Source organism: Propionivibrio sp. (assembly GCF_041441355.1).
In the GTDB taxonomy this organism is placed as follows: Bacteria; Pseudomonadota; Gammaproteobacteria; order Burkholderiales; family Rhodocyclaceae; genus Propionivibrio.
Window position 1 is genome coordinate 392,750 of record NZ_JASDTF010000019.1, and the last position, 56,215, is coordinate 448,964.

The 56,215-nt window shown below is 64.3% G+C and carries 55 protein-coding genes, 3 tRNA genes and 2 riboswitches (2 of these 60 cut by a window edge); of the genes, 41 read left to right on the forward strand and 17 right to left on the reverse strand.

Translation table 11 applies throughout. From position 1 onward, the window contains the following. Positions 1-172: the 3' portion of an RNA 2',3'-cyclic phosphodiesterase gene (gene thpR / locus QMB55_RS08340; RefSeq protein WP_497588226.1), read on the forward strand. It extends 410 nt beyond the left edge of the window; the window shows 172 of its 582 coding nt (coding positions 411-582); its start codon lies off the left edge, out of view; it ends in the stop codon at positions 170-172. On the opposite strand, the gene QMB55_RS08345 is transcribed toward thpR, so the two are convergent. The 6 genes from QMB55_RS08345 to gcvT form a co-directional block, all read right to left on the reverse strand. Further along, positions 133-1,881, reverse strand: a complete 1,749-nt coding sequence (locus QMB55_RS08345; protein ID WP_497588227.1) for a SulP family inorganic anion transporter — start codon at positions 1,879-1,881, stop codon at positions 133-135. The two genes, thpR and QMB55_RS08345, sit on opposite strands and share 40 nt — an antisense overlap. Positions 1,882-1,920: 39 nt before the next feature. Further along, positions 1,921-2,337 carry an FKBP-type peptidyl-prolyl cis-trans isomerase gene (locus tag QMB55_RS08350; protein WP_497588228.1) on the reverse strand — a complete coding sequence of 139 codons (417 nt, stop codon included), beginning with the start codon at positions 2,335-2,337 and terminating at the stop codon, positions 1,921-1,923. A 26-nt stretch (positions 2,338-2,363) separates the two neighbouring features. Then, entirely contained in the window at positions 2,364-2,879 is a 516-nt protein-coding gene (locus tag QMB55_RS08355) for a glutathione peroxidase (protein WP_497588229.1), read from the reverse strand. Positions 2,880-2,908: 29 nt separating this feature from the next. After that, positions 2,909-5,797 carry an aminomethyl-transferring glycine dehydrogenase gene (gene gcvP / locus QMB55_RS08360; RefSeq protein ID WP_497588230.1) on the reverse strand — a complete coding sequence of 963 codons (2,889 nt, stop codon included), beginning with the start codon at positions 5,795-5,797 and terminating at the stop codon, positions 2,909-2,911. A 114-nt stretch (positions 5,798-5,911) separates the two neighbouring features. Then, positions 5,912-6,292: a glycine cleavage system protein GcvH gene (gene gcvH, locus QMB55_RS08365; protein ID WP_497588231.1), complete on the reverse strand. Its 381-nt coding sequence runs from the start codon at positions 6,290-6,292 to the stop codon at positions 5,912-5,914. A 70-nt stretch (positions 6,293-6,362) separates the two neighbouring features. Next, on the reverse strand, positions 6,363-7,445 hold the full coding sequence (gene gcvT, locus QMB55_RS08370; protein ID WP_497588232.1) for a glycine cleavage system aminomethyltransferase GcvT: 1,083 nt from the start codon (positions 7,443-7,445) through the stop codon (positions 6,363-6,365). 43 nt (positions 7,446-7,488) lie between these two features. Continuing rightward, positions 7,489-7,604: riboswitch (glycine riboswitch) on the reverse strand. After that, a riboswitch (glycine riboswitch) is annotated at positions 7,605-7,709 on the reverse strand. Between the two features lie 82 nt (positions 7,710-7,791). On the opposite strand from gcvT, the gene QMB55_RS08375 reads away from it, so the two are divergent. The 17 genes from QMB55_RS08375 to pnp all read left to right on the forward strand — a co-directional run bounded on the left by QMB55_RS08375 (position 7,792) and on the right by pnp (position 26,486). Further along, the gene (locus tag QMB55_RS08375; protein WP_497588233.1) at positions 7,792-8,454 is read left to right on the forward strand and encodes a winged helix-turn-helix domain-containing protein; all 663 of its coding nucleotides are present in this window, start codon (positions 7,792-7,794) and stop codon (positions 8,452-8,454) included. 3 nt (positions 8,455-8,457) lie between these two features. Then, positions 8,458-9,780 carry an ATP-binding protein gene (locus QMB55_RS08380; RefSeq protein WP_497588234.1) on the forward strand — a complete coding sequence of 441 codons (1,323 nt, stop codon included), beginning with the start codon at positions 8,458-8,460 and terminating at the stop codon, positions 9,778-9,780. Positions 9,781-10,035: 255 nt separating this feature from the next. Next, positions 10,036-11,487 carry a DegQ family serine endoprotease gene (locus QMB55_RS08385; protein ID WP_497588235.1) on the forward strand — a complete coding sequence of 484 codons (1,452 nt, stop codon included), beginning with the start codon at positions 10,036-10,038 and terminating at the stop codon, positions 11,485-11,487. A gap of 130 nt (positions 11,488-11,617) precedes the next feature. Further along, on the forward strand, positions 11,618-12,448 hold the full coding sequence (locus QMB55_RS08390) for a 3',5'-nucleoside bisphosphate phosphatase (RefSeq protein WP_497588287.1): 831 nt from the start codon (positions 11,618-11,620) through the stop codon (positions 12,446-12,448). Between the two features lie 2 nt (positions 12,449-12,450). Further along, a complete protein-coding gene (locus tag QMB55_RS08395; protein ID WP_497588236.1) occupies positions 12,451-13,077 on the forward strand; it encodes an L-threonylcarbamoyladenylate synthase in 627 nt (208 codons plus the stop codon). Between the two features lie 12 nt (positions 13,078-13,089). Then, positions 13,090-13,746, forward strand: coding sequence for a site-2 protease family protein (locus tag QMB55_RS08400; protein ID WP_497588288.1), 657 nt, complete (start codon positions 13,090-13,092; stop codon positions 13,744-13,746). Between the two features lie 22 nt (positions 13,747-13,768). Next, positions 13,769-14,971: a tryptophan--tRNA ligase gene (locus QMB55_RS08405; RefSeq protein WP_497588237.1), complete on the forward strand. Its 1,203-nt coding sequence runs from the start codon at positions 13,769-13,771 to the stop codon at positions 14,969-14,971. 24 nt (positions 14,972-14,995) lie between these two features. Beyond that, a complete protein-coding gene (locus QMB55_RS08410) occupies positions 14,996-15,913 on the forward strand; it encodes a segregation and condensation protein A (protein WP_497588238.1) in 918 nt (305 codons plus the stop codon). Then, entirely contained in the window at positions 15,834-16,457 is a 624-nt protein-coding gene (gene scpB, locus QMB55_RS08415; RefSeq protein ID WP_497588239.1) for an SMC-Scp complex subunit ScpB, read from the forward strand. Before QMB55_RS08410 ends, scpB begins: the two co-directional genes overlap by 80 nt. Beyond that, positions 16,447-17,421: a 23S rRNA pseudouridine(2605) synthase RluB gene (rluB, locus tag QMB55_RS08420; protein ID WP_497588240.1), complete on the forward strand. Its 975-nt coding sequence runs from the start codon at positions 16,447-16,449 to the stop codon at positions 17,419-17,421. Before scpB ends, rluB begins: the two co-directional genes overlap by 11 nt. Before the next feature lie 183 nt (positions 17,422-17,604). Further along, positions 17,605-18,048: a ribosome maturation factor RimP gene (gene rimP, locus QMB55_RS08425; protein WP_497588241.1), complete on the forward strand. Its 444-nt coding sequence runs from the start codon at positions 17,605-17,607 to the stop codon at positions 18,046-18,048. Positions 18,049-18,078: 30 nt separating this feature from the next. Next, positions 18,079-19,551 (forward strand): transcription termination factor NusA, encoded by a 1,473-nt coding sequence (nusA, locus tag QMB55_RS08430; protein WP_497588242.1) that lies wholly within the window; start codon positions 18,079-18,081, stop codon positions 19,549-19,551. 20 nt (positions 19,552-19,571) lie between these two features. Beyond that, the gene (gene infB, locus QMB55_RS08435) at positions 19,572-22,460 is read left to right on the forward strand and encodes a translation initiation factor IF-2 (RefSeq protein WP_497588243.1); all 2,889 of its coding nucleotides are present in this window, start codon (positions 19,572-19,574) and stop codon (positions 22,458-22,460) included. Then, the gene (gene rbfA / locus QMB55_RS08440) at positions 22,461-22,847 is read left to right on the forward strand and encodes a 30S ribosome-binding factor RbfA (protein ID WP_497588244.1); all 387 of its coding nucleotides are present in this window, start codon (positions 22,461-22,463) and stop codon (positions 22,845-22,847) included. 5 nt (positions 22,848-22,852) lie between these two features. Next, a complete protein-coding gene (truB, locus tag QMB55_RS08445; protein ID WP_497588245.1) occupies positions 22,853-23,770 on the forward strand; it encodes a tRNA pseudouridine(55) synthase TruB in 918 nt (305 codons plus the stop codon). Positions 23,771-23,922: 152 nt separating this feature from the next. Then, entirely contained in the window at positions 23,923-24,192 is a 270-nt protein-coding gene (gene rpsO, locus QMB55_RS08450; protein ID WP_497588246.1) for a 30S ribosomal protein S15, read from the forward strand. A gap of 173 nt (positions 24,193-24,365) precedes the next feature. Further along, positions 24,366-26,486, forward strand: coding sequence for a polyribonucleotide nucleotidyltransferase (gene pnp / locus QMB55_RS08455; RefSeq protein WP_497588247.1), 2,121 nt, complete (start codon positions 24,366-24,368; stop codon positions 26,484-26,486). Between the two features lie 110 nt (positions 26,487-26,596). On the opposite strand, the gene dksA is transcribed toward pnp, so the two are convergent. Continuing rightward, positions 26,597-27,022, reverse strand: a complete 426-nt coding sequence (dksA, locus tag QMB55_RS08460; RefSeq protein WP_497588248.1) for an RNA polymerase-binding protein DksA — start codon at positions 27,020-27,022, stop codon at positions 26,597-26,599. A 241-nt stretch (positions 27,023-27,263) separates the two neighbouring features. Between dksA and QMB55_RS08465 the strand changes: the two genes are divergently transcribed. The 5 genes from QMB55_RS08465 to typA all read left to right on the forward strand — a co-directional run bounded on the left by QMB55_RS08465 (position 27,264) and on the right by typA (position 32,044). Then, positions 27,264-27,340 (forward strand) — tRNA-Pro (locus QMB55_RS08465). Between the two features lie 82 nt (positions 27,341-27,422). Beyond that, positions 27,423-27,499: transfer RNA gene (locus QMB55_RS08470), tRNA-Arg, on the forward strand. A gap of 7 nt (positions 27,500-27,506) precedes the next feature. After that, positions 27,507-27,582 (forward strand) — tRNA-His (locus QMB55_RS08475). A gap of 205 nt (positions 27,583-27,787) precedes the next feature. After that, positions 27,788-30,070: a YgiQ family radical SAM protein gene (locus QMB55_RS08480; protein ID WP_497588249.1), complete on the forward strand. Its 2,283-nt coding sequence runs from the start codon at positions 27,788-27,790 to the stop codon at positions 30,068-30,070. Positions 30,071-30,199: 129 nt separating this feature from the next. After that, complete coding sequence (gene typA, locus QMB55_RS08485; protein ID WP_497588250.1) at positions 30,200-32,044, forward strand: translational GTPase TypA; 1,845 nt, start codon at positions 30,200-30,202, stop codon at positions 32,042-32,044. A gap of 154 nt (positions 32,045-32,198) precedes the next feature. On the opposite strand, the gene QMB55_RS08490 is transcribed toward typA, so the two are convergent. Next, positions 32,199-32,813 (reverse strand): class I SAM-dependent methyltransferase, encoded by a 615-nt coding sequence (locus tag QMB55_RS08490; RefSeq protein ID WP_497588251.1) that lies wholly within the window; start codon positions 32,811-32,813, stop codon positions 32,199-32,201. Between the two features lie 167 nt (positions 32,814-32,980). On the opposite strand from QMB55_RS08490, the gene dnaX reads away from it, so the two are divergent. The 3 genes from dnaX to recR all read left to right on the forward strand — a co-directional run bounded on the left by dnaX (position 32,981) and on the right by recR (position 35,659). Further along, complete coding sequence (gene dnaX, locus QMB55_RS08495) at positions 32,981-34,666, forward strand: DNA polymerase III subunit gamma/tau (protein WP_497588252.1); 1,686 nt, start codon at positions 32,981-32,983, stop codon at positions 34,664-34,666. A gap of 61 nt (positions 34,667-34,727) precedes the next feature. Continuing rightward, entirely contained in the window at positions 34,728-35,051 is a 324-nt protein-coding gene (locus QMB55_RS08500) for a YbaB/EbfC family nucleoid-associated protein (RefSeq protein WP_497588253.1), read from the forward strand. After that, on the forward strand, positions 35,051-35,659 hold the full coding sequence (recR, locus tag QMB55_RS08505) for a recombination mediator RecR (protein ID WP_497588254.1): 609 nt from the start codon (positions 35,051-35,053) through the stop codon (positions 35,657-35,659). The genes QMB55_RS08500 and recR overlap by 1 nt, the downstream gene beginning before the upstream one ends. Positions 35,660-35,686: 27 nt before the next feature. Here the strand turns inward: recR and QMB55_RS08510 are convergent, their stop codons facing one another. Then, the gene (locus tag QMB55_RS08510; protein WP_497588290.1) at positions 35,687-35,875 is read right to left on the reverse strand and encodes a hypothetical protein; all 189 of its coding nucleotides are present in this window, start codon (positions 35,873-35,875) and stop codon (positions 35,687-35,689) included. On the opposite strand from QMB55_RS08510, the gene petA reads away from it, so the two are divergent. The 12 genes from petA to QMB55_RS08570 all read left to right on the forward strand — a co-directional run bounded on the left by petA (position 35,784) and on the right by QMB55_RS08570 (position 45,911). Beyond that, on the forward strand, positions 35,784-36,362 hold the full coding sequence (gene petA, locus QMB55_RS08515) for a ubiquinol-cytochrome c reductase iron-sulfur subunit (protein WP_497588289.1): 579 nt from the start codon (positions 35,784-35,786) through the stop codon (positions 36,360-36,362). The two genes, QMB55_RS08510 and petA, sit on opposite strands and share 92 nt — an antisense overlap. A gap of 2 nt (positions 36,363-36,364) precedes the next feature. Further along, positions 36,365-37,669 carry a cytochrome b gene (locus QMB55_RS08520; RefSeq protein ID WP_497588255.1) on the forward strand — a complete coding sequence of 435 codons (1,305 nt, stop codon included), beginning with the start codon at positions 36,365-36,367 and terminating at the stop codon, positions 37,667-37,669. Positions 37,670-37,680: 11 nt separating this feature from the next. After that, positions 37,681-38,400, forward strand: coding sequence for a cytochrome c1 (locus QMB55_RS08525; protein ID WP_497588256.1), 720 nt, complete (start codon positions 37,681-37,683; stop codon positions 38,398-38,400). A 95-nt stretch (positions 38,401-38,495) separates the two neighbouring features. Then, positions 38,496-39,092, forward strand: a complete 597-nt coding sequence (locus QMB55_RS08530) for a glutathione S-transferase N-terminal domain-containing protein (RefSeq protein WP_497588257.1) — start codon at positions 38,496-38,498, stop codon at positions 39,090-39,092. 100 nt (positions 39,093-39,192) lie between these two features. Beyond that, positions 39,193-39,606 (forward strand): ClpXP protease specificity-enhancing factor, encoded by a 414-nt coding sequence (locus tag QMB55_RS08535; protein WP_497588258.1) that lies wholly within the window; start codon positions 39,193-39,195, stop codon positions 39,604-39,606. Positions 39,607-39,677: 71 nt separating this feature from the next. Continuing rightward, entirely contained in the window at positions 39,678-40,757 is a 1,080-nt protein-coding gene (gene ybiB, locus QMB55_RS08540) for a DNA-binding protein YbiB (RefSeq protein WP_497588259.1), read from the forward strand. Between the two features lie 101 nt (positions 40,758-40,858). Continuing rightward, positions 40,859-41,632 carry a TerC family protein gene (locus tag QMB55_RS08545; RefSeq protein WP_497588260.1) on the forward strand — a complete coding sequence of 258 codons (774 nt, stop codon included), beginning with the start codon at positions 40,859-40,861 and terminating at the stop codon, positions 41,630-41,632. Positions 41,633-41,651: 19 nt separating this feature from the next. Next, complete coding sequence (locus QMB55_RS08550; RefSeq protein ID WP_497588261.1) at positions 41,652-42,977, forward strand: hemolysin family protein; 1,326 nt, start codon at positions 41,652-41,654, stop codon at positions 42,975-42,977. A gap of 2 nt (positions 42,978-42,979) precedes the next feature. Further along, positions 42,980-43,426, forward strand: a complete 447-nt coding sequence (locus QMB55_RS08555) for a DUF2721 domain-containing protein (RefSeq protein WP_497588262.1) — start codon at positions 42,980-42,982, stop codon at positions 43,424-43,426. A gap of 164 nt (positions 43,427-43,590) precedes the next feature. Beyond that, the gene (locus tag QMB55_RS08560; protein WP_497588263.1) at positions 43,591-44,880 is read left to right on the forward strand and encodes an NCS2 family permease; all 1,290 of its coding nucleotides are present in this window, start codon (positions 43,591-43,593) and stop codon (positions 44,878-44,880) included. 7 nt (positions 44,881-44,887) lie between these two features. Further along, entirely contained in the window at positions 44,888-45,415 is a 528-nt protein-coding gene (locus tag QMB55_RS08565) for an adenine phosphoribosyltransferase (RefSeq protein WP_497588264.1), read from the forward strand. Between the two features lie 121 nt (positions 45,416-45,536). Then, on the forward strand, positions 45,537-45,911 hold the full coding sequence (locus QMB55_RS08570; protein WP_497588265.1) for a sirohydrochlorin chelatase: 375 nt from the start codon (positions 45,537-45,539) through the stop codon (positions 45,909-45,911). 12 nt (positions 45,912-45,923) lie between these two features. Here the strand turns inward: QMB55_RS08570 and QMB55_RS08575 are convergent, their stop codons facing one another. Then, positions 45,924-46,679, reverse strand: a complete 756-nt coding sequence (locus QMB55_RS08575; protein WP_497588266.1) for a fused MFS/spermidine synthase — start codon at positions 46,677-46,679, stop codon at positions 45,924-45,926. A gap of 134 nt (positions 46,680-46,813) precedes the next feature. Here QMB55_RS08575 and QMB55_RS08580 point away from each other — a divergent pair, with 134 nt between their 5' ends. The 3 genes from QMB55_RS08580 (at position 46,814) to QMB55_RS08590 (ending at position 49,178) form a co-directional block, all read left to right on the forward strand. After that, positions 46,814-47,875: a serine/threonine protein kinase gene (locus tag QMB55_RS08580; protein WP_497588267.1), complete on the forward strand. Its 1,062-nt coding sequence runs from the start codon at positions 46,814-46,816 to the stop codon at positions 47,873-47,875. Between the two features lie 109 nt (positions 47,876-47,984). Beyond that, positions 47,985-48,239: a hypothetical protein gene (locus QMB55_RS08585; protein WP_497588268.1), complete on the forward strand. Its 255-nt coding sequence runs from the start codon at positions 47,985-47,987 to the stop codon at positions 48,237-48,239. Between the two features lie 156 nt (positions 48,240-48,395). Next, the gene (locus QMB55_RS08590) at positions 48,396-49,178 is read left to right on the forward strand and encodes an IclR family transcriptional regulator (RefSeq protein ID WP_497588269.1); all 783 of its coding nucleotides are present in this window, start codon (positions 48,396-48,398) and stop codon (positions 49,176-49,178) included. 51 nt (positions 49,179-49,229) lie between these two features. Here the strand turns inward: QMB55_RS08590 and QMB55_RS08595 are convergent, their stop codons facing one another. From QMB55_RS08595 to QMB55_RS08625, 7 genes are all read right to left on the reverse strand, one after another. Beyond that, positions 49,230-50,666, reverse strand: coding sequence for an aldehyde dehydrogenase family protein (locus QMB55_RS08595; RefSeq protein ID WP_497588270.1), 1,437 nt, complete (start codon positions 50,664-50,666; stop codon positions 49,230-49,232). A 21-nt stretch (positions 50,667-50,687) separates the two neighbouring features. Further along, positions 50,688-51,863 carry an FIST signal transduction protein gene (locus QMB55_RS08600; protein ID WP_497588271.1) on the reverse strand — a complete coding sequence of 392 codons (1,176 nt, stop codon included), beginning with the start codon at positions 51,861-51,863 and terminating at the stop codon, positions 50,688-50,690. Positions 51,864-52,090: 227 nt separating this feature from the next. Next, positions 52,091-52,693 (reverse strand): IMPACT family protein, encoded by a 603-nt coding sequence (locus QMB55_RS08605; RefSeq protein WP_497588272.1) that lies wholly within the window; start codon positions 52,691-52,693, stop codon positions 52,091-52,093. Between the two features lie 107 nt (positions 52,694-52,800). Further along, positions 52,801-53,448, reverse strand: a complete 648-nt coding sequence (locus QMB55_RS08610) for an SLOG cluster 4 domain-containing protein (RefSeq protein WP_497588273.1) — start codon at positions 53,446-53,448, stop codon at positions 52,801-52,803. Then, the gene (locus QMB55_RS08615) at positions 53,420-54,244 is read right to left on the reverse strand and encodes an ABC transporter permease (protein WP_497588274.1); all 825 of its coding nucleotides are present in this window, start codon (positions 54,242-54,244) and stop codon (positions 53,420-53,422) included. Before QMB55_RS08615 ends, QMB55_RS08610 begins: the two co-directional genes overlap by 29 nt. A gap of 22 nt (positions 54,245-54,266) precedes the next feature. After that, positions 54,267-55,343, reverse strand: coding sequence for an extracellular solute-binding protein (locus tag QMB55_RS08620; protein ID WP_497588275.1), 1,077 nt, complete (start codon positions 55,341-55,343; stop codon positions 54,267-54,269). Positions 55,344-55,356: 13 nt separating this feature from the next. Then, positions 55,357-56,215, reverse strand: partial view of an ABC transporter ATP-binding protein gene (locus QMB55_RS08625; RefSeq protein WP_497588276.1) — the 3' portion only. It continues 194 nt past the right edge of the window; the window shows 859 of its 1,053 coding nt (coding positions 195-1,053); its start codon lies beyond the right edge, outside the window; its stop codon occupies positions 55,357-55,359.

Here is a 56,215-nt window from a genome sequence, read left to right on the forward strand (position 1 = left end):
GACGGAAGTGTCGTGCGAAGCGTTGCTGGCGGACGTTTGTCCGCAGGGGCTACCGGTATGGCCGGTGGGGGGCTTGGCCTTGGTCGAATCCAGGCTGCTCGCCGCGGGCGCCGAGCATCGGGTGCGTATGCGCTACGCCTTCGGCGGCGGCAATTCGGTGGCGTCGGGCTGAGCCCGTTCCCCGGCGAGGCGCTCGAAGGCCTGGTTGACCGAGAGGAAGACTTCGCCCGAGAGGTCGCGCCAGAGCGGGGCTTGGACGAGCCGATCCTGGACCGGCCCTTTGACTTCGGCCAGGTGCAGGCGGATGCCGCGATCGGAAAGTTCGCGGTTGAGGTCGTGCAGCGTCTCCGCCGCCGTGGTGTCGACGCGGTTGACGGCGCTCATGATGAGCACGACGTCGCGGGTGGCTGGGGCGTGCTCGAGTTCCGCGAAGAGCCGGCTCTCGACGGCGGCAAGGTTGCCGAAAAAGAGGCTCTCGTCGATGCGCAGGAAGAGGGCGCCGGGGATCGTTTCGACGCCGTGGCGCTCGACGTTGCGGAAGTGCTCGCTGCCCGGGATGCGGCCGATGACGGCGATGTGCGGCGTGCTGGCGCGCAGTACCAGGGTGGCGAGCGAAAGGCCGATGCCCAGCGTGATGCCCGCTTCCAGCCCCAGAATCATGACGCCGAGGGCGGTGCCGAGCAGGGCCAGGGCGTCGGCGCGGTCGTAGGCCCAAGCCTGGCGCAAGGTCTTGACGTCGATCATGGCCAGGGCGGCGACCATGATGTTGGCCGCCAGCACCGCGAGCGGAAGGCGGGCCAGCCAGTCGGTCCCGGCCAGGACGATGGACAGCAGGATCAGGGCCGAGACGATGCTCGCCAGCGGACTTTGCGCGCCGGCGGCGACGTTGATCGCCGAGCGCGAGACGCCGCCGCCGACGGGCATGCCGCCGGAGAAGGTGGCGACCAGGTTGGCGCTGCCCAGACCGATCAGTTCGCGGTTGGCGTCGATGCGTTCGCGGCGCTTGACGGCCAGGGCCTGCGCCATCGAGATGTTCTGCACCATGCCGATCAGGGCGAGCAGGGCCGCGGGGACGAGCAGTTCCTTGAAGGTTCCGGCCGAAGGGAGTTGCAGCGCAAACGCGGCGGCACTCTGTTCCACGTGGCCGACGACGGCCACGCCGTGCTTGAGGTCGAGGTCGAGGCGCACGACGGCGAAGGTGGCGACGGCGATGACGACGAGCGGGACGAAGCGGCCGACGAATCCGGCGGTGGTGTCCGAAAAGCCGGCGCGGACCAGCAGCCTGGGCAAGCTGCGCCGGGAGAAGAGGAGGATGAGGAGCGACAGCGCGGCGATCAGTAGCGTGAGCGGATTGACCTGAGTCAGGGATAAATTCAGCAGGTCGCGCAGGGTGCCCAGGCGTCCGCTGCCCGTCAGGCCAAGCAGCGGTTTGATCTGGCTCAGGACGATCAGGACGGCCGAGCCCGAGATGAAGCCGCTGACCACCGGGCGACTGAGCAGTTGGGCAAGGAAACCCAGGCGCAGCAGGCCAAAGGCCAGCACCATGAGGCCGGAAAGAAGCGCCAGCCAAGCCGCCAGTTCGAGGTAGTGCGGGCTGGCGGGGGCGGCCAGCGGGCTGAGGACCGAGAAGGTCATGATCGCCGTGATGGCGACCGGGCCGACGGCCTGGGTCATGCTGCTGCCGATCCAGGCATAGATGAGGACCGGGAAGATGCCGGCGTACAGCCCGGCCTGCGGTGGCAGGCCGGCGAGCAGGGCGTAGGCGAGGCTTTGCGGGATGACCAGGATGCCGACGACGAGCCCGGCGACGAGGTCCGTCGCCAGCCGGTCGCGCGGGTAATGCGCGATCCAGGCAGGGAGGTGACGCTGCCAGAAGCTCATGAGGCGATGTGGGTGATCCGGGATTCCGGGGGCGCCGCTTTAGCGCAGGATCTCGAGCAGTTCGACTTCAAAGACCAGCGTCGCGTCGGGCGGGATCGTGCCGGGAATGCCGCGGCTGCCATAGGCGAGCTTGGACGGACAGACGAGGCGCGCCTTCTCGCCGACCTTCATGGTCTGCACGCCTTCGGTCCAGCAGGGGATCACGCGCTGCAGGGGGAAGCTCGTCGGCTGGCCGCGCTTGTAGGAGCTGTCGAATTCCTTGCCGTCGACGAGGGTGCCGCGGTAGTGCACCTTGACCGTGTCGCTGGCCTTCGGTTGCTCGCCTTTACCGGCTTGCAAGGTGGTGATGGCGATGCCCGAGGCGGTGGTGCGCTCGGCTTTTGCGGTGTTTTGGGCGTTGGCGGTACCGGCGACGAGCACGGCGAGGGTGGCGAGGGTGAGGGTGTTGAGGCGCATGGTCTTCCAGACGGGACGAATAAAACTCAAGGTTCGACAGTGTACCGTTCCTCAAGCAGGGTTTCGATGTCGTCGATCAGTTTTTCCGGCGCGTCGTTGGGCGCGTAGCGGCGCACCACCCGGCCGTCGCGGGCGACGAGGAACTTGGTGAAGTTCCACTTGATCGCCGTGCTGCCTAAAACGCCGGGCGCAGCGGTCTTGAGGTGGACAAACAGCGGGTGTGCGTTCTCGCCATTGACCTCGACCTTGGCGAAGAGCGGGAAGCTGACGCCGTAGTCGAGTTCGCAGAAACGGGCGATTTCCTCTGCCGTGCCCGGCTCCTGGCCGCCGAACTGATTGCAGGGGAAGCCCAGGACGCAGAATCCACGCGCCTTGTAGCGCCGCTCCAGGGCTTCCAGGCCGGCGTATTGCGGGGTGAAGCCGCAGCGGCTGGCGGTGTTGACGATCAGCAAGACCTGACCGGCGTAGTCGGCGAGGGCGACGCTGCCGCCTCCCAGCCGCTCGGCCGAGAAGGAGGCGAGGGGGTGGGAAGCGGTGGGCATGGCCGTTCTCCGGAGTGAAAACGACGAGCTTAAGCGATTTCGTCCATCGGCACGCAACTGCAGAACAGGTTGCGGTCGCCGTGCACGTCGTCGATGCGGTTGACGCTCGGCCAGAACTTGTTGGCCGCCACCCACGCCAGCGGGAAGACGGCCTCCTCGCGGCTGTACGGCCGCGTCCAGTCACCGATGATGTCGGCCTGGGTGTGCGGCGCGTTCTTGAGCGGATTGTCGTCGGCTGGCCAGATGCCGCGCTCGATCTGGTCGATCTCGCCACGGATGGCGATCATCGCTTCGATGAAGCGGTCGAGTTCGGCCTTGGACTCGGACTCGGTCGGCTCGACCATGATCGTCCCGGCGACCGGGAAGCTCACCGTCGGGGCGTGGAAGCCGTAGTCCATGAGACGCTTGGCGATGTCGATCTCGGCGATGCCGGTGGCCGCCTTGAGCGGGCGGATGTCGAGAATGCATTCGTGCGCGACGCGCCCCTGCGTGCCCGTGTACAGCACCGGGTAGTGCGCGGTGAGGCGGCGGGCGACGTAGTTGGCGTTGAGGATTGCCGTCTGCGTGGCCAGCGTGAGGCCGCGACCGCCGAGCAGGGTAATGTACATCCAGGAAATCGGCAGGATCGACGCCGAACCCCAGGGCGCGGCGGAAACGGCGCCCTGGCCGGCGTGCGGGCCGGGAATCGGCTGCACGACGTGGTTGGCCATGAAGGGCGCAAGGTGCGCCTTGAGCGCGATCGGGCCCATGCCCGGCCCGCCGCCGCCGTGCGGAATGGCGAAGGTCTTGTGCAGGTTCATGTGGCTCACGTCGGCACCGATCTCGCCCGGCGAGGTGAGGCCGACCTGGGCGTTCAAGTTGGCGCCGTCCATGTACACCTGGCCGCCGTGCTGGTGCACCGTGGCGCAGACTTCTTTCACTGCTTCCTCGAACACGCCGTGCGTCGACGGGTAAGTGAGCATGATGCAGGCGAGGTTGGCGCTGTGCTGTTCGGCCTTGGCCTTGAGGTCGGCGACGTCGATGTTGCCGCGTTCGTCGCAATCGACGACCACGATCTGCAGGCCGCACATCTGCGCCGTGGCCGGGTTGGTGCCGTGCGCCGATTTCGGGATCAGGCAGATGTTGCGGTGGCTTTCACCACGGCTCGCATGGTAGCGGGCGATGGCGACGATGCCGGCGTATTCGCCTTGCGCACCCGAGTTCGGCTGCATGCAGATGGCGTCAAGACCGGTGATCTCGCGCAGCCCGGCTTCCAGGCCAGCGATCATTTCCAGGTGACCCTGTGCCTGGTCGAGCGGGGCGAAGGGGTGCAGGTCGCCGAATTCGGGCCAGGTGATCGGAATCATCTCGCTCGTGGCGTTGAGCTTCATGGTGCACGAGCCGAGCGAGATCATCGAATGGTCGAGCGCGAGATCCTTGTTCTGCAGGCGCTTCAGGTAGCGCAGCATCTCGTGTTCAGTGTGGTAACGGTTGAACACCGGGTAGCTGAGGATGGCGTCCTGGCGCAGCAGCGCGGCCGGCAGGGCGCTGGCCTGGCCGGTCAGCTCGGCGTCGAGCGCGGCAAGATCGACATCCTGGCCGGCGAAGGCGCGCACCAGCGCGGCGACGTCGGCGCGCGTCGTCTTCTCGTTGAAGGCGACGCCGAGGATGCTTGGGCCGACCTGGCGCAGGTTGAAGCCGGCGTGCTGGGCGGCGGCATAGACTTCGTCGGCGCGCTGGCTGAGGTCGAACTGCACGGTGTCGAAGAAGCTCGCGTGGCGCGGCGCAAGGCCGGCGGCGCGGCGCAACGCTTCGACGAAGAGCACGGTCAGGCGATGGATGCGCGCGGCGATGGTGCGCAGCCCCTGCGGCCCGTGATAAACGGCGTACATGCCGGCCATGTTGGCGAGCAGCACCTGCGAGGTGCAGATGTTGGAGTTGGCCTTCTCGCGCCGGATGTGCTGTTCGCGCGTCTGCAGGGCCATGCGCAGCGCTTTCTTGCCGCGCGCGTCGACCGAGACGCCGATGATCCGGCCGGGCACCGAACGCTTGTGCGCGTCGCGGGTGGCGAAGTAAGCGGCGTGCGGGCCGCCGAAGCCCATCGGGATGCCGAAGCGCTGCGTCGAGCCGAGGGCGATGTCAGCACCCAGTTCGCCCGGTGATTTGAGCAGGACGAGGGCCATCGGGTCGGCGGCGACGGCGACGATGGCGCCGGCAGCCTTGGCAGCAGCGATCGCGGCGGAGAGGTCGGTGACTTCGCCATCGGCGGTCGGGTATTGGAAAAGGGCGCCGAAGGGCGTTTGCGCGGCGGCCTCGGCGGGCGCACCGACGACGATTTCGAAACCGAAGAAGCCGGCGCGGGTGTGCAGCACGTCGAGCGTCTGGGGCAGGACACCGGCATCGACGAAGAAACGGTTGGATTTGGCGTTGCTCACCCGGCGGGCCATGGCCATCGCTTCGGCGGCGGCGGTCGCCTCGTCGAGCAGCGAGGCGTTGGCGAGTTCGAGACCGGTGAGGTCGATGACCATCTGCTGGAAGTTGAGCAGGGCTTCGAGACGGCCTTGCGCGATCTCGGCCTGATAAGGCGTGTAGGCGGTGTACCAGCCCGGATTTTCCAGCACGTTGCGCAGGATGACCTTGGGCGTCAGCGTGTCGGCATAGCCCAGGCCGATCAGCGATTTCTTGATCACGTTCTTGCCGGCGATGGCCTTGAGCGCAGCCAGCGCTTCGGCTTCCGGGCGCGGCTCGGGCAGGGCCAGCGGGGCGCGGCGGATGGCGGCGGGAACGGTCTCGTCGATCAGGGCGGCGAGGCTGGGCGCGTCGATCGCGGCGAGCATCTCGGTGACGTCGGCGGGCGAGGGGCCAAGGTGGCGGGCAATGAATTCATCACGCTGTTCGAGCGCGGCAAGCGGCTGAGAAAGGATTTCGGTCTGGGACATGGCGGTTTCCTGCGGATCGTCTGGGCGCGCGCGACGCGGCGGTGGCGATGGCGCGCAAAGGCGCGGACGACCGGCGCTGCGGCAGAGGCTGCGCCGGTCGTTCGTGAGGCGGCTTTATTCCTCGCAGCTGGCGGTGTAGCCGGCGGCGTCGAGCAGGGCGTCGAGTTCGCCCGGATTGGTCGGCTTGAGCTTGAACAGCCAGGCGGCGTAGGCGTCCTGGTTGACCGACTCGGGCGCATCGACGACGGCGTTGTTCACTTCCAGAACGACGCCGCTGACCGGGGCATAGACGTCCGAAGCGGCCTTGACCGATTCGACGACGGCGGCTTCCTGGCCGGCGGAAAGTTCGGCGCCGAGCTCGGGCAGGTCGACGAAGACGAGGTCGCCGAGCAGTTCCTGGGCATGCTCGGTGATGCCGACGGTGACGGTGCCGTCGGATTCGCTGCGCACCCATTCGTGGCTCTTGGCGTACTTGAGGTTGGTCGGGACGTTCATGGGGGCTCCTGGATCGTTTGTTGGTTTGGGAGGAGGGGGCGGCACGGGGTGTCCGTGCCGCCAGAAAAGCTTATTGGAGCTGTGATTTGCCCTGGCGGACAAAGCAGGGTTTGACGACTTTGGCGGTGAGGCGCTTGTCACGGATTTCGACTTCGACCGTGTCGCCGACGGCCACGCCGAGCGGCAAGCGGGCGAGGGCGACCGACTGCTGCAGGGTCGGCGAGAAGGTGCCGCTGGTGATCTCGCCTTCGCCCTGCGCAGTATGCACCTTCTGGTGCGCGCGCAGCACGCCCTTGTCCTGCAGCACGAGGCCGAGGAACTGCGTTTTCTGACCATTGGCCTGGAGCGTCGCCTTGCCGATGAAATCGCGCTCGCTGGCGAGGTCGACGGTCCAGCCCATGCCGGCGTCGAGCGGCGAGACGGTCTCGTCCATGTCCTGGCCGTAGAGGTTCATCCCCGCTTCAAGGCGCAGGGTGTCACGCGCGCCGAGGCCGATCGGCTTGATGCCGGCGTCGAGGAAAGCCTGCCAGACGGCTTCGGCCTTCTCGGCCGGCAGCGTCAGTTCGAAGCCGTCTTCGCCGGTATAGCCGGTGCTGGCGACGAAATAGTCACCGACGATGACCGAGAAGAAGGGCTTCATGCCCTCGCTCGCCGTGCGCGTCTCGGGCAGCGCCTGCCAGAAGCGTTCCTTGGCCTGTGGGCCTTGCACGGCGATCATCGCCAGGTCGCGGCGTGGCGTGATCGTCACCTGCATTTGCCACTCGGCGAGGCGGGCGGCCATCCAGGCGAGGTCTTTTTCGGCCGTGCCGGCGTTGATGACGACGCGATAGACGTTGTCGGCCAGGTAATAGACGATGAGGTCGTCGACGACCCCGCCGCCCGGGTTGAGCATGGCGCTGTAGAGCGCCTTGCCGGGCAGCTTGAGCTTGTCGACGTTGTTGGCGATCAGGCGGCTGAGGAAGGCCTTGCTGTCCGGACCGACGACGTCGACGGCGCACATGTGCGAGACGTCGAACATGCCGCTGTCGCGGCGTACCGCGTGGTGTTCCTCAAGCTGAGAGCCGTAGTGGAGCGGCATGTCCCAGCCGCCGAAATCGACCATGCGCGCGCCGAGGCGGCGATGCGTGTCGTTGAGGATAGTTTTCTGGGGCATCTTGACCTCGAATCAAAAACGAAAAAAGGGCGAACTCTCGCGAGTTCACCCCTCTGTCCTTGATACCTGAGAGATTTGCGTCGCGCCCAGACGGCTAAGGTGGCGACGTTGCCCCATCGGTGGATGCCTCGCGTTGCGGGCACCGCTCTCCAGAGTTTTCGTGCACAAACGGTCCTTTTGCCTGAGCGTTTCCGGGTGGATTGCGCCTTCGGCGGCGGGTCGTGGCCGGATTTCCGGTGGCCCGCGCTCTCCCATTTGCCGCTGCGACTATACCGCGAGCGACATGCGGCCAGCAAGTGCGCGCCGACGCGTTACCATGGAAAGGTGTGACAGCAATGGAGGGGGCATGCGCCTCTTGCTCGTGGAAGACGATCCGATGATCGGCGCCAGCGTCCAGCGCGGTTTGCGCCAGGACGGGCACACGGTCGACTGGGTGCGCGACGGCGCGGCGGCCGACCTTGCCGTGGCCGCCGGCGTGCATGAACTGATCCTGCTTGATCTCGGCCTGCCGGGAAAGAGCGGGTTGGAATGGCTTGCGCAGTGGCGCGCGCGCGGCGTGACGCTGCCGGTGCTGATCCTCACCGCGCGCGACGCCGTGGCTGACCGCGTGCGCGGGCTCGACGCCGGTGCCGACGACTACCTCGTCAAACCGTTCAGCCTCGAAGAGCTCGCCGCCCGCCTGCGCGCCCTGGGACGACGGCAGGGCGGGCGGGCAGCGCCGCGCCTCGAACTCGGGCCACTGAGCCTGGATCCGGCGACGCACGAGGTAAGCAAAGACGGCCAGCCCGTCGAGCTTTCCGCGCGCGAATTCGCCCTCCTGCACGCCCTCATGGAAAACCCCGGGGTGCCGCTTTCGCGGACGCAGCTGGAAGAGCGCCTGTACGGTTGGGACGCGGAGGTGGCGAGCAATGCCGTCGAAGTGCATATCCACGCCCTGCGGCGCAAGCTCGGTGCGGAGTGGATCAAGAACGTGCGCGGCGTCGGCTACCGCGTGCCTGCCGAGGCCTGAGCCATGCGCTCCCTGCGCGCGCACCTGCTGGCCGGCGTGATCGGCGCCGTCTGCGTCGCCATGCTGGTCGGGGCCTGGGCGACCTATCGCCTCGCCCGCCAGGAGGCCAACGATCTCTTCGATTATCAGTTGCAGCAGATCGCGTTGTCCCTGCGCGACCAGACCTTTCTCGATGCCGCCGAACGCTTGGTGAACGACGAAGACCTCGATTACGTGATTCGCGTCTGGGACCGTTCCGGCCTCGTCGTCTACTCCTCGCGTCGGCCGCTGGTGGCGCCCGAGCTTACGCGCCTCGGGCTATCCACCGTGGCCGGCGAGGACGGCCCATGGCGCAGCTTCGCCTTGCAGTCGCGCGGGCTGACAATCTCGGTCGCCCAGCCACTGCGCGTGCGCGACCGGCTGGCCGCGGCGGCCGCCTGGCGCACCCTGCAGCCTTTCCTGATTCTGCTGCCGGCGCTGGCGCTGCTCATCTGGGGGCTTGTGCATCGCGGCCTGCGTCCGCTCTCGCGATTCGCCCAGGCGCTCAAGGCGCGCTCGCCCGAATCGCTAGATCCGGTGCCGGGGCTTGCCGCGCCGCAGGAAGTCGAGCCGCTGATCGCCGCACTGAACGACTTGCTGGGGCGCATGCAGGCGGCGCAAGCCATGCAGCGCGCCTTCGTGGCCGATGCGGCGCACGAGCTGCGCTCGCCGCTTGCTGCGTTGCAGCTGCAACTGCAGCTCGTTGAACGTGCCGAATCGACGGAGGCGCGCGTCGAGGCGATCGCCGAACTTAAGGCTGGTCTGGAACGGGCGACGCACACCGTGCAGCAGATGCTCACCCTGGCGCGCCTCGAACCAGGGGCCGCGGAACGGGTACGCGCCCCAGTGTCGCTGGCCGATCTCACCCGCGGCGTGGTACTCGAACAGGCGCCGTTGGCTGAGGCGCGCGGCATCGACCTCGGGCTGGTGGCGGCGGATGTCGCCGCCGTTGTTGCCGGCGATGCCGAGGCGCTGCGCATCCTGCTCGCCAACCTCGTCGGCAACGCCCTGCGTTACACGCCTTCCGGCGGACAGGTCGACGTGGCCTGCGGGATGGTGGACGGGCAGGCCTGTCTTGAGGTGGCCGACAGTGGCCCCGGCATTCCGCCGGCCGAGCGCGAGCGCGTCTTCGACCGGTTCTATCGCGGCGTCGTGTCGGGCGAAGGCGGCACGCGCGGCGGCAGCGGTCTGGGGCTGTCCATCGTGCGCGCCATCGCCGAACGGCATGGCGCGCACGTCATCCTGGACGAGGCCGTGCTCGGCGGCTTGCGGGTGCGGGTGATTTTCGCCGCAGACGCCAAGGCTTGAATTTCAATTTTGGCGGCTTTGAACGGAGGCTGCGACCGCTGGTCTGGAGGGCGCATCCAGCGGTCGTTTCAGCGTGCATGCCCGGAAACCCGCATCGGAATGCGCCTTCCAGGCCGGCTCGGCTCCGCGCACACGCTCTTACGCACCGTTACAGAGCCTTAAGTCGACCTTAAGTCTGCCCTTTCTAAGCTTTCGCCATGGCCCTGTCCGGGGTGTCCGGGCATGGGGTTCGACGGCGAGAACAGGAGGATGGAAATGGATAAACGTTCCTTGAAACTCAAGCGTGGGGCGGTGGCGGTGCTTGCTGTCCTGGGGCTGTTGGGCGCGTATGGACTGGGCAGTCTGCAGCCGTGGTCGGCGGCGCATGCCGAGACGGCAGTGAGCGCGCCGGTGGCGGCGCCTGCCTTGCCGTTGCCGACAGGCCTGCCGGACATGAGCGCGATCGTTGCCCGCAATGCGCCCGCAGTGGTGAATGTCAGCGTGGCCGGCAAGGTCCGGCGAACGGCGGAGGCGCCCGATTTTCCGAGTCTCGAACCCGGCGACCCGTTCTACGAGTTTTTCCGCCGCTTTCAGGGCGCGCAGCCGCACGGCGAGCAGCGCGTGCGCGGGCAGGGCTCGGGGTTCATCGTGCGCGAGGACGGCGTGATCCTGACCAATGCGCACGTGGTCGATGGCGCGGACGAGGTGACGGTGAGGCTCGCCGACAAGCGGGAATTCAAGGCCAAGGTGATCGGCGCCGACAAAGCGACCGACGTGGCGGTGCTCAAGGTCGAAGCGCGCGGCCTGCCGGTGGTGAAGACCGGTGCGTCGGCAAAGTCGCGCGTCGGCGAGTGGGTGCTGGCCATCGGTTCGCCGTTCGGTTTTGAAAGCAGCGCGACGGCGGGGATCATCTCGGCGCTGTCGCGGGCCTTGCCGGACGAGAACTACGTGCCCTTCATCCAGACTGATGTGGCGGTCAATCCAGGCAACTCGGGCGGCCCGCTGTTCAACATGGCCGGCGAGGTGATCGGCATCAACTCGCAGATTTACAGCCGCAGCGGCGGTTACCAAGGGTTGTCGTTCGCCATTCCGATCGAGGTGGCGATGAAGGTCGAAGGTCAGCTCATGAAGACCGGGCAAGTGCAGCGCGGACGTCTGGGCGTCACCATCCAGTCGCTCGACCAGTCGCTTGCCGACTCTTTCGGCTTGTCAAGTCCGACCGGCGCGCTGGTGAGCGGCGTCGAGCCCGGCGGCCCGGCGGCCAAGGCCGGACTCGAGGCCGGCGATGTGATTCTGGCGGTGAACGGGCAACCGGTCGACACCTCCAATGCCTTGCCGCCTTTGGTGGCCGACCTGGCGCCGGGCGAGACGGCCAAGCTCAAGGTCTGGCGTCAGGGGCGCGAGCGTGAAATCAAGGTGCAGGTTGGCCGCCAGGCGCAGGTCGCAACGGCGAAAGCGGGCGAATCCACGCCGGCCGTCGGCGGCCGGCTGGGGCTGTCCGTGCGTCCGGTCGAGGTTGGCGAAGGACGCGGCCTTTATGTCGAACAGGCGCAAGGGACGGCGGCCAAGGCCGGCATTCGGCGGGGCGACGTGATTCTGGCCGTGAATGGCGAAGCGGTGGCCAGCGTCGAGGCCTTACGTGCCCAGATTGGCAAGGCCGACAAGCGCGTCGCCTTGCTCGTCCAGCGCGGCGAAATGCGTCTCTTCGTGCCGGTCGACCTGGGCTGATGCCGGGTGCAAAGCCTGCGCGTCGGCGCAGCGCAGGCGGCAGCATCGGGTCAAGCGCGCGCCCGGGCGAGGCGGGCGGGGCGGTATGCTATGATTCCACGCTTGTTTTCCGTGAGCCGCCTTGCCCATCGTGACCGTCGTCGACCTCCACTGCCACTCCACCGCCTCCGACGGTCTGCTGTCGCCGGCCGAGCTCGTGCGTCGTGCGGCGGCGAACGAGGTCGAGATGCTGGCCTTGACCGACCACGACAACCTCGACGGTCTGGCCGAGGCGCGCGCGGTGGCCGAGGCGGAAGGGATGCGCTTCGTCAATGGCGTGGAAATCTCGATCGAGTGGGGCGGCCTGCAGGTGCATGTATTGGGCTACGCCTTCGACGCGATGGCGCCGGCGCTCAATGCCGGGCTGGAGCAGATCCGCTCCGGGCGCCTCGACCGTGCGCGGCGTATGGCCGCCGAACTCGAACGCGTGGGCATCCCCGGCGTCTTCGAGGGGGCTTTGCGCTACGCGGAGAATCCGACTCTGGTGAGCCGTGCCCACGTGGCGCGTTACCTCGTCGAGATCGGTGTCAGCAAGGATGTGCGCGGCGTTTTCGAAAGCTACATCGTGCCCGGCAAGCCGGGCTACGTCGAACACCGCTGGGCATCGCTCGCCGATGCCGTGGGATGGATCCATGCGGGCGGTGGCGTCGCGGCGATCGCCCACCCGGGGCGCTATAAATTCTCGCGCAGCGAGATGCGCACGATGCTGGATGAATTCAAGGCACTCGGCGGGCGCGGTCTCGAAGTCGTGTCGGGCAGCCATTCGGTGGACAATGTGAGCCTTTTCGGGCGGCTGGCGCGCGAGTACGGTTTCCTGGCGTCCTGTGGTTCCGATTTCCACGGCCCGGGCGAGAGCTACGTCGACCTTGGCCGCACGTCGCCCTTGCCGCTGGGGCTCACGCCGATCTGGGAAGCCTTCTGAGCATGGCGCGCTACCTCTCCCTGCACCCCGAAGATCCGCAGCCGCGTCTGATTGCGCAGGCCGCGTCGGCGCTGCGCGACGGCGGGGTGATCGCCGTGCCGACCGACTCGTGCTATGCGCTGGCCTGCGCGCTCGGCGACAAGGATGCGCTCGAACGCATCCGCCACCTCCGGGGCGTCGACGACCGGCATCACCTGACCCTGATGTGCCGCGACCTCTCCGAAATCGCCCAGTTCGCGCGGGTCGACAACGCCCAATATCGGCTGCTCAAGGCGACGACGCCGGGCAGCTATACCTTCATCCTCGAAGGCACCAAGGAGTTGCCGCGGCGGGTGCTGCATCCGAAGCGCAAGACCATCGGCCTGCGCATCCCCGCGCATCCCGTGGCGCAGGCTTTGCTCGCCGAGCTCGAGGGGCCGCTGTTGACCTCGACCCTGATTCTGCCGGGCGACGAAGCGCCGCTCACCGAAGGCTGGGAAATTCAGGACCGGCTCGACGACCACCTCGAACTCATCCTCGACGGCGGTTACTGCGGCACCGAACCGACCACCGTCGTCGATCTGACCGCCATGCCGCCGTCCCTGGTGCGCGCCGGGCGGGGCGACCTAACGCCCTTCGCTTTCGAGTGACCTTGCATGGACATTGCCGCGCTCGTTCAGAGCCTCACCATCTCGGCCCTGCCGATCATCTTCGCGATCACCCTGCACGAAGCTGCGCACGGCTACGCGGCCCGTCATTTTGGCGATCCGACGGCGTGGATGCTCGGCCGGATCAGCGCCAATCCGCTGCGCCATATCGATCCGATCGGCACCTTGCTGGTGCCGGCGGTCATCGTGTTTACGAGCTATGTGGCGCTCGACAGCGTGTTCATCTTCGGTTGGGCCAAACCGGTCCCGGTCAACTTTGGCCGCTTGCGCAACCCCAAGCGCGACATGCTCTGGGTGGCCGGTGCAGGGCCCGCGGCCAACCTCGCGATGGCGCTGGCCTGGGCGCTGCTGTTCAAGCTCGTCACCTTGATGCCGATCCATGCCTACAGCCTGCCGCTGGCCGAAATGGCGCGCATCGGGATCAACGTCAACATCGGCCTGATGGTGCTCAACCTGTTGCCCTTGCCGCCGCTCGACGGCGGCCGCATCGCCGTCAGCCTGTTGCCGTATCCGCTGGCCGTCCGTTTTTCGCAGCTTGAGCGCTGGGGCTTCCCGATCCTGCTGGTGCTGCTTTTCACCGGCCTGCTCGGCGACATCATGCGGCCCTTCGTCGTCGCGCTCAAACGCCTGATCGTCCTTCTCATTTCCTGAGTCTTTCTTTCCGAGTCTTCCCATGTACGCAGAACGAGTCCTTTCGGGCATGCGCCCCACCGGCAGTCTTCACCTCGGCCACTACCACGGCGTGCTGAAGAACTGGGTCAAGCTGCAGCACGAGTATCCCTGTCTCTTCTTCGTCGCCGACTGGCACGCGCTGACGACGCAGTACGATGATCCGCACGGCATCGCCGATTCGGCCTGGGACATGGTGATCGACTGGCTGGCGGCGGGCGTCGATCCGGAGAAGGCGACGCTGTTCATCCAGTCGCAAGTGCCGGAACACGCCGAACTGCACCTCCTGTTGTCGATGATGACGCCGCTCGGCTGGCTTGAGCGCGTCCCGACCTACAAGGATCAGCAGGAGAAGATGTCGAACAAGGACCTGTCGACCTACGGCTTCCTCGGTTACCCGCTCCTGATGAGTGCCGACATCCTGATCTACCGCGCCGACAAGGTGCCGGTCGGCGAAGACCAGATTCCGCACGTCGAAATCACGCGCGAGCTGGCGCGTCGCTTCAACCACATGTACGGCCGCGAGCCGGGCTTCGAGGAGAAGGCGAAAGAAGCGGTCAAGAAGCTGGGCAGCAAGAATGCGCGCTTCTTCGAAGAGCTGCGCAAGGCTTACCAGCAGGACGGTAACGCCGACGCCGTGGCGCGCGGCAAGGAGGTCATCGCCGCGGCGCAGAGCCTGTCGGCGGCCGACCGCGAGCGCCTGCTCGGGCATCTCGAAGGGACCGGCAAGATGATCCTCGTCGAGCCGGGCTACCTGCTCACCGAGGCGTCGAAAATGCCGGGCCTCGACGGACAGAAGATGTCGAAGTCGTACAACAACACCATCACTCTGCGCGAGGATGAAGCCTCGGTGACGCAGAAGATCAAGCGCATGCCGACCGACACCAATCGCGTGCGTCGTACCGATCCGGGCGACCCTGAGCGTTGCCCGGTGTGGCAGTTGCATCAGGTGTATTCGGACGAGGCGTGCAAGGACTGGGTGCAGAAAGGGTGTCGCAGCGCTGGCATCGGTTGCATCGAGTGCAAGCAGCCGGTGATCGACGGCATCCTCGCCGAGCAGGCGCCGATGCGCGAGCGCGCGCAGCGTTATCTCGATAACCCGAAGCTCGTGCGCGAGATCGTCGCCGAAGGCAATGCCAAGGCCAGCGCGCTGGCGCGCGAGACGATGCGCGACGTGCGCGCGTCGATGGGCCTGAGCTACGCCTGATCGGCGGGCGGCGGAGCGCGGAACTTGAGCGAGCAGGAACAGGCCTTGGTGGCGGTGGATTCCACAGCAGAAGCAGTGGAAGAGAGCGCTGCAGCCAGCCCCTTGGCGCGCATCTACGGCGAGCCGATGGTGCAGATGCCGCTCGACCTCTACATTCCGCCGGACGCCATGGCGGTGATGCTCGACGCCTTCGAAGGGCCGCTCGACCTGTTGCTGTACTTGATCCGCAAGGCCAACGTGAATGTCCTCGACATCCCGATGGCGCCGCTCACCGAGCAGTACCTGACCTACGTCGAGGCGATGCGCTCGCACAACCTCGAGCTGGCGGCGGATTACCTCGTCATGGCGGCGATGCTGATCGAGATCAAGTCGCGCATGCTGCTGCCGCGGCCGAAGGCTGTCGAAGGCGAGGAGGTCGAGGATCCGCGTGCCGAGCTGGTGCGGCGGCTGATTGAGTACGAGCAGATGAAGCTCGCCGCTGTGCGCATCGATACGTTGCCGCAGGCCGAGCGCGATTTCGTCTGGGCTTCGGCGCTGGTTGAGCGCTCGTTGTTGCAGCGCTTGCCCGACGTCGATCCCGAGGACTTGAAGAATGCCTGGGCGGCGATCGTGCGCCAGGCCAAGCTGCATTCGCACCACACGATCCAGCGCGAGGAGCTTTCGGTGCGCGAGCACATGGGGCTGATCCTGCGCCATTTGCGTGATTGCGGCGGTTTTGTCGAGTTCGTGGATTTGTTCGATACGACGCAGGGCGTGCCCGTGCTCGTGGTACATTTTTTGGCGATGCTTGAACTGGCGCGCGAGCACTTGCTCGTGATCACCCAGTCGGAAGCGTTTGCCCCGATTTACGTGAGGTTGGCCGATGGACGAGACGAACCTGCCGCCGGTGACGGAAACGTCGCCGGAAGCGAACGCGCAGACGACCGCGACGTCGCCCGATAATCCCCAGCAGCTCAAGCGGGTGCTGGAGGCCGTGCTGCTCAGCGCGCAGCAGCCGGTGTCGATGCTCGAGTTGCGCAAGGTGTTCGCCGACGCGATCGCTGCCGATGTGCTGCGCGTTCTGCTCGACGAAATCCGTTTGGAATGGACTGCGGCCGAGCGTCCGCTCGAGCTCGTGCAGCTGGCCAGCGGCTGGCGTTTTCGTACGCGCGCCGAATACCTGCCCTATCTGGAGCGTTTGAGTCCGGAGAAGCCGCCCAAGTATTCGCGCGCGGTGCTCGAAACCCTGGCCATCATCGCCTATCGTCAACCGGTGACGCGCGGCGACATTGAAGACATCCGCGGCGTGACCGTGGCCAGTCAGATCATCAAGGTGCTCGAAGAACGCGGCTGGGTCGACGTCGTCGGGCATCGGGAAACCCCCGGTCGTCCGGCCTTGCTGGCGACCACCAAGAAATTCCTCGACGACCTCGGGTTGCGCAGCGTCACCGAATTGCCGCCTCTCGAAGTCATGAGTCAAACCCTGGATTTAAGCGATGCCCAATAAACCCCGTAACACCCCCTTCCGTCCGCCGTCCGCCGAATCCGCACGCAGTCGGCGTGGGCAGGCCGCCCGTCAGGCGGAGCCCGAAGAGGGCGAGCTGCTCGACGAAAAACCGCGCGGTGCCTTGCGGCGTTCCGTGCGCAGCGAAACCCCAACCGGCAAGCGTGCGCGCCACGTCGAGCAGCCCGGCAAGCCCGAGCGTCTGCAAAAACTGCTCGCGCAAAGCGGTGTCGGTTCGCGCCGCGACATGGAAACCCTGATCGCCGAAGGGCGAGTCAGCGTCAATGGTGAGGTGGCCCAGATCGGCCAGTCGGCGTCGCCGGGCGACCGGATCAAGGTTAATGGCCGCTTGGTGCAGCTCAAATTCGCCAACCGCCTGCCGCGGGTGATCCTTTATCACAAGCCTGAAGGCGAGATCGTCTCGCGCGACGATCCGGGGCGGCGTCCCTCGGTGTTCATGGCCTTGCCGCGCATGAGCGGCGGGCGCTGGGTGGCGGTCGGTCGGCTCGACTTCAATACCAGCGGCCTGTTGCTATTTACCACCTCGGGCGAGCTGGCCAATCGCCTGATGCATCCGCGCTACAACCTGGTGCGCGAGTATGCCGTCCGGGTTCTGGGTGAGCTGCCCGCCGATGCGCAGCAGCGTTTGCTGGCTGGCATTGAGCTTGAAGACGGGCCGGCGCAGTTTTCCAGCTTTGTCGATGCCGGTGGCGAAGGTGCCAATCATTGGTACCGGGTGTCGCTCTTCGAGGGCCGGAACCGCGAGGTACGGCGCATGTTTGAGGCCGTCGGGGTGACGGTCAGCCGCCTGATGCGCGTTCGCTACGGTCCCATCGTGTTGCCGCCCAACCTGCGTCGTGGGCAGGTGGCCGAGTTGGGTGAGGCGGACGTGGTGCGTCTGATGAACGATTTCGGTCTGGGCGACGCTTTGCCGGCGCGGCGTCCGCGCGTGCCTCGCCAGCGCTGAGCGCCCTGTTTCGGTTTCGGGCGGTCGACGATGCGTGGCGCAGAATGCGCCGACGCAGGGCGTTTTGCATTTCATATTTTACGCGAGCGGATAATTTCGTTATAATCCAGCGGTTTTTCCGCTCGCCCCTCGCGGGGCATATTTTTCGGGGATGGGCGTTTCGCCCATTTTTTATTTGTGGCTATGGATTTGCACGAACTTCTTGAAACCACGGTGACCGGTCTGGGTTACGAACTCGTCGATGTCGAGCAGAGCCCTCGCGGCCGCGTTCTGCGCGTGTTCATCGACAAGCTGGACAAGCCGGGTGGCATCGACGTCGAAGACTGCGCGCTGGTTAGTAATCAGCTGTCGCGGGTGTTGGCCGTGGAGAACATCGACTACGACCGCCTTGAGGTGTCTTCGCCCGGGCTGGATCGGGTGCTCAAGAAGCCGTCCGACTTTGTGCGTTTCGTCGGTTCGGAGGTGAATCTGCGGCTGCGTGTCCCGACGAGCGGAGGCCGACGCAACTTCAATGGCGTCCTCCTTGCGTGTGAGGACGGCAAATTGCGTCTGGCGATCGATACGGGCGAAGTCGAGCTCGAACTGGGTAACGTCGATAAGGCGCGCCTGGTTCCGAAGTTCGACTAGATCATAGGCTGGATAGGGGGTAGAGGAATTATGAGCCGCGAAATACTGCTGCTGGTCGACGTGCTGGCGCGCGAGAAAAACGTGAGCAAGGAGGTCGTGTTCGGTGCGCTCGAAATGGCGCTGGCCTCGGCGAGCAAAAAGCGCATCCATGACGACGCCGACGTGCGCGTTTCGGTCGACCGCGAAACGGGCGACTTCGAGACCTTCCGCCGCTGGGCGGTGGTGGCCGAGGAAGACTACCTCAACGAAAACAACCAGACGCCACTCTCGGAAGCGCAGGAGCAGGATCCCGAGGTTGAGGTCGGCGATTTCCTCGAAGAGGCGATCGAGCCCGTCGATTTCGGTCGCATCGGCGCACAGGCTGCCAAGCAGGTGATCCTGCAGAAGATTCGCGATGCCGAGCGTGAGCAGATCCTCAGCGATTTCCTTGATCGTAAAGAGCATCTCGTCACCGGGACGATTAAGCGCATGGAGCGTGGCAACGCGGTGATCGAGGCCGGCAAGGTCGAGGCCCTGCTGCCGCGCGATCAGATGATCCCGCGCGAAAATTTGCGCATCGGCGATCGCGTCAAGGCTTTCCTGTTGCGCGTTGACCGTTCGGCGCGCGGGCCGCAGCTGATCCTCTCGCGTACCGCGCCGGATTTCATCGTCAAGCTTTTCGCCATGGAAGTGCCGGAAGTCGATGACGGCCTGCTCGAGATCAAGGCCGCTGCGCGCGACCCCGGTCTGCGCGCCAAGATCGCCGTCAAATCGAATGACCAGCGCATCGACCCGATCGGGACCTGCGTCGGCATGCGCGGCATGCGTGTCACCGCGGTGACCAACGAGTTGGCCGGCGAGCGCGTCGATATCGTCTTGTGGTCTGCTGATCCTGCGCAGTTCGTCGTTGGTGCTCTGGCGCCGGCTGAAGTGCTGTCGGTGGTCGTCGATGAAGACAAGCACAGCATGGACGTCGTTGTCGACGAAGCCAACCTCGCGGTGGCGATCGGCCGTGGCGGCCAGAACGTGCGTCTGGCCTCCGAGCTGACCGGCTGGGCGATCAACCTGATGACCGAGGAAGAGTCAAAGACGCGCGTCGATGCGGAGTCTGCGGCGATCCGCGTGCTCTTCATGGAAAAACTCGACGTCGATGAAGACGTGGCCAACATTCTGATCAACGAAGGTTTCTCGACCCTTGAGGAAGTGGCCTACGTGCCGCTCCATGAGATGCTCGAGATCGAAGCTTTCGACGAAGCGACCGTGCAGGAGTTGCGTGAGCGCGCCCGCAACGAGCTGTTGACCGAAGCCATCGTGGCTGAAGAGCAGCTCGAGAATGTGGCTGAAGACATGCTTTCACTTGAAGGCATGGACAAGACGCTGGCTGCGAAACTGGCCGCGCATGGAGTCAAGAACCGGGACGACCTGGCTGACCTGGCAATCGATGAGTTGGTCGAGATGACAGGGGTCGACGCCGAAAGAGCCAAACAACTGATTACCACCGCGCGCGCGCATTGGTTCGAGTAAGCGGAGGAGGGGATTTACACATGGCGCAAACAAGCGTTGCCCAATTTGCCAGCAGTTTGAAAATGCAGGTCGGCACCCTGATCGAGCAGTTGAAGCGTGCAGGCGTCGAGAAGAAGCAGGCGGATGACCAGCTGACCGAGCAAGACAAGGCCAAGCTGCTTGAGTACCTGCGGCGTTCGCACGGCGAAACCGAAGCGAAAACCAAGATCACGCTGACCCGCAAGGAAACGAGCGAGATTCGTGCACAGGATTCGCACGGCAAGTCGCGTACCGTCCAGGTCGAGGTGCGCAAGAAGCGCGTGCTCGTCAAGCGCGACGTGTCCGAGTTGCGTGCCGAAGCGACGCGTCTGCAGCAGGCCGTCGAGGCCGGGCAGGAGCCAGAGGTCGAGCGGGTTGTCGCGGAAGCGCTGCCGGTCGAGCCGGCGCCCGTGCCGGTGCCGCCGCCCGTCGTCGAGGTCGCGCCGCCCGTTTCGGAGCTGCCCGCTCAGCCCGAGCCTGAACCCGAGCCCGAGCCCGAGCCGGTCATCGAGCCGACGCCCGAGCCCGAAGTCGTTGCTGAAACGGCTGTCGAGCCGGAGCCGGTGGTCGAGGCCGAGGCGCCGGCTAAGCCGGAAGCCCCGGCCGGGGCCAAGAACAAAGGCGGTGACGCCAAGCCAGGCAAAGGTGCTGCGCCGAACAAGAAAGTCGTCAGTCGTGCTTCGATCATCGGCGAAGAGCAGCGTCGTCTGCGTGCCGAGGAAGAGCGCCGCGCCGCCGAGCTGCGCGCGCGCCAGGAAGCCGAATTCCGCGAAAAGCAGCAGCGCGCCGCCGAGTTGGTGCGCCTGAAGGCAGAGGCCGAGCAGAAGGCTGTGGCGGCCAAGGCGGCCGAGGCGGCCAAGAAGGCTGTCGCCGAAAAGACTTCGAACGACAAGTCGGAAGAGAAGCGTCCCGAGCGTCCGGCGGCCAACAAGCCGGCACAGGACAAAGACAAAAAGCCGGGCGCCGGGAAGAAGGAGCCCTGGAAGAGCGAAGGGACTGGCAAGCGCCAAGGGCCCAAGACGCGCGGCACAGCGACGCCGGCCGGCGGCGGCTGGCGCGACGGTAAGGGCGGCGGCAAGCGCGGCTCCCGTTCCGAGCGCGATGAGCAGCATGGCTTCCAGGCGCCGACCGAGGCGATCGTGCGCGATGTGCAGGTGCCGGAGACGATTTCGGTTTCCGATCTGGCGCACAAGATGGCCGTCAAGGCGACTGAAGTGATCAAGACCCTGATGAAAATGGGTTCGATGGTCACCATCAACCAGGTGCTCGACCAGGAAACGGCGATGATCATCGTCGAGGAAATGGGGCACCGTGCGGTCGCGGCCAAGCTCGACGATCCCGATGTCTTCATCGAAGAGGCGATGCAGAAGGACGTGCCGCTCGAGCCGCGTGCGCCGGTGGTTACGGTCATGGGGCACGTCGACCACGGCAAGACCTCGCTGCTCGACTACATTCGTCGTTCCCGCGTCGCTTCGGGCGAAGCGGGGGGGATCACGCAGCACATCGGTGCCTATCACGTGAAAACTGCCCGCGGCGTCGTAACCTTCCTCGATACGCCGGGTCACGAAGCCTTTACGGCCATGCGGGCGCGCGGCGCCCAGGCAACCGACATCGTCATCCTGGTGGTCGCGGCCGACGACGGCGTGATGCCGCAGACGCGTGAGGCCATCCACCATGCCAAGGCGGCGGGCGTGCCCATCGTCGTGGCGGTGAACAAGATCGACAAGCCGGAAGCCAACCCCGATCGCGTCAAGCAGGAGCTGGTGGCCGAGCAAGTGGTGCCGGAAGAGTACGGCGGTGATTCGCCTTTCGTCGCGGTTTCGGCCAAGACGGGCCAGGGCATCGACGAACTGCTCGAGAACGTGCTGCTGCAAGCCGAAGTGCTTGAGCTGACGGCACCCAAGGAAGCGCCGGCCAAGGGGTTGATCATCGAAGCACGTCTCGACAAGGGGCGCGGTCCGGTGGCGACGATGCTGGTTCAGTCCGGCACCCTGCATCAGGGGGATGTCGTGCTGACCGGCCAGGTTTACGGCCGGGTGCGCGCCATGCTCGACGAGAACGGCAAGTCGATCAAGGAAGCTGGCCCCTCGATTCCGGTGGAAATCCTCGGCCTTTCCGATGTGCCGTCGGCAGGTCAGGAGGCGATGGTTCTTGTGGACGAGCGCAAGGCGCGCGAAATCGCGCTCTTCCGCCAGGGCAAGTTCCGCGACGTCAAACTGGCGACCAAGCAGGCTGCCAACCTCGAAAACATCCTCGATCAGATGTCCGAGGCCGAGGTCAAGACACTCTCGCTGATCATCAAGGCCGACGTTCAGGGTTCGCAAGAAGCGCTGGTGCAGTCGCTGCAGAAGCTCTCGACCGACGAAGTCAAGGTCAATGTCATTCACGCGGCGGTCGGTGCCATCAGCGAGTCGGACGTCTATCTGGCGCAGGCCTCGAAGGCCGTCATCCTCGGCTTCAACACCCGTGCCGACGCTGGTGCGCGCAAGACGGCAGAGAGCGTTGGCATCGACATCCGTTACTACAACATCATTTACGATGCGGTGGATGACGTGAAGGCGGCGTTGTCGGGCATGCTGTCGCCGGAGAAACGCGAGGATGTGACCGGTCTGGTCGAGATTCGCCAAGTCTTCCGTGCGAGCAAGATCGGCACCATTGCCGGCTGCTACGTACTCGAAGGCGTGGTCAAGCGCTCCTCGCGGGCTCGTCTGTTGCGCAACAACGTCGTTGTCTGGGAAGGCGAGCTCGATTCGCTCAAGCGCTTCAAGGACGACGTCAAGGAAGTGCGCGGCGGTTTCGAGTGCGGTCTGTCGCTCAAGAACTACTCGGCGTACGAAGAGGGCGATCAGCTCGAAGTGTACGACGTGACCGAAGTGGCGCGGACGCTCTAAGTGACTGGCAACAAATCTTTTTCCCGTCGAGATCGCGTCGCCGAGCAGGTGCGGCGCGAACTTGCCGAGCTGATCCGCAGCGAAGTCAAGGATCCGCGCGTGGGCATGGTCAGCATCACCGATGTCGAGGTGACGCCCGATTATGCGCACGCCAAGGTCTTCTTCAGCACTCTTGGTGGTGCGGCGCAGGTGCCTGAAGTGCTGGCTGGCCTGACCAAAGCCTCCGGCTTCCTGCGACGCGAACTGGGGCGGCGGATTCGCATCCACACCACACCGCAACTGCATTTCGTCTTCGATGCCTCGCTTGAGCGCGGCATGGGGATGGATCAGCTGATTCGTGAAGCGGTTTCGCTTTCGGATCAGTCGCAGGACAAAACCGAAGACTGATTTTCGTGCGCGAAGCTCAGGTACGACGGGTCTGGCAGCGCGTCGATGGCGTTCTGTTGCTCGATAAAAGCAGTGGCATGACCTCGAACTCGGCGCTGCAAGCCGCGCGCCGTCTGTATTCGGCAGCCAAGGCCGGCCATACCGGCACCCTCGACCCCTTGGCGACCGGGTTGTTGCCGCTCTGCTTTGGTGAAGCGACCAAGTTTTCCGCCGACCTGCTCGACGCCGACAAGACTTACGAGGCCGACGTACGCTTCGGGGTCGTCACCGACACTGGCGACAGCGAAGGGCAGGTGCTCGAAACACGTGCGGCGGACGTTTCCGTGGCTGCGCTCGAAGCCGTGCTGGTCGGCTTTCGCGGACCGATCCGCCAGGTGCCGCCCATGTATTCCGCCCTGAAGCGGGACGGGCAGCCGCTCTACAAACTCGCGCGTCAAGGTGTCGAGGTTGAGCGCGAGGCGCGCGACGTGGTCATCCATGCGCTTGAGTTGCTCAGCTGCGACGTTGATCGTTGTCGTTTGCGTGTGCGCTGCAGCAAAGGCACCTACATCCGGACGCTGGCCGAGGACATCGGGCGCGTGTTGGGGTGTGGCGCGCACTTGACCGCCTTGCGCCGTACCGCAGTCGGGGAGCTTTCGGTCGTTGATGCGTTGAATCTTGATGCACTGACCGCGTTGGACGAGGTGGCGCGTTCACGGCATTTGCGCGCGCCGGACGCCTTGCTCCAGAGTCTGCCGGCAATCACCCTGGTGGGCACGGATGTGCAGCGCTTCAGTCATGGCAATCCAGTGTCCGTCGGTGGTGCGACATCGCTGGCGGCGGGTACGCGTTGCCGGGTCTATGCGGACGGCCGTTTGCTCGGACTCGGTGGGGTCGATGCTGCGGGGTTCTTGTGCCCGCGCCGCTTGGTCGCCGCGCCCTAAGACTCGGGGCGGGGTGACGAGGCTTGCCGCTTGCGGTGCTGGCGGGCTATAATCCGCCCCTCGCTTCGCCAAGCGAAATAACCGTTTTGTTTAACGGACGCTTTGCTCTATCAAACTGGGGCGGCGTCGTTTTTTATGAAAGAGAGTTTGACATGGCGATCAACGTCGAGCAAAAAGCTCAAATCATTTCCGACTACCAGCGCAAGGCTGGCGATTCGGGTTCCTCCGAAGTTCAGATCGCGCTGCTGACCGCACGCATCAACGACCTGACCGGCCACTTCAAGGAGCACGTCAAGGATCACCACTCGCGCCGCGGTCTGCTGCGCATGGTCAGCCGCCGTCGCAAGCTGCTCGACTACCTGAAGCGGACGAATGTCGATTCGTACCGTGCCCTGATCCAGCGCCTCGGTCTGCGTAAGTGATAATGACTGCCAAACCGCAACGCGGTTCGGAGTCGACTTGATCGGATCTAAAAACAGCGGCCAGCCCCTGCGGGCAGGGCCGCTGTTGTTTTATGCACGTTTTTTCGCCACTCAAGGCGTATTGCTGATCGCGTGCCGGGATTGTGGGCACGCACCCTATTGAGAGAGGAACTATGTTTACTATCGCCAAGAAGACCTTCGCTTACGGCGCACACCAGGTCACGCTGGAGACCGGTGAGATTGCCCGCCAGTCCGGCGCGGCCGTCGTCGTCTCCATGGACGACACCGTTGTGCTCGTGACCGTGGTCGGCAACAAATCGGTCAAGCCGGGGCAGGATTTCTTCCCGCTGACCGTGGACTACATCGAGAAGACCTATGCCGCCGGCAAGATCCCGGGTGGCTTCTTCAAGCGCGAAGGCCGTCCGTCCGAGAAGGAAATCCTGACCTCGCGCCTGATCGACCGTCCGTTGCGTCCGCTCTTCCCGGACGGCTTCTTCAATGAAGTCCAGGTTGTGGCGATGGTGATTTCGCTGAATCCCGAAGTCGATCCCGATATCCCCGCGATGATCGGCGCCTCGGCGGCGTTGGCCGTTTCCGGTATTCCGTTCGACGGCCCAATCGGTGCCGCTCGCGTCGGCTACATCAACGACCAATACGTCCTGTGCCCGACCAAGACCCAACTCGCCACGAGCCGTCTCGACCTCGTTGTCGCCGGTACCCAATCGGCCGTGTTGATGGTCGAGTCGGAAGCCGATGTGCTGCCCGAAGACGTGATGCTCGGCGCCGTGGTTTACGGCCATGAGCAGATGCAGGCCGTGATCAACGCCATTCATGAACTCGTCGAGGACGCCGGCAAGCCCGAGTGGGACTGGACGGCCCCGGCCAAGGACGAAGCGCTCGTTGCCAAGCTGAACGCGCTAGTCGAAGCCGACCTGCAAGAAGCCTTCCGCATCACCAGCAAGCAGCAGCGCACCCTGCGCCTGAAAGAGATCGCCGACAAGGCGGTGACGACGCTGACTGAGGGCGAGGGCGCCCCGGATGCCTCGACCGTTGGCAATCTGCTCTTCGAAGCCGAGTCGCGCATCGTGCGTGGCCGTATCCTGGCTGGCGAGCCGCGCATCGACGGTCGCGACACGCGTACCGTGCGTCCGCTGGCCATGCGTTCCAGCCTGTTGCCGCGTGCGCACGGCTCGGCGCTGTTCACCCGCGGCGAGACGCAGGCTCTGGTTGTCGCCACGCTGGGCACTGGCCGCGACGAGCAGATCATCGATTCGCTCGCTGGTGAATACCGCGAACGCTTCATGCTGCACTACAACTTCCCGCCTTACGCCACGGGCGAGTGCGGTCGCGTCGGTTCGCCGAAGCGTCGCGAGATTGGCCATGGCCGTCTGGCCAAGCGCGCGATGATCGCCGTGCTGCCGAAGCCGGAAGACTTCAACTACACGATGCGCGTCGTTTCCGAAATCACCGAGTCGAACGGTTCGAGCTCGATGGCCTCGGTCTGCGGCTCGTCGCTGGCGCTGATGGACGCCGGGGTGCCGCTCAAGGCGCACGTTGCCGGCATCGCCATGGGCCTGATCAAGGAAGGCAACCGCTTCGCCGTGTTGACCGACATCCTGGGCGACGAAGATCACCTTGGCGACATGGACTTCAAGGTCGCCGGGACCGACAGTGGCGTGACTGCCCTGCAGATGGACATCAAGATCCAGGGCATCACCAAGGAAATCATGCAGATCGCCCTGGCCCAGGCCAAGGAAGCGCGTCTGCACATCCTTGAGCAGATGAAGAGCGAGGTTTCGGGTCACCGTACGGAAATCTCGGCTTACGCGCCGCGCCTGTACACGATGAAGATCAACCCCGAGAAGATCCGCGACGTGATCGGCAAGGGTGGTGCGGTGATCCGTGCGATCACCGAGGAAACCGGGACCACGATCGACATCCAGGAAGACGGCACGATCACCATCGCTTCGGTCAATGGCGACGCCGCGAATGCTGCCAAGGCGCGCATTGAAGCCATTACCGCCGATGTCGAAGTGGGCAAGATCTACGAAGGCACTGTTCTTAAGCTGCTCGACTTCGGTGCCATCGTCAGCATCCTGCCGGGCCGTGACGGTCTGCTGCACATCTCGCAGATCGCGAACGAGCGCGTCAATGCGGTCGCCGACTACCTGAAGGAAGGTCAGAAAGTGCGCGTCAAGGTGCTCGAGGCCGACGAGAAGGGTCGTGTTCGCTTGTCCATGAAGGCGCTGACGCCGGAAGAGGGCGGCGCTCCCGCTCCGCTCGCGGCGCAGTAAGAAGACTTCGGCGTTCTGCACGGCGGCGGCTTTGCCGTTGCCGTGCGGTTCGCCAGAGAGTAATAAAAAAGGACGCCGAGGCGTCCTTTTTTCATGGTGCGCTGCGCGCCTTATTTGGCGACCTGGCGCTCGCGCACTTCCTCAAGGGTCTTGCAGTCGATGCACAGCGTGGCCGTCGGACGGGCTTCGAGGCGCTTGATGCCGATCTCGACGCCGCAGCTGTGGCAGTAACCATAGTCGCCGTTGTCGATGAGGGCGATGGTCTCATCGATCTTCTTGATCAGCTTGCGCTCGCGGTCCCGGTTGCGCAGCTCGATGGCGATGTCGGTTTCCTGGCTGGCGCGATCGTTGGGGTCGGCGAAGACGGTGGCTTCGTCCTGCATGGTGTGGACCGTGCGCTCAATGTCGTGCATCAGTTCCGACTTGAGCGTTTCGAGGATGGTCCGGAAGTGAGCGAGTTGCCGGCTGCTCATGTATTCCTCGCCCTTCTTCGGAACATACGGGGCGAATTGTTTGGGAAGCAGTTCTTCAGCCATAGCAGAAAACCATCCTTGAGTTACGAAAAAGGCGATTAAATATCAGAAAAGAGAGAGGGCTGCAAGCGACGTTTTTATTTTTCGATTGTGTCCCAAGCTGGGGGCGGCTTCCAGGGATTCAAGTGACGACGTCTTTTGGGCTGGTGAATGTCTTTGAGATTTTGCGGTGGATAAAAAAACGAATAAAAAAACATGAAAACGATTGACCATGTCCTGGCACATCTGTAGAATGCTTGTCTCTCGGGGCGTAGCGCAGCCTGGTAGCGCATCTGCTTTGGGAGCAGAGGGTCGTGAGTTCGAATCCCACCGCCCCGACCAGTTTTAGTTGTAAAAAGTATTGCAGGACCGGCGGGAAGCGATTTGCATCTATCAGGCAGCATGGCAGATCGTCGAACGACTTGCGCCCGTAGCTCAACCGGATAGAGCACCGGCCTTCTAAGCCGGGGGTTGTGAGTTCGAGTCTCGCCGGGCGTGCCAGACAATGGCGGTGTTAGCTCAGTTGGTAGAGCATCGGATTGTGATTCCGAGTGTCACCGGTTCGATCCCGGTACATCGCCCCAAACAAAAGCCCCCGCTGGCGCAAGCCGGCGGGGGCTTTGCCTATCTCCGAAGGGGATTTCGGTTAGCCCGGGCGCGTAGTCTACGTGGCTCCATTGCCTTAGCTCCCCGATTTGAACCAAGACCGGTCGTGTTTGCCTTAGTCCGGTACTTGTCCTTGCGTCTTCCGTTGTGGGGCGTGTCCTGCGCGTCCGAAAGCCCGCCAAGATGAAATCGAGCGTCGTTTTTTCTCCCGAAGTCGCCAAGCCGCTGTCCTCGTACCGTCCGTACTGGGCCAAGCGCTTCGGCATTGCACCTTACCTGCCGATGTCGCGTGCCGAGATGGACGCGCTGGGCTGGGATTCGTGCGACGTGATCCTGGTCACCGGCGACGCTTACGTTGATCACCCCAGTTTCGGCATGGCGCTGGTCGGGCGTCTGCTTGAGGCGCAGGGCTTTCGTGTCGGCATCATCAGCCAGCCCGACTGGCATTCGGCCGCCGATTTCCGCAAGCTGGGCAAGCCCAACCTCTATTTCGGGGTGACCGCCGGCAACATGGACTCGATGGTCAATCGCTACACCTCCGACCGCAAGATCCGTTCCGACGACGCCTACACGCCGAACGGCGAACCCAACAAGCGGCCCGACCGGGCGGTCGTCGTCTATGCCCAGCGTTGCCGCGAAGCCTATCCCGAAGCCAATGTAATCCTCGGCTCGATCGAAGCCAGTCTGCGCCGTATCGCCCACTACGACTACTGGTCGGACAAGGTGCGTCGCTCGGTGTTGCCGGACTCCAAGGCCGACCTCTTGCTCTACGGCAATGCCGAGCGCGCGTTGGTCGCGCTGACGCACCGGCTTGCGGCGGGCGAACCGATCGAGACGATCCGCGACCTGCGTGGCACGGCCTTCATGGCGCCGCGCCACTGGTTGCCGGGCGAGGACTGGTGCGAGATCGATTCGCGCGAGGTCGACCGGCCCGGGGCGCTGATCCGCCATCCCGACCCCTATGCGATGGGCGAAGAGGTGGCGCCGTGTACCGCCGATTCGAAGGCCGGTGTGCGCGCGACCGCAGTGCGCTTCGAGCGCCAGATGCCGCGCCTCGACCGGCGTCGCACGGTGGTGCGCCTGCCGGCGTACGAACAAGTGGTCGACGACCCTGTGCTCTATGCGCACGCTTCGCGCACCCTGCACCTCGAGTCGAATCCGGGTAATGCGCGCGCTCTGGTGCAGGCCCACGGCGAACGCGACGTGTGGCTCAATCCGCCGCCGATCCCGCTTTCGACCGAAGAGATGGATGGCGTCTATGGCGCGCCCTACCAGCGCAAGCCGCACCCGGCCTACGGCGAGGCGCGCATTCCGGCGTTCGAGATGATCCGCTTCTCGATCAATATCATGCGTGGGTGTTTTGGCGGGTGTACCTTTTGCTCGATCACCGAGCATGAGGGCCGCATCATCCAGAGTCGTTCGGAAGACTCGATCTTGCACGAGATCGAGGAGATCCGCGACAAGACGCCCGGCTTTACCGGCACCATCTCCGACCTCGGCGGGCCGACCGCCAACATGTATCGCTTGGCCTGCAAGGATAAGCGCATCGAGTCCTCGTGCCGACGTCTGTCCTGCGTCTATCCGGGCATTTGCGAGAATCTCGACACCGACCACACGGCGTTGATCGCGCTGTACCGCAAGGCGCGTGCAGTGAGGGGCGTCAAGCGCGTGCTGATCGGCTCGGGGCTGCGTTACGACCTCGCGGTGCGCTCGCCCGAATACGTGAAGGAACTGGTGACCCACCACGTCGGCGGTTACCTCAAGATTGCGCCGGAGCACACCGAGGCGGGCCCGCTGTCGCACATGATGAAGCCGGGGATCGACAGCTACGACGCGTTCAAGCGCATGTTCGACCGCTTCTCGCAGGCGGCAGGCAAGGAGCAGTACCTGATCCCGTACTTCATCGCCGCGCACCCGGGGACGAGCGACGAAGACATGCTCAACCTCGCGCTCTGGCTCAAGCGCAACGATTTCCGGCCGGACCAGGTGCAGACCTTCCTGCCCACGCCGATGGCGTTGGCGACGACGATGTACCACAGCGAGCGCAATCCGCTGGCCAAGGTGGGGCGTGCCTCGGGCCGCGTCGAGACGGTGCGTGGCGGGCGCCAGCGCAAGCTGCACAAGGCTTTTTTGCGCTATCACGATCCTGAGAACTGGCCGCTCCTGCGCGAAGCCCTGAAAGCCATGGGCCGGGCCGACCTGATCGGCAGCGGCAAGAAGCAGCTGGTGCCGAGTTTTCAGCCAGCGGGAACTGGCGGGGCAGGGCAGCGCGGCGTGGCGCGCGAGGCCTCAGGGGCGCGGGCGAACATGGCGGTCGGCAAGCGCCCGGCGGATGCGTCGCGGGCGCCCGTCAACTCCGGTCCTGCCGGCAAGTCTGCTCGGCCGGTCGGTAGCGCACCCAAGCGAGGTGTGTCGTTGCGCGCGGTCCCGGCCGGACGTGGTCCGAAGCCGGGGCGCGGGCGTTGATGCCGAGCCCTTCGTCCCCTTCTTCGCTCCCGGCGCGGAGCGTTCATTTTCAATCGGCCGCGCGCGCATGTGCCGGCGCCTTGTGCGCTGTGCTAAAATCACGGCCCTTTTCAAAGTCTTAGCCCAAAAATGTCCCGTTCCGTCCGTAACATCGCCATCATTGCCCACGTCGACCACGGCAAGACCACCCTCGTCGACAAGCTCCTGCAGCAGGCCGGCACCTTCGCCGCGCACCAGCACGTCGCCGAGCGCGTGATGGATTCGAACGACCTCGAAAAGGAGCGGGGCATCACCATCCTGGCCAAGAACCTGGCGGTCGATTACGAGGGTGTGCACATCAACATCGTCGACACCCCGGGGCACGCTGACTTCGGTGGCGAGGTCGAGCGCGTGCTGGGCATGGTCGACGGCGTGCTGCTTCTCGTCGATGCCGTCGAAGGCCCGATGCCGCAGACCCGTTTCGTGACCAAGAAGGCGCTGGCCCTGGGCCTCAAGCCGATCGTGGTGGTCAACAAGATCGACCGCGACGGTGCGCGCCCGGACTGGGTCGTCGATCAGACCTTCGACCTCTTCGACAAGCTCGGCGCCAGCGACGAGCAGCTCGACTTCCCGATCATCTACGCTTCGGCGATCAACGGCTACGCCAAGACCGAACTCGAGGCGCCGTCGACCGACATGCGCCCGATGTTCGAGGCTGTCCTCAAGCACGTGCCGCCGCCCGAGGCCGATGACATCGACGGCCCGCTGCAGCTGCAGATCGCGGCGCTCGATTATTCCTCGTATGTCGGCCGCATCGGCATCGGCCGCGTTCAGCGCGGTCGCATCAAGCCGGCGCAACAGGTGACGGTGATGTACGGCCAGCCCGATGCCGACGGCAAGTTCGCGCACGGCGCGCCGAAGAATGCCAAGATCAACCAGGTCTTCGGTTTCCAGGGCATTGAGCGCGTGGCGCTTGAAGAAGCCGTGGCCGGCGACATTGTGTTGGTGACCGGCATCGATGAGCTTTCGATCGGCTGCACGCTGACCGACGTGAGCGCGCCCGAGGCGCTGCCGATGCTCAAGATCGATGAGCCGACGCTGAACATGACCTTCATGGTCAACAGCTCGCCTTACGCCGGCACCGAAGGCAAGTTCGTCACCAGCCGTCAGATCCGCGAGCGCCTGCACAAGGAGCTGCTGACCAACATGGCGCTACGCGTCGAGGATACCGGCGACACCGATTCCTTCCTCGTCTCCGGTCGCGGCGAGCTGCACTTGACCATCCTGCTCGAGACGATGCGCCGCGAAGGCTACGAGCTGGCCGTCGGTCGACCGCGCGTGATCTTCAAGGACATCGACGGCGAGCAGTGCGAGCCGTACGAAATGCTTACCCTCGACGTCGAAGAGTCGCACCAGGGCGGCGTCATGGAGGCGCTGGGCTACCGCAAGGGCGATCTGCAGGACATGGTCTCCGACGGCCGCGGTCGCGTGCGTCTGGAGTACCGTGTCCCGGCGCGCGGGCTGATCGGCTTCCAGGGCGAATTCATGAACCTCACCCGCGGCACGGGCTTGATGAGCCACGTGTTCGACGACTACGCGCCGGTCAAGGGCGACATGCCCGGCCGCCGCAACGGCGTGCTGATCTCGGCCGAGCACGGCGAGGCGGTCGCCTACGCCCTGTGGAAGCTGCAGGACCGCGGCCGGATGTTCTCCTCGCCGGGCGACAAGCTCTACGAGGGCATGATCATCGGCATCCACTCGCGCGAGAACGACCTCGTGGTCAACCCGATCAAGGGCAAGCAGCTGACCAACGTGCGTGCCTCGGGCACCGACGAGGCCGTGCGCCTGGTGCCGCCGGTGCAGCTGACGCTCGAATCGGCGGTCGAGTTCATCGACGACGACGAGCTCGTCGAGATCACGCCGAAGAACATCCGCATTCGCAAGCGCCACCTCTGCGAGCACGAGCGTCGTCGCGCGCAGCGCAGCGAAGGCTGATCGGCGAAGCTGGCTCGGGTTTTCGAGCTTCAAGCAAAACGGCTCACCCGCGGGTGCGCCGTTTGTTTTTTGGTGCTTGAGGAGGCGGCCTGCGAGCGCCATTCCATGCGCCTTCCGGGCCGGCTGGAGAGCGCATCCAGAGGTCGTTTCAGGCCTACGCCTTGCGTGCCACCATGAGGAAGACCGGGTACTCGCGCGGCGCATCGCCGCGCAGCTTCTTCACCGTGTAGGCGGTATCGAAATGCACGTCGGTGTAGCCGCAGGCTTCGGCCAGCGCTTGCAGCGCCGCGCGAGCGAAGCCGTGGTGCACCTCAGTGTCGCCGTCGTCGTGAAAGCTGCCGTCCTCGGCGTCGAGGTCGGCGATGCACAGCGTGCCGCCGTCGACCAAGATCTCGCGCCAGGCTTCGAGAATGCGCCGGGTGTCGGCAACGTGGTGCAGGGTCATTGCCGAGTAAACGACGTCGTAGCGCTCGGCCGGCTTCGGGTCGGCGAGGAGGTCGATGCGCAGCGGCTGCATGTGGGCGATGCCGGCGGCGGCGATCTTGCCGCGCAAGACCTCGAGCATGCCGGTGGAGGTGTCGGCGAGGGTGATCGTGCCGAAGGCGTCGCGCAGGGCGAAGCTCAAGAGGCCCGTGCCGCAGCCGAACTCGAAACCATGCATCGGCGGCGCGAGGTGGGCGTGGCGGCGCATGCAGGCGGCGATCGCGTTGGCGCGCTCGACGTGCATCGGATTGGCGTCCCAGTCACTGGCTTTGTGGTCGAAACTCATGCGCAACCTCGGGCAAAGAAGAAAAGCTGGCATCATAAGCCCATAAGTCGCGGCGAAGTGCTTCCAGGCGCTGCGCGCGGCCGATTTGTCGCTTTCGGCGCGCCCCGGGCGAGGTTGCCGATGCGGCCTTCGGTTTTGCCTTCAATCCAGAGTAGAATTCAGCTCCTATGAGCTACCAAGTCCTGGCGCGCAAATGGCGCCCCAAATCCTTCGCCAGCCTGGTTGGCCAGGAACACGTCGTGCGCGCCCTGACGCATGCCCTGGGCGAACAGCGCCTGCACCATGCCTACCTCTTCACCGGCACGCGCGGCGTGGGCAAGACGACACTGGCACGCATTCTCGCCAAATCGCTCAACTGCGAAACCGGCGTGACGGCGACCCCTTGCGGCACCTGCTCGGCTTGTACCGAGATCGATGCTGGACGCTTCGTCGACCTGCTCGAGGTCGACGCGGCGACCAACACCCGTGTCGACGAGATGCGCCAGTTGCTCGAGAACGCCGTCTATGCGCCGACGCGCGGCCGCTTCAAGGTCTACGTGATCGACGAAGTGCACATGCTCTCGAACTCGGCGTTCAACGCCATGCTCAAGACGCTGGAAGAGCCGCCCGAGCACGTCAAGTTCATTTTGGCGACGACCGATCCGCAGAAGATTCCGGTTACCGTCCTCTCGCGCTGTCTGCAGTTCAACCTGAAGCAGATGACGCCGCCGCTGATCGCCGGGCATCTGAAGCACATCCTCGAAGTCGAGGGCATCGCCGCCGAGCCGGCGGCGCTCAACCTCCTGTCGCGTTCGGCCTCGGGCAGCATGCGCGACGCGTTGTCCTTGCTCGATCAGGCCATCGCCCACGGCGCCGGGCAGGTCGACGAGGCGCAGGTGCGCGACATGCTCGGCACCGTCGACCTCGACTATCTTTTTGCCATCCTCGAGGCGCTGCTGGCCGACGACGTGGCAGCCATGCTCGCAGTGGCTGACGACATGGCCTTGCGCAGCCTCTCCTTCGGCGTCGCGCTGCAGGAGCTGGCGAGCCTGCTCACCCGTGTGCAAGTCGCCCAGCTGGCGCCGCAAACGGTGTCCGAGGAGCTTCCCGAGCGGGTGCGTCTGCTCGACGTCGCTGCGCGCTTCGATCCAGAGTTCGTCCAGCTCGCCTACCAGATCGCCGTGCATGGGCGGCAGGAGTTGCCGCTGGCGCCCGACGAGCAGACCGGTTTTACGATGACCTTGCTGCGTCTGCACACTTTCCGGCCGCAAGCGGCGGGCGAGGGCGGTGGGCAGCGCACACCGCCGATGGCGGCGCCGCGCGCCGCGCGCCCCGCTACACCTTCGGCGGTCGCACCTGCGTCTGTCGCATCTGCCGCGCCGGTGCCCCCCATGGCGCCTCCGGCGCAGCCTGTGCCTTCCGCTGCAGACACGGCGCCGCCGCAATCTTCTGCGCCGTCGCTCGCCGCGAACGAACCGCTGCCCGCCGCATTGGCGGCCGATGCCGATTGGCTAAGCATCGTCGGCGGCATGAAAATCGGTGCCATGGCGCGCGAGCTGGCGCAGAACTGCCTGCTGCGGCGGGTGAATGGAACGCGGATCGTCCTCAGTCTCGCCCCGGCGCAGCGTCACCTGTTGATCAAGACGGCGCAGGACAAGTTGCAGCAGGCGCTTTCCGAGTATCATGCCTGCCCCGTTCAGCTCACGATCGAGATCGAGGACGTGGCCGGTGAGACGCCGGCGGCGGTGGCGCACAAGGAGCGTCAGGAGCGCCAGGCACAGGCCGAGGAATCAATCGATCAAGACGAGTTCGTGCGCGAGGCTGTCGCGCTTTTCGATGCCAAGGTGGTCGAAGAGTCGACCCGGCCGCTCTAGCCGGGGCCGTTCCGCCGTGGCTTAGTTTTTTCGTTCAACACATCCCTTTGAGGCAAGCACCATGATGAAAGGCGGAATCGCCGGCCTGATGAAGCAGGCGCAGCAAATGCAGGAAAACATGAAGAAGGCGCAGGAACAGCTCGCCCAGATCGAAGTCGAGGGGCAGTCGGGGGCTGGCATGGTCAAGGTGGTGATGACCTGCGCCCACGACGTGCGGCGGGTCAGCATCGATCCTTCCGTCATGGACGATCGCGAGATGCTGGAAGACCTCATTGCCGCCGCCGTCAATGATGCCGTGCGTCGCGGCGAGGAAACCTCCAAGGAACGCATGTCCGGCTTCACCGCCGGTCTCAATCTGCCCCCCGGCATGAAACTGCCGTTCTGATGACCACGCCGTCCAGCCTCGATGCCCTGATCGAGGCGCTGCGCTGCCTACCCGGTGTCGGCCCGAAGTCGGCGCAGCGCATGGCGTATTACCTGATGCAGCGCGACCGCCCAGGCGCAGGGCAGTTGGCCGAGGCGCTGCAGCACGCACTCTCCGCGCTGCGGCATTGTCAGCGCTGCAACACTTTCACCGAAGACGAAATCTGCGACCGCTGCCGTTCGCCCAAGCGCGACGCCAGCTTGCTCTGCGTGGTCGAAACGCCCGTCGACATGAACATGATGGAGCAGACGCACGCCTATTCCGGACTGTATTACGTGCTCATGGGGCGCGTCTCGCCGCTCGAGGGCATCGGTCCGCGTGAACTGCACTTCGAACACCTGCTCAATCGTGCATGCGACGGCGTGGTGCAGGAAGTTATTTTGGCGACGAACTTTACCAACGAAGGCGAGGTCACAGCGCACTATCTCAGCGAGATGTTACGCAGCCGTGATATTCGGGTGACCCGGATCGCGCGTGGTGTGCCGGTGGGTGGGGAGCTCGAATACGTCGATCCCGGAACCCTGGCGCAGGCTGTGCGCGAACGTCGGTCGCTGGCCGGAGAGGCTTGAAATATCTGGTTTTTAGGCGAGGTGCCTTCAATTGCGGGGGCGCATCGCGTATAATGCTTCGCTAATAGTTTCAAAATCGGATAAATTCGTTCTGAGGATCGGTGCGATGAGCAAAGAAGGCAAGATGGATTGCGGCAGGAGGCGTCTGATCGTTGCCACAGCGGCTGTCGGTGGCGCTGGCGCGGTTGCGGCGATGGTCCCGTTTGTATCCAGCATGTTGCCCTCCGAGCGGGCCAAGGCCGCCGGTGCGCCGGTTGAAGTCGATGTCGGCAGCCTGGCGCCGGGGCAGATGATCACCGTCGAATGGCGCGGCAAGCCGGTCTGGGTGCTCAACCGCACCCCGGAAATGCTCGACACTTTGCCAAAGCTCGACGACGCCGTCGCCGATCCGAAATCCGAAGTCAAGCAGCAGCCCGATTACTGCCGCAATGCCACCCGCTCGATCAAGCCGAACATCCTCATCGCGGTCGGGATCTGCACCCACCTTGGCTGTTCGCCCTCAAACAAATTCAAGAAGGGTAGCGAGGAAGGCATGACGGCCGACTGGCTCGGCGGTTTCCTCTGCCCCTGTCACGGATCGACCTTCGACTACGCCGGGCGCGTGTTCAAGAGCAAGCCGGCGCCGACCAACCTTGAGGTGCCGCCGCATACGTATCTGTCCGAGACGCGTATCCTGATCGGCGAAGACAAGAAGGGGGCCTGAGCATGGCTGGCAATCAGAATTTCGAGAAGTACAAGTCCGACGGCTCGCTCGCGGGCAACGTACTCGAGTGGGTCGATGCCCGCTTCCCGGCCACGGCGATGTGGCGCGGCCACCTCTCCGAATACTACGCGCCGAAGAACTTCAACTTCTGGTACTTCTTCGGCTCGCTGGCGATCGTTGTCCTCGCGATTCAGATCATCACCGGCATCTTTCTGGTGATGTTCTACAAGCCTGACGCTTCGCTCAATGCCGATGGCGTGCCGGTGGCCTTCGCCAGCGTCGAGTACATCATGCGCGACGTGCAATGGGGCTGGCTGATCCGCTACATGCATTCGACCGGCGCCTCGGCTTTTTTTGTCGTGGTCTACCTGCACATGTTCCGCGGCATGCTCTATGGCTCATACCGCAAGCCACGCGAACTGATCTGGGTGTTCGGCGTGCTGATCTTCCTGGTCCTGATGGCCGAGGCCTTCATGGGTTACCTGTTGCCCTGGGGGCAGATGTCGTTCTGGGGGGCGCAGGTCATCGTTAACCTGTTCTCAGCCATCCCGCTGATCGGCGAGCCGCTGTCGATCTGGATTCGAGGCGACTTCGTGATCGGCGACGCGACGCTTAACCGCTTTTTCTCCTTCCACGTCATCGCTGTCCCGCTCGCCTTGCTCGGCCTTGTCGTCGCGCACATTCTGGCGTTGCACGAAGTCGGCTCGAACAACCCGGACGGCATCGAGATCAAGGAAAAGCTCAACGAAAAAGGCATTCCGCTCGACGGCATACCTTTCCACCCGTACTACACGGTGAAGGACATCGTCGGCGTGGTCGTCTTCCTGATCGTCTTCTTCAGCATCGTCTTCTTTGCCCCCGAAGGCGGTGGCTACTTCCTCGAATACAACAACTTCTTCCCGGCCGATCCGCTCAAGACGCCGCCGCACATCGCCCCAGTGTGGTACTTCACGCCGTTTTACTCGATGCTGCGCGCCATGGTCTGGCCGCTCCTCGGGCTTGACGCCAAGTTCTGGGGCGTGGTGATCATGGGGGCCGGTGTCGTCATCCTTGCCTTCCTGCCCTGGCTCGACCGCAGCCCGGTCAAGTCGATCCGTTATCGCGGGCCGATCTACAAGGGCTTTCTGACGCTCTTCGTTATCTCTTTCCTGATCCTGGGCTACCTCGGAACCTTGCCGCCCTCGGCGGTTGGCGAAATCGTGTCGCAGATCTGCACCCTGATCTACTTCGCCTTCTTCCTGCTCATGCCCTGGTACTCGAAGATCGACAAATGCAAGCCCGTGCCGGAAAGGGTGACCTACAAATGAAAGCGAACGTCATGAAGAAGTTTCTCCTGGCGCTGCTCCTGGCCCCGCTTGTTGTGCTGGCCGCAGGCGGACACGTTGCGCTCGACAAGGCACCGAACGTCCAGGACGACCATGCCCGCCTGCAGAACGGCGCCCGGCTTTTCGTCAATTACTGCCTCAGCTGTCACGGCATGAGCTTTGTGCGTTACAACCGCCTGACCGAGATCGGCCTCACCCGGCAACAGATCGAAGACAACCTGATGTTCACTGCCGACAAGATCGGCGGGCAGATGCGCGTGGCCGCCCGCACGGCGGAGCAGAAACAATGGTTCGGCGCACCGCCGCCCGACCTGACGCTGGTTGCACGTGCGCGCTCTTCGGTCGATGCCCCCGGCGCAGACTGGCTTTATACCTACCTGCGCGCGTTCTATCGCGATCCGCAGCGGCCGACCGGCTGGAACAACACGATCTTCCCGAATGTCGGCATGCCGCATGTGTTCTGGGAATTGCAGGGTGAGCAGACGCTCGATGCCGCGACCGGCAAGCTCAGTCCCGCCGTTGGCGGGCAACTGTCGGCGGCGGACTACGATCGCGAGGTTGCCGATCTGGTCGGCTTCCTGGTCTGGGCCGGCGAACCCGGCGCGGGGTTCCGCAAGCAGCTGGGCCTGGGCGTTCTGGCTTTCCTGTTCGTGTTGTTCGTCGTCTCGTATGCCTTGAAAAAGGAATACTGGAAGGACGTCGAGAAAAATTGAGTAACCGCCTGATTTTCAGGTGGCGGAATCGATGCCATCCGGCTTCCTTCCGGTGGCAATCGCGATTCCGCCTTAGCTTTTTGGGGGTGTAGACCATGATGAATCTTTATTCCGGAACGACCTGTCCGTTCAGTCAGCGTTGCCGCATCGTCCTCTATGAAAAGGGGATGGACTTCCAGGTCATCGATGTCGACCTGTTCGCCAAGCAGGAAGACCAGGCCGTGGTCAATCCTTATGGCCGCGTGCCGGTTCTGGTCGAGCGCGACCTGATCCTCTACGAGCCGAACATCATCAACGAGTACATTGACGAGCGCTTCCCGCATCCGCAACTGATGCCGCCGGATCCGATCATGCGTGCCCGTGCTCGTCAGCTCCTGATCACGATGGAGCGTGAAGTTTTCTCGCACATCGAGGTGCTGGAGAAAAACCTGAAGACGGCCGATAAGGCGCGTCAGGTCATCCGCGACCGCCTGACCGAGATGGCGCCAGTGTTCGTCAAGCAGAAGCACATGCTCGGCGAAGACTTCTCGATGCTTGATGTGGCCATTGCCCCCTTGCTCTGGCGCCTCGACCACTACGGGATCGAGTTGCCGAAGGCGGCTGCGCCGCTGATGAAGTACGCCGAACGCATCTTCAGCCGCCAGGGTTTCATCGATGCCCTGACGCCGTCCGAAAAGGCCATGCGCCGCTAGGGCTAACTGCTGCTGATCTGGTGTAATCTCCGGCCGGCGCCCCGATCGGGGCGCCGGCCCCTTTCCCCCTGAATGCCTTGATTTTATTCTCTGTCCTGCCGTGAGTCTGCCCTCGACCAAGCCCTACCTGATCCGTGCCATCCACGAATGGTGCAGCGACCATGGGTTTACGCCCTACATCACCGTCAACGTGAATGAGCGGACCCGCGTTCCGCGCGAGTTCGTGCGCGACGGGCAGATCGTCCTCAACATCGGTTATGAGGCCACGGGGCATCTGAGCATCGCCAACGACGGCATCAGCTTCCAGGCGCGTTTCGGCGGCGTGGCCCGCGATCTCTATGTGCCGATCGGCGCCGTGACCGCGATCTATGCGCGTGAAAACGGTGCCGGCATGGCGTTCGATCCCGACCTTGAGAGCAGCGAGAGCGATAACGCATCGGCGCCCGAGGCCTCGTCTCGCGACGACGACACGCCCCCTCCGCCGCCGCGTCCCAAGCTGCAGCGCATCAAGTAATCCCCGAGCTTCACCTTTTCGTGCCGCCCCGGTGCAGACCGCGGCGGCGTACCCGTGCGTGCCGGATCGGTGTGCAGCGCGTGCGTTCTTGTCACAAAATTGGAACTTCTCCCGGTTATCCTTGCTCATTTGCTTCCTGCCGCGATTTCTCGTCGGCGCTTGATCGAAACGCTATGAACTTGACCAACATCATCAGGGAAATCGCCCGTGGTAAGGAGGGCGCCCGCGACCTTCCTGCCGACGAAGCGACACGCCTCTACGGTGCTTTGCTCGACGGTCAGGTCGGCGAGCTGGAAAGTGGCGCGATCGCCATTGCCCTGCGCATGAAAGGCGAAAGCGAGGCCGAGCTGGCGGCGTTTATGGCCGCGATCGATGTTCGGTTGCCGGCGCTGGCGATGCCCGCCGGGGCCCTGCGTCCGGTCGTGGTACCGACCTACAATGGCGCGCGCCGGGCTGCCAATCTGACGCCCTTGTTGATGCTGGCCTTGCGTGAATTCGGGGTGCCGGTGCTGGCGCACGGGCTGCTCGAGGATTTCGGGCGAGTGACAAGCGCCGAGGTTCTGGCTGTGCTCGGAGTAACCCCCGCCGTTTCTCCGGCGGCAGCCGGTGTCGAACTCGGCGAGCAGGGCGTCAGTTTCCTGCCCACGCCGCAGCTGCTGCCGGGACTGGCGCAGCAGCTCAACTTGCGGGCGCGCCTCGGCTTGCGCAATTGCGCACATAGCCTCGTCAAAATGCTCGATCCGTTTGCGGGAGAGGGCGTCGTCCTTGCATCGGCGACACATCCGCCCTATATCGAATCCATGCGTACCCTTTTGTGTGCCAGGCGACAGCGGGCCTTGCTGTTTCGGGGCTGTGAGGGCGAACCTTACGCCAATCCGAAGCGCTGCCCGCGTCTCGAGGGCATCGATGAGTACGGTGTCGTGAATGTCCTCTTTGATGCCGAAGGGGATAGCTTGCGCGCGCTGCCCGACCTGCCTGCCGAGGCGACGGCGGTCGCCGCAGCCCGCTGGATCGAACAGGTTTTGGCTGGAGAGGCGGTGTTGCCCGGTCCGCTTGCCAAGCAGCTGGCAGCCTGTCTGCTGCTCAGCGGGGCGAGTGTTGACCTCGATGCGGCCGAGCAACGCGTGGCCCATCGTTTCCGGCGAGTCTGAGTCATCAAAAAAGCAATGATCGGACGCACAAAGATTGCAAAAGCTCTGGTTATAATCGCCGACAGTTAAGGTTTCTTTTTCTTTTTTTATCAGGTATATCAATGGAAATTCTTGCTTTGCTGATGTCCCCGGAGGTGTGGATAGCATTCTTCACGCTGACCGCGTTGGAGCTGGTTCTGGGGATTGACAACATCATCTTCATCTCGATTCTTGTTGATCGACTGCCGCTTCATCAGCGCGAAAAGGCGCGCAAGATCGGGTTGTTCTTCGCGATGTTCATGCGCATCGCCCTCCTGGCGCTGCTGTCCTGGATGGTCGGTGCGACCGAGCCGCTGTTTACCGTGCTCGGGGCGCCGTTCTCGACGCGCGACCTGATTCTGCTCGGCGGCGGCCTGTTCCTGATCTGGAAGAGCACGCAGGAAATTCACCAGTTGCTCGAAGGCGAAGAGGGCAGCGAAAGCAATGCCGTCGAAGCGACCTTTACGGCCGTCATCATGCAGATCATCGTCATCGACCTGGTCTTCTCGCTCGATTCGATCATCACTGCGGTGGGCATGGTCGAACACATCGAGGTGATGGTTGCCGCGGTGGTGGCCTCGGTGGTGCTGATGATGCTCTTTGCGCGCACGATCGGGAATTTCGTCTCGGCGCATCCGACGATCAAGATGCTGGCCCTGTCCTTCCTGCTGGTCGTCGGGGTTGCCCTGGTTGCCGAAGGTTTCGGTCACAAGGTGCCCAAGGGTTACATCTACTTCGGCATGGCGTTCTCGCTGGCGGTTGAGATTCTCAACATCCGCATGCGCAAGAAGCATGTCGCGCCGGTGAATCTGCACGAACCGTACGCGCCGGCCAAAGACAAACCGAACGAACAGTGAGAGGTCGCAGCCCCTCTAGATGGACTTATTTCTACTGGTTGTACTGATTCTGCTGAACGGACTGCTGGCGATGTCGGAGATCGCCGTGGTCTCCGCACGCAAGGCGCGGCTGCAGAAACTGGCTGACGATGGGAGTCCCGGAGCACGCTCGGCGCTCGAATTGAGCCACGAGCCTTCGGGCTTTCTGTCGACCGTTCAGGTCGGCATCACCACCGTTGGCATCCTGAGCGGGGCGATCGGCGAAAACGCCATCGCCGACCCGCTGACGCAGTGGCTGGCCGGGTTTTCCTGGCTTGAGCCCTACGCGCGCGGCCTGGCGTTGACGCTGGTCGTCGTCGGGCTGACCTATGTCTCGGTTGTCATCGGCGAACTGGTGCCTAAACGGCTCGGCCTGCTCGCACCGGAGGCGATCGCTTCGCTCGTCGCCTCGCCGATGAATCGGCTGGCGCACATGACGAAACCGCTCGTCTGGCTGCTGGCCTCGTCGTCGACCGTCGTCCTCCAGTTGATCGGCGCGCGCAAGCGCGGCGATCCGCCGGTGACCAACGACGAGATCAACGTGCTGATGGAACAGGGTGCTGAAGCCGGGATCTTCCACGAGAGCGAGCAAGCCATCGTTTCGAACGTGCTGCGTCTCGACGAGCAGCGCATCGGCGCGATCATGACGCACCGCAAGGACATCTACGCCATCGACCTCGACGAACCCGAGGCTGTGGTGCGCGAACGTCTCGCGGAGAGCCCCTATACCCGGGTCCTGGTCTGCCGCGACGGGCTGGAACGCATCGTCGGGATTTTGCGCACCGCCGATCTGTTGCAGGCCTCGCTCGCGGGCGCGCCGCTCGACATCGAACGTCACCTGCGGGCGCCGCTCTATGTGCCAGAAGGGGTGACAACGACCCACCTGCTCGAGAGCTTCCGCCGCGATCGCCAGCAATGCGCCCTGATCGTTGACGAGTACGGCGAGCTGCAAGGCCTCGTGACCTTGACCGACGTGTTGACCTCGATCGTCGGCGACCTGCCTTCGGCCGAAAGTATTGGCGATGACGAGCTCGTGCGCCGCGTCGATGGCTCCTGGCTGGTCGATGGCAGCGTTTCGATCGAGCGCCTGAAGCTCGCGCTCGAGATCGTCGATGCGTTGCCGGGCGAGGACGAGAAAGCCTATAACACCCTCGGCGGTCTGGTTATGTATGTGCTCGGCCGCATTCCAGGCGTGGCAGACCGCTTCGAGCTCGTGGAACACCGCTTCGAGATCGTCGATATGGACAAGAACCGGGTCGACAAGGTCCTCGTCACCTCACTGGTCAACGACGCGCAAGCGTCCGCAAACGCACCCGACAAGGAGTAGGGATGGATGCTCAGATCACCGACGTTTCGCGCGTCATTCAGCTGGCCGTTGCGCCGGTCTTCATGCTCACCGGGATCGCCACCCTGATCAACGCCATGAACACCCGTCTCGGGCGCGTCGTCGACCGCAGTCGCATCGTCCGCGAGCGGCTTAAACAGGGCGGTTCGGCCGAGCAGCTCGATGAGTACACCCGCGAGCTGCGTGTTCTCGTGCACCGTAGTCGCCTCGTCTACCTGGGAATTCTCTATTCCGTGCTGGCCGCCTTGCTGGTCTGCCTGGTCATTGCCGGGGCCTTCATCGGTGCGCTCAATTCCGTCGATCTGGCGAAAACCGTGGCGATCATGTTCATACTGGCGATGACCTCGATGATCATCTCCCTGGGCATGTTCCTGCGCGAGGTTTATCTCGGCGTCGGCGCCGGTGGTGCGGGGAGCTTGCCGGAGCGGTAAGCCGCCGCACGATCCCATGTGGCCTTACGAACCGGCCCCGCCTCTGCGGGGCCGATTTTTTTGGGGCCACGCCTTGCCGCGCGGGGAACGATAAGCCCTTGATCTTTATTCACACATCAAGGATCGACTGCGCTAAAATGCCGGCTTTTCAAAGGGGAGGGGCTATGCTGGAGCGATATTTTCAGCTTTCTGCGCACGGTACCAGCGTGCGAACCGAGGTGATGGCAGGGGTGACGACCTTCCTGACCATGGCTTACATCATCTTCGTTAACCCGGACATCCTGTCCGCCTCCGGCATGCCCAAGGATGCCGTTTTCGTCGCCACCTGCCTCGCGGCGGCACTCGGTTCGGCGATCATGGGCCTGTATGCCAACTACCCGATCGCGCTGGCGCCCGGCATGGGCCTCAACGCCTACTTCGCCTTCGCCGTGGTCCTGGGCATGGGCTACACCTGGCAGGCTGCGCTCGGCGCAGTGTTCATCTCCGGTGTGCTGTTCATCCTGGTCAGCTTGTTCAAGATCCGGGAAGCCGTGGTCAACGCCATCCCGCGCTCGCTCAAGTTCGCCATCTCGGCCGGCATCGGCCTGTTCCTGGCGATCATCGGCCTCAAGAACGCCGGCATCATCACCGGCCACCCCGCGACGCTGCTCACTCTGGGCAACCTGCATAACCCGGGCGCCTTGCTGGCCATCGCCGGCTTCATCCTGATCGTTGCCCTTGAACAGCGCAAAGTGCCGGGTGCAATCATCATCTCGATCCTGCTGGTGACCGTGGCTTCGGTGCTGCTCGGGCTGACCCCGTTCGCCGGCATCATTGCGCCGCCGCCCTCGATCGCGCCGACCTTCATGCAGATGGACATCGCCGGGGCGCTCAATGCGGGCTTGCTCACCGTGGTCCTGACCTTCTTCATGGTTGAGCTGTTCGACGCCTCGGGCACGCTGATCGGCGTTTGCCACCGCGCCGGCCTGCTCGACAAGGACGGCAAGCTGCCGCGCCTGAAGCGCGCGCTGCTGGCGGATTCCGCGGCCATTGTCGCCGGTGCCGGCCTCGGCACCTCGTCGACCACCGCCTACATCGAATCGGCCGCCGGTACCTCGGTCGGCGGACGCACCGGCCTCACTGCCGTGGTCGTCGCCGGGCTCTTCCTCGCCGCCCTGGTCTTCGCGCCGCTGGCCGGCACCGTGCCCGCCTTCGCGACCGCGCCGGCCCTGTGCTACGTCGCTGTGCTGATGATCCGTGGCCTCTCCGAGATCGACTGGGACGACCTGACCGAAGCCGCGCCGGCCGTGGTGACCGCGATCAGCATGCCCTTCACTTTCTCGATCGCGCACGGCATCGCCTTCGGCTTCATCACCTACGTGGCCACCAAGCTGCTGGCGGGGCGGAGCAAGGACCTGTCGCCGATGGTGGTGCTGATCGCCGTCCTGTTCGTGCTCAAGTTCGCCTTCCTGTAAGCGAGCGATGGACAGCGCATACTTCGACCAGCGCGTTCGCGTCGTTCCGGACTGGCCCGAACCCGGTGTCCTGTTCCGCGACATCACGCCGCTGTTGCGCGATGGGGAGGCGTTCCGGAACCTGATCGACACCTTCGCGCTACGTTACGCCGACGCCCGCATCGATGCCATCGCCGGCATTGATGCGCGCGGTTTCATCATCGGCGCGGCGCTGGCCTACCGGCTGCGCTGCGGCTTCATCCCGGTGCGCAAGGCCGGCAAGCTGCCGTACGAGACGGTGCGCGAGTCTTACACCCTCGAGTACGGGCAGGCCACGGTCGAAGTGCATACCGATGCGGCCGAGGCCGGCGAGCACGTGCTGATCGTCGACGACCTGATCGCCACCGGCGGGACCCTCCTCGCCGCCGCGCGGCTCATGGAGCGCCTCGGGGCGCGCATCGTCGAAGCCGCCGCGGTGATCGACCTGCCCGCGCTGGGGGGCGCCGAGCGCCTGAAGGCCGTGGCGCTGCCGTACTACACGCTATTGCGCTACTGAAGTCGGTCGCGCATCCCGTTCAACGCCGGTTCGCATGAACCGGCGTTTGTTTTTGCATGCGTCGGCGTTTGCCGGATAATTCCCGAATCCTGACTTTCTCCGGGGCTGCCAGAGGGTACTCATGTCTACAACCGCTTTCGTTCTTTTCGGCCACGGCGCGCGCGATCCGCAATGGGGCGACTCGATGCGCCGCGTCGCGACGGCCTTGCGCGAGCATGCGCCCGAGCAGCGGGTCGAGCTGGCGTTTCTCGAATTCATTGCGCCCGACCTCGCGGCCTGCGTCGAGGCCCTGATCGCTGAAGGTTATCGTCGGCTCCTGATCGTGCCGCTGTTCATCGCTCAGGGCGGCCACCTGAAAAACGACGTGCCGCGGCTCATTGACGCCTTGCGTGCGCGTCATCCCGCGGTCGAACTCGTGCTTGTGCCGCCGGTCGGAGAGGCGGAAAGCGTGGTCCAGGCGATGGCGGCGCACGTCGCCACCCTGGCGCGGAACTGAGCCGGGGCGCGCTCAGAACACCAGGCGGTCGCGCAGCAGCGTTCCGGCCGCCTGCAGGCGCGGCAGGGTCGGCAAAAGGTTGAGCCCGGTCTCCTGGCGCAGTACGGTGGCGCGCTGGGTCAGGTCGTCGAGGTGGACGTCGACTTCGTCGTTGCCGCGCGCGAAGGCGATGGTGTTGCCGCTCTCGCAAGACGGAAAGACCAGCACGCGGTTATCGAAGGCTTCGGCAATGCGCTCCTTGCTGGCGGAAAAGCCACGCCGACGGCTGAGCAGGTTGATCGCGAGCAGGCCGCCGTCGCTCAGGCGAGCCCGGCAGGCCTGGTAGAAGGGCAGGGTGTCGAGCGGCCCCGGGCTGCCCTTGTGATCGAAGCCGTCGACCAAGATGCAGTCGTACTGTGTTTCGCCCGCGAGCATGAAGCGCGCGCCGTCATCGATGTGGATGCGCAGGCGCTGCGGGTCGTGCGGGAGCTTGAAATGCAACCGGGCGACGACTTCCACCTGCGGATCGATTTCGACGACGTCGATCCGCGTCGCCGGCAGCTTGTGGAAGATGAACTTGGCCAGCGAGCCGGCGCCCAGGCCGATCAGCAGGGCGTTGCGCGGCCACGGCGTTTCGCGCAGCAGCAGACCGGCCATCATTTCGCGGGTGTAGGCGAGCTCGAGGGCGTTGGGGCGCTGGATGCGCATCGCCCCCTGGATCCATTCCTGGCTGAAATGCAGATAGCGGACGCCCGCCTCTTCGCTGACGTCGATGAAATTCTTGGGCATGGGAGAAGCCGTCTTGGGCGGCGGACAAACTTGCGAACCCGGCATCTTAGCCGCTTTGCCCCGCGCTGGCGACCTGGCCTGCGGTGCGCGTGTTATCCTGCCCCGTCAAGCCCTCGGGGCGATGCGTGAGAGCCATGATGCGGGAAAGCAAGCGGAACAAACCTTCTTCGGCCGTCAGAGCCGATACACCGGACACGGCGACGGCGCGACCTTTCGCCTCCCTGACGCCCGAAACCCTGTTCGCCGCGCTCGACGGCATCGGCCTGCATGCCGACGGCCGCTTGCTGGCGCTCAACAGCTACGAGAACCGGGTCTATCAGTTTTACGAGGATGCCGATGCGGAGCCCGTGGCGCGCGTCGTCAAGTTCTATCGCGCCGGGCGCTGGAGCGATGCGGCGATCCGCGAGGAACATGCCTACTGCCGCGAACTGGCCGAGCGCGAATTGCCCGTCGTCGCACCCCTCTCGATCTCGGGCGAGACGCTGTTCCGGCACGACGACCTGCGTTTTGCCGTTTATCCGCGCCATCCCGGGCGTCCGCCCGAGTTCGACTACGGGCGCAACCTCGAATGGATGGGGCGTTTTCTGGGACGGATGCATGCCGTCGGTGCCTTGCGACGCTTTGTCGCGCGACCGAAACTTGATGTATCGAGCTTCGGCGAGGCGCCACTCGCTTTCCTGCGGCAAGGGCATTTTTTGCCGCCCGAGCTGGCCGACGTGTACTTCGGTGTTGCCGCCCAGGCCCTGGACGGCGTTCGCCACTGCTATGCGCGCGCCGGCCAGTTACGTGACCTGCGCCTGCACGGCGATTGCCATGCCGGCAACGTGCTGTGGAGCGAGGGCGACGAGGGCGGTCCATGCTTCGTCGATTTTGACGATGCCCGCCAAGGGCCGGCGGTGCAGGACCTCTGGATGCTGCTTTCCGGCCCGCGCGCCGAGCAGGAGCGGCAGCTCGCGGAAGTACTCGACGGCTACCGCGCTTTCTACGACTTCGACCCGCGCGAGCTGCACCTCATCGAAGCCTTGCGCACCCTGCGCCTCATCCATTACGCCGGCTGGCTGGCGCGACGTTGGGATGATCCGGCGTTTCCCGTCGCCTTCCCGTGGTTCGGGACGCCGCGCTACTGGCAGGACCGCATTCTCGAACTGCGCGAGCAGATCGCCTTGATGGACGAAGCGCCGCTGGCCTGCGCCTGAGCTGGCACGGCTTATGCGTCGTTTGGCTCGGCTGACGGACGATGAATCGCCGTCAAGTCGGTTGTCGGCCATTGGCCGGCGCCAACATCAGGAGCCAGGAGGTGGGACCATGTTGAACGTCACGCTCAAGCCTTCCGACACCATCGAGCAACTTTTGCCGCACGTCGAAACGGCGATGCAAGCCGGCGAAGTCTGCCGCGTCGCCAACATCGATTGCCTCGATCTCTTTGAAATCACCGCCCTGCGCCTGCTGGTCGGCGCCCGGCACCTCCTCGACGCGGCCAACGGCCAGGAAATCTTCGCCCGCCCGGGATTCCAGCTCATTGGCGTGGACTCGGCCGGCGAGGAACACGCACTGGGCTGAAACCCAATCTCGATGCGGCCTTGGGGCCGCCGCCGCAGGCCTATCGACGGGCTTTCCGCGCTTGGCTATTCCCATTGACCGCGCTGGGACGCCGCCTGATACTGTCGCCACGATCATCGGCTTGGCATATCGATCAGTGCGACGGCGGAGGGCAAGGTGGCGGCGTACGGTGAGCGGAAAGACAATTCGGTTCAGTCGCTGAACCGGGCACTCGACATGCTCGAGGCGCTCGGGACGCACAAGGACGGCCTCGGCATCACGGCGCTGGCGCGTGCCACCGGCCTCTCGAAATCGACGGCGCACCGCCTGGCGGCGACGCTGGTCGAGCGCGGTTTCGTCGAGCAGACCCTGCACGGCGGGGGGTACCGCCTGGGCCTCAAGTACATCGAGATCGCCAGCTACTACATCAACAGCCTCGAGTTGCAGACCGAGGCGCGTCCTTACCTGCGCGAAATCACCGCCGACCTCGGCTTGACCGCGCACCTGGGCATTCTCGACGGCCACGAGGTGGTTTATGTCGAGAAGCTCGACATCCTGCCGGGCATCCGTCTCTATTCGCAAATCGGGCTGCGTGTGCCGTCGTACTGCTCATCGCTCGGCAAATGCCTGCTTTCGGGCTTGTCGGGCGAGGAGTTGCACACCTTGATGGGCGGCTGCGCCTTCGAAACCTACACCGAACGCACCTTGCCGGGGCTGGAGGCGCTCAAGCAGGAACTGCGCAAGGTGCGAACCCAGGTCTGGGCCATCGACGACGAGGAGTACGAAGCCGGGCATCGTTGCGTCGGCGCGCCGATCTTCGACTATCGCGGCGATGTCGTGGCCGCAGTCAGCGCCAGCGGCCCGGTGACGCTGCTTGACGACGCGCTTTTGCCGCGTGTGATCGAGAAGGTGAAAGCGGCGGCGTGCAAGATTTCACTACGCCTCGGTTACGTCCGCTGAAGCGCCCGCCGGCTGCCGCGCTGGATGCCCGGTGCCGGCGGGAGATCGACTTCAGGCGAGGACGTTCTTGAGCACCACGGTCTTGAGGCGGGTGACTTCGGCGAAGGTCGAGAGCACGCCTTCGGTGCCCAGGCCCGAATACTTATAGCCGCCGAAGGGCATCTCGAAGCTGCGGTAGAAGCTCGCACCGTTGATCACCACGCTGCCGCATTCGAGCGCGGCGGCAGTCTTCATTGCCGTCTTCATGTCGGCACTGAAGATGCAGCCCGCCAGGCCGAATTTCGAAGCATTGGCGATCTCGATCGCTTCGTCCAGCGTGTCGAAACCGATCACCGAGACAACCGGGCCGAAGATTTCCAGGTCGCGCGCGACGTCCGCAGTTTTCGGAATGGCGTCGATCAGCGTCGGCGCGAAGAAGGCCCCCGTGCGTTCGCCGCCGAGTACTAGCCGCCCGCCCTGTTCGACAGTGCGTGCGACCTGCGCTTCGACTTGCCGGGCTGCTGCTTCGGTGACGAGGCAGGCGATCTGGGTGTCTTCCTTGTCCGGGACGCCGACCTTAAGCGTTTTCATCCGTGCCGCAGCTTTGTCGACGAAGGCCGCGCGCACTCGGTTATGCACCAGGAAGCGTTTGGAGGCGCAGCAGACCTGTCCGGCGTTGTACATCCGGCCCCAGATCATTTCCTCGACCGCCAGATCGAGGTCGGCGTCCTCATGCACGATGAAGGCGTCGTTGCCGCCCAGTTCGAGCGAAATGTGGGCGAGGTGGCTGGCGGCATTCTTTGCCGTCTCGATGCCGACGGCGGTCGAGCCGGTGAAGCTGATTTTGTGTACATCTGGATGCGCGGTGAGCGCTGCGCCGGCCTTGGCGCCCTGGCCGGTAATCACCTGGATTGCGCCGCCGCGCACGCCGGCTTCGAGCATCAGTTCGGTGAGCTTGATCAGGGTCAGCGGGTTCTGGTGCGGGGGTTTGACGATGGCTGCGTTGCCGGCCATCAGCGTCGGCGCCACCTTCTGGTCGAAGAGGTCGCAGGGGAAATTGAAGGGGATGATGCAGGCGACGACGCCAATCGGCTCGCGCAGGGTCAGCTGCAGCGTGCTTTCCTGGCCGGGTTCGCTGCCGTTCGGGATGACGTCGCCGTAGAGGTGCTTGGCCTTCTCGATGAAAGCTTCGAAGCCAATGAAGATGTTGCCGATTTCGGCGCGCGCCTCGCGGATCGGCTTGCCGGTTTCCGCCGACAGCGTGCGCGCGAGCGCCTCACGCCGCTCGTCGACGAGGCTAAGGAAACGGCGCAGGATGGCGGCGCGCTGATGCACGGGTACCTTCGCCCACGCCTTTTGCCCCGCCTTGGCTTTGGCCACGGCCAGGGCCACGTCGTCGGGGCCGGCGTCAGGAACGGTGTCGATCGCCTCGCCGGTGGCGGGATTGGTGATGGTGATGGTGGTCCGGTCCAGCGCGTCGACCGGGAGGTCGCCGATGATCATTTTCATGTGCTTGTCTCCAGAAAAAATTTAGGCGGCAGTTTTGGCCAGCGCGGTGAAGGACAGCATCAGGCCACCGCAGGTATTGTTGCCGTCATCCTCGTAGCCGTATTCGCCGAAGGTGAATTCGCAGATGAAGGGGGTGTCGCCGGCTTCGCGCTTGATCCGCTCGGCAACTTCGTCGATACGCTCGCCGATCCCTGCGCGTCGGCCGCCGCAATGCACGAGATGGAAAGCACCTGCCGGTGCGGCCAGCTTTTCCTTGACGCGTTTGAGGGCGTCGCCGGTCGAGGCGATCAACTCGTCGACCGTCGTCTCCATGCGGATCACCGTGGTGCCGACGGCCAGCTTGTTGCCGATGTCCATCGAGCCGTCGTCGTGGCCGTACATCGGGTGACGGATCGCCACCAGTTCGCCGAGTCGATCCTTGACGCCGAGCGGAGAGGTAATGGTGGCTACGAGCAGGGCCATGCCCTTGAGTGCAGCAGCATCGGTGCCCAGCCACTGTGCGTATTTTGTGAGCGCCGGAACGCCGTCGATCTCGATCAGGCGGCGGTGGCCGTCGACCTTGGTAATGATCCCCATGTCGGCGGTTTCGCGGTAGGCGCCGGTGAAGTGATTGGCCATCGCCGCGCGGGTGTAGAAGAACGCGACCGCGACCCCGTCGGCATGGGCCCCGCTTTCGGAGAACACCTTCCACTGTCCGGCGATGGCGTTGTCCGCGGCGCTGCCGCCGAAGAAGGGAATGCGCCCGACGACGTCGCTGATGCCCTTGAGGAAAAACTCCTCTTCGCCCGGCGGCGCCACGAGGTGGAAGTAATCCGGCGCCTCGTTGCGTCCGGCGGCCCGCATTGCTTGGCGCGCCACTTCGGCGCCGGTGCTGCGGGCGCAGCCGCCCTTGGGCAGGCTGGCGATGCCGACGCACAGCTCGGGGTCGGCGAGGGCGAGCAGGGCGACGAAGCCGCGCTCGCCGCTGATGAAGCCTTCCGGGGTGATGACCCCGGTGAACGAGGTGTTCCCGATCAAGGGTACGCCCGGCAATTCTTCGCGGATGCCCTGAAGGACTCGATCCATGTCGTTGTCGGCGCCGGCGTAGACGAACGCCATCTTGATGCCGCCCAGCCCGACCTTCGCTTTGGCCGCCGCTTCCCGCCCGGCGAGGTAGGAATCGGCGTTGGTGCTTGAACCCGTGTTTGCTTTTTGCATGACCACACTCCCGAAAATGTCGCGTTGTATGCGGATGTACTTGATCCCGAGATTCGTTGCCGTGCTGCTGCGTCGGCATCCTAGGACCGGGCCGGGCGGCGGGTCAAAGGGCGGCGTTTCGGTGTTTGGAACGTCTGTTCCGGATCACGGAACAGGCGCTGGAAGGACCTGTGGACGCGGGCCGCAGCGCTGCTGCAGGGCGCGTGGATTGGACGTTCCGGAGGGGCTCAGGGTTCGAGAGCGGACGGGGGCAGCCACTCGATCTGTCCGCGCCCCGATTCGCCAAGTCTTTCGATCAGTGCGTCGGCTGCGGTTTCCGACAGACTGAATTCGAAGCTGACACGGTGCCCGTGCTCGGTCCGGATCAATTTGGCTGCGTGGAGCTCGAGTTCGCGCCTGATTGTGCCTTCCAGCGCATAGGGGGCGCGGCAAGCGAGGGTCTTGAATTCAACGATAGCGATTTTTTCCGCGCCGAGAAGGGTTTGGGCGATAGCGTCCGTGTAGGCGCGCACGAGCCCGCCCGCGCCGAGTTTGACGCCACCGTAGTAGCGTACGACGGTGGCCAGGACGCCTTCGAGGTCTTGATGGCGCAGCACCTCCAGCATCGGTCGTCCGGCTGTTCCGGACGGCTCGCCGTCATCCGCTGCGGCGGAATGTCCGCCGGCCAGCAAGGCCCAGCAGACGTGCGCGGCGCCCGGGTGCCGCGCACGCAACGCCGCGACGATGCGGAGGGCGCTGACACGATCGGCAACGGGCTGGACACAGGCGATGAAGCGGCTCTTCTTGATGAGCAGTTCACCGTGTGCGGGAGTGGGGAGGGTTTTTGGCATAAGGCATGACTCGGGGGGAAAGAATACCCGAGGCGTGTGTTTTGCCCAAAGCACGGAGACTTAAAGCGCGAGGATGCATTCTCGCGTCGTAGAGGTGGTTTCCGAAATCATGTGTCCAGGCCGAGTGCGACGTTGGCCACTGCAGTCAGCGCATGATCGACCTGTGAAACGTGGCGAACGCCGTCAATGCTTGCGGCGCCTTCCAAACCGATGACTTGTTTCCCGAACTGCAAGCCCAGCGCAACTTCTGAAAGCGTCCCGTAACTGTCGCCTACAGCGATCAAGCAAAGCGAGGCTTTCGCAATCAGGGCGTTTCGTGCTTCACCGATGCCGGTGGCGAGGGCAAGGCTGACGAAAGGGTTGGCGAAACTCGCATCGCCTTCCGGGAGTAGCCCGACTGAAATCCCCGCACCTTCCTTTACCCCCTGACAGACAGCCTCCATGATGCCTTGTCGTCCTCCGCATAAAACTGGGAATCCCATGCGAGCCAAGTTGTAACCAAGCTGATGGGCGACGAGCAGGCTTTTCGCTGTGGCCTCTCGAGGCCCGATGACCCCCACAGGAATCCTTAATGGATACCCGCTCTGGCGTTGCAGCCATGTGGCCGCAGCAATGGAGTCGAGGGATTCGGTTTGGCTGGGTAATGCGGATGAAATCCAAGTGCGGTTGGGAGCGTCGAATAATTGAGCGTTGGCGTTGTAGAGGCGGTTGTTGTTGCGGTCGAGTTTAAAGATGACGTTCATGTCGTTGACCAAACCATTCTCCGGTCGTCATCACCGTGGCACAGGTGGCGGTAATCAACAACGCCAGGGCTGCGGCTGCAGGAAAGTCGGATCCGGTTTCGGAAATCAGGCTGTAGAGTTGCAGGGGGAGGATCTGGAGCTGCGTGCCGACCAGTGCCAGCGCTGTTCCATAGGCGCCGAAGACGACGGCCGCCACCAGGCAGAAAGCTGCGCCGAGTGGTGCGGCGACTTGTGGCAGAAGAATCTGGCGCACGGCCTGTTGAGGTGTGGCGCCGAGCGATTCCGCAGCCAGGAGTTGTGCACGGTCGAAATTGACGAGCACCGGCAATAAACTCATGACAACCCGCGGAATGAGGTAGTACGAAGAGGCAAAGGCCAAGCCCCACCAAGTAAACAGTGCTTTGCCCACCAGGCCGGTGTCGAACCCCAGAAAACCGAGCAACTGCGTAAAAAATCCGGCCCGCCCGTATCCGAGGATGAAGCCATAGGCGACGATCAGGCCGGAAAAAGTCAGCGGCAGCGCAATGATAAGCGAATAAAGTGTGCGTTTTTGCTCCGCCAGGCTGGACAGGTGCAAGGCCACCAGAAAACCGACCAACGTTGAAAGCGTGGCGGCGAGTAGGGTCAGCGAGAGGCTGCCGGCGAGCGAGCTCCAGAACCCCGGTAGGGCGATGACGCGGACGAAGGCCTGGATGCCGTCGCTGAACGCGTCGATCGCCAGCGTGGCGGTCGGCAGGACGAAGAAAAAGGCGAGAAAACCCAGTGCCGGAAGTGCCAGCCAGAACATTCTACGCTTGCGCATGACCATCGCCCTGTCGTGTCACGTTGCCTTATTTGCTGCCGGTGGCCGCCGCCCAGCCTTTGTCGATGTCCGTTTTGCGCAGGGCTGCGGCCTTGACGTCGAGCGGACGGACTTGTGGCACGGCCGGTAGTTTATCCGCGACGTTGTCCGGTAGGCTGACGCCTGGAACAGACGGGCGGACGAATCCTTGGGCAAAGATGCGTTGCCCGAAATCGGTCATGATGAAGTTGAGCCACAATTTTCCGGCGTTGGGGTTTGGCCCCTTTTCTACCAGGCTGATGCCGTAGGGAGCGGCCGCCGAGGCTTCTTTCGGGATGACCACGGCAATCGAATCGCCAAGTCCGTCGATGTGCTTGGCTTTGAGCCCATCGTTTTCATAGGAGATCCAGATCGGGATCTCGCCCTTGATGAACTGGGCATACGGCGTCGTCCCGAGAACGCGCAGGACGTTGCCCGATTGGTGCAGCTTGCCGAGGTAGTCGAGGCCGGGCTGGACGTTGTTCATGTCGCCGCCCGCCCCGAAATTTGCGGCGAAGGTCAGCACCTGTCCGACGCCGGTCGAACGCGGGTCAAGATAGACCACGGAGTTCTTGTATTCGGGCTTGAGCAGATCGGCCCAGGATTGCGGCACGTTCTTGACTAGTTTGGTATTAACCAGAAAAGCCACCGTCAGCGAGTGGATCGTGAACCAGCGACCGTCTGTTTCGCGGAAAACGGACGGCAGCTTGTCAAAGTTCACCGGCTTGAAGGGCGCAGTCAGCCCCTTGTTCGCGGCATCGACCGCGGAGGCGGCGAAATAGTAGGCGGTATCGGCTTGCGGACGGTTTTTGGATTTTTCCAAAGCGACAACCGTGGCGGCGGAACCGAGATCGTTATAGACGATCTCGACTTCGGGATAGCGTTTCTTGAACGCGGCGAATTGCGCCGACCAGTTGGCCCAGGTCGGGCCGGTGTCGAAACTGACGACCATCCCTTCTTTCCTGGCCGCTTCGTAGAGCGTCTTCTCCCCGGGGTAAAGCTCGGGGCTGTCGAGAATCGTTTGTGCGGATGCGCAAACGGCGAACAGGGCCGTGGTGGCCGCCAGCAGGTAACGCGAGTAGTTCATCGTCCTCTCCTCCTTATGGCGTGGATAAAAACTGCACCGCGTCGCGGGGCACGTGGATTTGCGTAAAAGGGGTGCGCAAAGGGGTGTCGACCCACAGCAGGGTTGTGCCTACGCTCAGTCCGACTTCGCGGCGAGCACCGTGGAAACGGTCGTGAAGAATCCGGGCCGCGAAAATATTGTCGGTCACGGTTTCGGCGTCGTTCGCGGGCTGGATGCGCTCCGGGCGGATCAGGAGTTGAACCGGCGCGCCTTCCGGCCGCAGGTGCAGATGCGTGTGCAGCTTGCCCAGGCTCGTTTCGACGTGTTCGGGGCCCGTCACCCGACCATCGAGAAAGTTGGCTCGACCGATGAATCCGGCGGCGAACGCATTGACCGGGGTGTCGTACATGGCCTGCGGCGTTGCCGTTTGGACAAGTTGGCCGTCACGCAGGAGCACGATCCGGTCGGCGAGCGAGAGCGCCTCATCTTGATCGTGGGTGATGAGCAGGGTGGCGATCTTCTGTTGCTTCTGGATGCGTCGTATTTCATCCCGCATGCTGACGCGGGTCGCCGCGTCGAGCGCGGAAAGGGGTTCGTCTAGCAAGAGTACGCGCGGTTTGAAGATGAGTGCACGCGCCAGCGCCACGCGTTGCTGCTGACCGCCGGAGAGTGCCGCGGGGAGACGTTCACCGAGGTTTTGGAGGCCAACCAGTTCCAGCATGGCATCGGCTTCGCGGCGCCTTTGATCAAGCGCGATTCCGCGTACGCGCAACGGATAGGCCACGTTTTCCCAAACACGCATGTGGGGGAAGAGGGCGTACGATTGGAAGACGATTCCACATTGGCGATCGCGCACACTAAGCGCTGTGACGTCTTCACCCGCCAGACACACC

Coding starts and splice junctions, on each gene's coding strand:
- QMB55_RS08345 (WP_497588227.1), bottom strand. CDS start 1,881: ATGAGCTTCTGGCAGCGTCACCTCCCTGCCTGGATCGCGCATTACCCG.
- QMB55_RS08350 (WP_497588228.1), bottom strand. CDS start 2,337: ATGCGCCTCAACACCCTCACCCTCGCCACCCTCGCCGTGCTCGTCGCC.
- QMB55_RS08355 (WP_497588229.1), bottom strand. CDS start 2,879: ATGCCCACCGCTTCCCACCCCCTCGCCTCCTTCTCGGCCGAGCGGCTG.
- gcvP (WP_497588230.1), bottom strand. CDS start 5,797: ATGTCCCAGACCGAAATCCTTTCTCAGCCGCTTGCCGCGCTCGAACAG.
- gcvH (WP_497588231.1), bottom strand. CDS start 6,292: ATGAACGTCCCGACCAACCTCAAGTACGCCAAGAGCCACGAATGGGTG.
- gcvT (WP_497588232.1), bottom strand. CDS start 7,445: ATGCCCCAGAAAACTATCCTCAACGACACGCATCGCCGCCTCGGCGCG.
- QMB55_RS08375 (WP_497588233.1), top strand. CDS start 7,792: ATGCGCCTCTTGCTCGTGGAAGACGATCCGATGATCGGCGCCAGCGTC.
- QMB55_RS08380 (WP_497588234.1), top strand. CDS start 8,458: ATGCGCTCCCTGCGCGCGCACCTGCTGGCCGGCGTGATCGGCGCCGTC.
- QMB55_RS08385 (WP_497588235.1), top strand. CDS start 10,036: ATGGATAAACGTTCCTTGAAACTCAAGCGTGGGGCGGTGGCGGTGCTT.
- QMB55_RS08395 (WP_497588236.1), top strand. CDS start 12,451: ATGGCGCGCTACCTCTCCCTGCACCCCGAAGATCCGCAGCCGCGTCTG.
- QMB55_RS08405 (WP_497588237.1), top strand. CDS start 13,769: ATGTACGCAGAACGAGTCCTTTCGGGCATGCGCCCCACCGGCAGTCTT.
- scpB (WP_497588239.1), top strand. CDS start 15,834: ATGGACGAGACGAACCTGCCGCCGGTGACGGAAACGTCGCCGGAAGCG.
- rluB (WP_497588240.1), top strand. CDS start 16,447: ATGCCCAATAAACCCCGTAACACCCCCTTCCGTCCGCCGTCCGCCGAA.
- rimP (WP_497588241.1), top strand. CDS start 17,605: ATGGATTTGCACGAACTTCTTGAAACCACGGTGACCGGTCTGGGTTAC.
- nusA (WP_497588242.1), top strand. CDS start 18,079: ATGAGCCGCGAAATACTGCTGCTGGTCGACGTGCTGGCGCGCGAGAAA.
- infB (WP_497588243.1), top strand. CDS start 19,572: ATGGCGCAAACAAGCGTTGCCCAATTTGCCAGCAGTTTGAAAATGCAG.
- rpsO (WP_497588246.1), top strand. CDS start 23,923: ATGGCGATCAACGTCGAGCAAAAAGCTCAAATCATTTCCGACTACCAG.
- pnp (WP_497588247.1), top strand. CDS start 24,366: ATGTTTACTATCGCCAAGAAGACCTTCGCTTACGGCGCACACCAGGTC.
- dksA (WP_497588248.1), bottom strand. CDS start 27,022: ATGGCTGAAGAACTGCTTCCCAAACAATTCGCCCCGTATGTTCCGAAG.
- QMB55_RS08480 (WP_497588249.1), top strand. CDS start 27,788: ATGAAATCGAGCGTCGTTTTTTCTCCCGAAGTCGCCAAGCCGCTGTCC.
- typA (WP_497588250.1), top strand. CDS start 30,200: ATGTCCCGTTCCGTCCGTAACATCGCCATCATTGCCCACGTCGACCAC.
- QMB55_RS08490 (WP_497588251.1), bottom strand. CDS start 32,813: ATGAGTTTCGACCACAAAGCCAGTGACTGGGACGCCAATCCGATGCAC.
- dnaX (WP_497588252.1), top strand. CDS start 32,981: ATGAGCTACCAAGTCCTGGCGCGCAAATGGCGCCCCAAATCCTTCGCC.
- QMB55_RS08500 (WP_497588253.1), top strand. CDS start 34,728: ATGATGAAAGGCGGAATCGCCGGCCTGATGAAGCAGGCGCAGCAAATG.
- recR (WP_497588254.1), top strand. CDS start 35,051: ATGACCACGCCGTCCAGCCTCGATGCCCTGATCGAGGCGCTGCGCTGC.
- petA (WP_497588289.1), top strand. CDS start 35,784: ATGGATTGCGGCAGGAGGCGTCTGATCGTTGCCACAGCGGCTGTCGGT.
- QMB55_RS08510 (WP_497588290.1), bottom strand. CDS start 35,875: ATGCTGGATACAAACGGGACCATCGCCGCAACCGCGCCAGCGCCACCG.
- QMB55_RS08520 (WP_497588255.1), top strand. CDS start 36,365: ATGGCTGGCAATCAGAATTTCGAGAAGTACAAGTCCGACGGCTCGCTC.
- QMB55_RS08525 (WP_497588256.1), top strand. CDS start 37,681: ATGAAGAAGTTTCTCCTGGCGCTGCTCCTGGCCCCGCTTGTTGTGCTG.
- QMB55_RS08530 (WP_497588257.1), top strand. CDS start 38,496: ATGATGAATCTTTATTCCGGAACGACCTGTCCGTTCAGTCAGCGTTGC.
- QMB55_RS08545 (WP_497588260.1), top strand. CDS start 40,859: ATGGAAATTCTTGCTTTGCTGATGTCCCCGGAGGTGTGGATAGCATTC.
- QMB55_RS08550 (WP_497588261.1), top strand. CDS start 41,652: ATGGACTTATTTCTACTGGTTGTACTGATTCTGCTGAACGGACTGCTG.
- QMB55_RS08555 (WP_497588262.1), top strand. CDS start 42,980: ATGGATGCTCAGATCACCGACGTTTCGCGCGTCATTCAGCTGGCCGTT.
- QMB55_RS08560 (WP_497588263.1), top strand. CDS start 43,591: ATGCTGGAGCGATATTTTCAGCTTTCTGCGCACGGTACCAGCGTGCGA.
- QMB55_RS08565 (WP_497588264.1), top strand. CDS start 44,888: ATGGACAGCGCATACTTCGACCAGCGCGTTCGCGTCGTTCCGGACTGG.
- QMB55_RS08570 (WP_497588265.1), top strand. CDS start 45,537: ATGTCTACAACCGCTTTCGTTCTTTTCGGCCACGGCGCGCGCGATCCG.
- QMB55_RS08575 (WP_497588266.1), bottom strand. CDS start 46,679: ATGCCCAAGAATTTCATCGACGTCAGCGAAGAGGCGGGCGTCCGCTAT.
- QMB55_RS08580 (WP_497588267.1), top strand. CDS start 46,814: ATGATGCGGGAAAGCAAGCGGAACAAACCTTCTTCGGCCGTCAGAGCC.
- QMB55_RS08585 (WP_497588268.1), top strand. CDS start 47,985: ATGTTGAACGTCACGCTCAAGCCTTCCGACACCATCGAGCAACTTTTG.
- QMB55_RS08595 (WP_497588270.1), bottom strand. CDS start 50,666: ATGAAAATGATCATCGGCGACCTCCCGGTCGACGCGCTGGACCGGACC.
- QMB55_RS08600 (WP_497588271.1), bottom strand. CDS start 51,863: ATGCAAAAAGCAAACACGGGTTCAAGCACCAACGCCGATTCCTACCTC.
- QMB55_RS08605 (WP_497588272.1), bottom strand. CDS start 52,693: ATGCCAAAAACCCTCCCCACTCCCGCACACGGTGAACTGCTCATCAAG.
- QMB55_RS08615 (WP_497588274.1), bottom strand. CDS start 54,244: ATGGTCATGCGCAAGCGTAGAATGTTCTGGCTGGCACTTCCGGCACTG.
- QMB55_RS08620 (WP_497588275.1), bottom strand. CDS start 55,343: ATGAACTACTCGCGTTACCTGCTGGCGGCCACCACGGCCCTGTTCGCC.